50 protein-coding genes, 1 pseudogene and 1 riboswitch (2 of these 52 running past the window's edge) are annotated in these 57,671 nt (G+C 47.0%); of the genes and pseudogenes, 34 read left to right on the plus strand and 17 right to left on the minus strand.

Translation table 11 applies throughout. The features are described from left to right. A protein-coding gene (locus MKY35_RS02030) for a diguanylate cyclase (protein WP_342445438.1) crosses the window boundary here: on the minus strand, positions 1–732 show its 5' portion. It extends 1,119 nt beyond the left edge of the window; 732 of the gene's 1,851 nt are visible here — the first part of the coding sequence; the start codon lies at positions 730–732; its stop codon lies beyond the left edge, outside the window. A 282-nt stretch (positions 733–1,014) separates the two neighbouring features. After that, complete coding sequence (locus MKY35_RS02035; RefSeq protein ID WP_165147924.1) at positions 1,015–1,608, minus strand: DUF5317 domain-containing protein; 594 nt, start codon at positions 1,606–1,608, stop codon at positions 1,015–1,017. Positions 1,609–1,810: 202 nt separating this feature from the next. On the opposite strand from MKY35_RS02035, the gene MKY35_RS02040 reads away from it, so the two are divergent. Next, complete coding sequence (locus MKY35_RS02040; RefSeq protein ID WP_318627668.1) at positions 1,811–3,040, plus strand: multidrug effflux MFS transporter; 1,230 nt, start codon at positions 1,811–1,813, stop codon at positions 3,038–3,040. A 70-nt stretch (positions 3,041–3,110) separates the two neighbouring features. Here the strand turns inward: MKY35_RS02040 and MKY35_RS02045 are convergent, their stop codons facing one another. Then, positions 3,111–3,569, minus strand: a complete 459-nt coding sequence (locus tag MKY35_RS02045) for a hypothetical protein (protein ID WP_039270281.1) — start codon at positions 3,567–3,569, stop codon at positions 3,111–3,113. A gap of 279 nt (positions 3,570–3,848) precedes the next feature. Here MKY35_RS02045 and MKY35_RS02050 point away from each other — a divergent pair, with 279 nt between their 5' ends. The 6 genes from MKY35_RS02050 to nfsA all read left to right on the plus strand — a co-directional run bounded on the left by MKY35_RS02050 (position 3,849) and on the right by nfsA (position 9,545). After that, a complete protein-coding gene (locus MKY35_RS02050; RefSeq protein ID WP_342446583.1) occupies positions 3,849–4,415 on the plus strand; it encodes a sigma-70 family RNA polymerase sigma factor in 567 nt (188 codons plus the stop codon). After that, entirely contained in the window at positions 4,405–5,205 is an 801-nt protein-coding gene (locus MKY35_RS02055; protein ID WP_342445439.1) for a DUF3600 domain-containing protein, read from the plus strand. The genes MKY35_RS02050 and MKY35_RS02055 overlap by 11 nt, the downstream gene beginning before the upstream one ends. Before the next feature lie 130 nt (positions 5,206–5,335). After that, positions 5,336–5,686 (plus strand): metal-sensitive transcriptional regulator, encoded by a 351-nt coding sequence (locus tag MKY35_RS02060; RefSeq protein WP_342445440.1) that lies wholly within the window; start codon positions 5,336–5,338, stop codon positions 5,684–5,686. 55 nt (positions 5,687–5,741) lie between these two features. Further along, positions 5,742–5,942: a copper ion binding protein gene (locus tag MKY35_RS02065; RefSeq protein WP_013308457.1), complete on the plus strand. Its 201-nt coding sequence runs from the start codon at positions 5,742–5,744 to the stop codon at positions 5,940–5,942. Between the two features lie 110 nt (positions 5,943–6,052). Then, a complete protein-coding gene (locus MKY35_RS02070; protein ID WP_342445441.1) occupies positions 6,053–8,509 on the plus strand; it encodes a heavy metal translocating P-type ATPase in 2,457 nt (818 codons plus the stop codon). Positions 8,510–8,801: 292 nt separating this feature from the next. Continuing rightward, complete coding sequence (nfsA, locus tag MKY35_RS02075; protein ID WP_029514690.1) at positions 8,802–9,545, plus strand: oxygen-insensitive NADPH nitroreductase; 744 nt, start codon at positions 8,802–8,804, stop codon at positions 9,543–9,545. A gap of 143 nt (positions 9,546–9,688) precedes the next feature. On the opposite strand, the gene MKY35_RS02080 is transcribed toward nfsA, so the two are convergent. From MKY35_RS02080 to MKY35_RS02095, 4 genes are read right to left on the minus strand one after another with little or no spacing between them, the layout of a single operon-like run. Next, entirely contained in the window at positions 9,689–10,498 is an 810-nt protein-coding gene (locus MKY35_RS02080; RefSeq protein ID WP_342446584.1) for a TatD family hydrolase, read from the minus strand. 55 nt (positions 10,499–10,553) lie between these two features. Continuing rightward, positions 10,554–11,504 (minus strand): ABC transporter ATP-binding protein, encoded by a 951-nt coding sequence (locus MKY35_RS02085; RefSeq protein ID WP_342445442.1) that lies wholly within the window; start codon positions 11,502–11,504, stop codon positions 10,554–10,556. A gap of 44 nt (positions 11,505–11,548) precedes the next feature. Continuing rightward, positions 11,549–12,325 (minus strand): ABC transporter permease, encoded by a 777-nt coding sequence (locus tag MKY35_RS02090; RefSeq protein WP_342445443.1) that lies wholly within the window; start codon positions 12,323–12,325, stop codon positions 11,549–11,551. After that, on the minus strand, positions 12,322–12,615 hold the full coding sequence (locus MKY35_RS02095) for an MTH1187 family thiamine-binding protein (protein ID WP_342445444.1): 294 nt from the start codon (positions 12,613–12,615) through the stop codon (positions 12,322–12,324). Before MKY35_RS02095 ends, MKY35_RS02090 begins: the two co-directional genes overlap by 4 nt. A gap of 308 nt (positions 12,616–12,923) precedes the next feature. On the opposite strand from MKY35_RS02095, the gene MKY35_RS02100 reads away from it, so the two are divergent. Next, positions 12,924–13,106, plus strand: coding sequence for a hypothetical protein (locus MKY35_RS02100; RefSeq protein ID WP_342445445.1), 183 nt, complete (start codon positions 12,924–12,926; stop codon positions 13,104–13,106). A gap of 8 nt (positions 13,107–13,114) precedes the next feature. Here the strand turns inward: MKY35_RS02100 and MKY35_RS02105 are convergent, their stop codons facing one another. Next, a complete protein-coding gene (locus MKY35_RS02105; RefSeq protein WP_318627663.1) occupies positions 13,115–14,158 on the minus strand; it encodes an ABC transporter substrate-binding protein in 1,044 nt (347 codons plus the stop codon). A gap of 194 nt (positions 14,159–14,352) precedes the next feature. Continuing rightward, positions 14,353–14,462: riboswitch (TPP riboswitch) on the minus strand. A 270-nt stretch (positions 14,463–14,732) separates the two neighbouring features. Between MKY35_RS02105 and MKY35_RS02110 the strand changes: the two genes are divergently transcribed. The 6 genes from MKY35_RS02110 to MKY35_RS02135 all read left to right on the plus strand — a co-directional run bounded on the left by MKY35_RS02110 (position 14,733) and on the right by MKY35_RS02135 (position 22,319). After that, positions 14,733–15,167, plus strand: coding sequence for a pyridoxamine 5'-phosphate oxidase family protein (locus MKY35_RS02110; RefSeq protein ID WP_029514695.1), 435 nt, complete (start codon positions 14,733–14,735; stop codon positions 15,165–15,167). A 224-nt stretch (positions 15,168–15,391) separates the two neighbouring features. Continuing rightward, entirely contained in the window at positions 15,392–17,494 is a 2,103-nt protein-coding gene (locus MKY35_RS02115) for a bifunctional 2',3'-cyclic-nucleotide 2'-phosphodiesterase/3'-nucleotidase (protein ID WP_342445446.1), read from the plus strand. Between the two features lie 271 nt (positions 17,495–17,765). Continuing rightward, entirely contained in the window at positions 17,766–18,827 is a 1,062-nt protein-coding gene (locus MKY35_RS02120) for an EAL domain-containing protein (protein WP_342445447.1), read from the plus strand. 359 nt (positions 18,828–19,186) lie between these two features. Then, positions 19,187–20,200, plus strand: coding sequence for an NAD(P)-dependent alcohol dehydrogenase (locus tag MKY35_RS02125; protein WP_069010760.1), 1,014 nt, complete (start codon positions 19,187–19,189; stop codon positions 20,198–20,200). Positions 20,201–20,354: 154 nt separating this feature from the next. Next, positions 20,355–21,512: an SMP-30/gluconolactonase/LRE family protein gene (locus MKY35_RS02130; RefSeq protein ID WP_342445448.1), complete on the plus strand. Its 1,158-nt coding sequence runs from the start codon at positions 20,355–20,357 to the stop codon at positions 21,510–21,512. 18 nt (positions 21,513–21,530) lie between these two features. Further along, positions 21,531–22,319 (plus strand): SDR family oxidoreductase, encoded by a 789-nt coding sequence (locus MKY35_RS02135; RefSeq protein ID WP_342445449.1) that lies wholly within the window; start codon positions 21,531–21,533, stop codon positions 22,317–22,319. Between the two features lie 305 nt (positions 22,320–22,624). Here the strand turns inward: MKY35_RS02135 and MKY35_RS02140 are convergent, their stop codons facing one another. Then, positions 22,625–23,716: a hypothetical protein gene (locus MKY35_RS02140; protein ID WP_342445450.1), complete on the minus strand. Its 1,092-nt coding sequence runs from the start codon at positions 23,714–23,716 to the stop codon at positions 22,625–22,627. A gap of 272 nt (positions 23,717–23,988) precedes the next feature. Between MKY35_RS02140 and MKY35_RS02145 the strand changes: the two genes are divergently transcribed. Beyond that, the gene (locus tag MKY35_RS02145; RefSeq protein WP_342445451.1) at positions 23,989–25,689 is read left to right on the plus strand and encodes an alpha-glucosidase; all 1,701 of its coding nucleotides are present in this window, start codon (positions 23,989–23,991) and stop codon (positions 25,687–25,689) included. A 152-nt stretch (positions 25,690–25,841) separates the two neighbouring features. On the opposite strand, the gene pdaA is transcribed toward MKY35_RS02145, so the two are convergent. Further along, entirely contained in the window at positions 25,842–26,639 is a 798-nt protein-coding gene (pdaA, locus tag MKY35_RS02150; protein ID WP_342445452.1) for a delta-lactam-biosynthetic de-N-acetylase, read from the minus strand. Between the two features lie 261 nt (positions 26,640–26,900). Between pdaA and MKY35_RS02155 the strand changes: the two genes are divergently transcribed. Then, entirely contained in the window at positions 26,901–27,923 is a 1,023-nt protein-coding gene (locus MKY35_RS02155; protein ID WP_342445453.1) for an ATP-binding cassette domain-containing protein, read from the plus strand. After that, positions 27,920–28,585, plus strand: a complete 666-nt coding sequence (locus MKY35_RS02160) for a methionine ABC transporter permease (protein WP_029514704.1) — start codon at positions 27,920–27,922, stop codon at positions 28,583–28,585. Before MKY35_RS02155 ends, MKY35_RS02160 begins: the two co-directional genes overlap by 4 nt. Here MKY35_RS02160 and MKY35_RS02165 read toward each other — a convergent pair. Both MKY35_RS02165 and MKY35_RS02170 read right to left on the minus strand, forming a co-directional pair. Next, positions 28,582–28,877 (minus strand): annotated as a pseudogene (locus MKY35_RS02165) (MerR family transcriptional regulator). The gene MKY35_RS02160 and the pseudogene MKY35_RS02165 overlap by 4 nt on opposite strands. A 99-nt stretch (positions 28,878–28,976) precedes the next feature. Further along, a complete protein-coding gene (locus MKY35_RS02170; protein ID WP_165147951.1) occupies positions 28,977–29,957 on the minus strand; it encodes an aldo/keto reductase in 981 nt (326 codons plus the stop codon). 273 nt (positions 29,958–30,230) lie between these two features. Here MKY35_RS02170 and MKY35_RS02175 point away from each other — a divergent pair, with 273 nt between their 5' ends. From MKY35_RS02175 to MKY35_RS02185, 3 genes are all read left to right on the plus strand, one after another. Further along, positions 30,231–33,647, plus strand: a complete 3,417-nt coding sequence (locus MKY35_RS02175; protein ID WP_342445454.1) for an S-layer homology domain-containing protein — start codon at positions 30,231–30,233, stop codon at positions 33,645–33,647. Between the two features lie 162 nt (positions 33,648–33,809). Then, positions 33,810–36,953 (plus strand): ATP-binding protein, encoded by a 3,144-nt coding sequence (locus tag MKY35_RS02180; RefSeq protein WP_342445455.1) that lies wholly within the window; start codon positions 33,810–33,812, stop codon positions 36,951–36,953. 156 nt (positions 36,954–37,109) lie between these two features. Beyond that, positions 37,110–38,261, plus strand: coding sequence for a response regulator (locus MKY35_RS02185; protein WP_342445456.1), 1,152 nt, complete (start codon positions 37,110–37,112; stop codon positions 38,259–38,261). 141 nt (positions 38,262–38,402) lie between these two features. Here the strand turns inward: MKY35_RS02185 and rpoN are convergent, their stop codons facing one another. Next, positions 38,403–39,719 carry an RNA polymerase factor sigma-54 gene (gene rpoN, locus MKY35_RS02190; protein WP_342445457.1) on the minus strand — a complete coding sequence of 439 codons (1,317 nt, stop codon included), beginning with the start codon at positions 39,717–39,719 and terminating at the stop codon, positions 38,403–38,405. A gap of 254 nt (positions 39,720–39,973) precedes the next feature. Between rpoN and MKY35_RS02195 the strand changes: the two genes are divergently transcribed. The 6 genes from MKY35_RS02195 to MKY35_RS02220 all read left to right on the plus strand — a co-directional run bounded on the left by MKY35_RS02195 (position 39,974) and on the right by MKY35_RS02220 (position 46,130). Beyond that, positions 39,974–42,766, plus strand: a complete 2,793-nt coding sequence (locus MKY35_RS02195; RefSeq protein ID WP_342445458.1) for a sigma 54-interacting transcriptional regulator — start codon at positions 39,974–39,976, stop codon at positions 42,764–42,766. Between the two features lie 198 nt (positions 42,767–42,964). Beyond that, positions 42,965–43,384 carry a PTS sugar transporter subunit IIA gene (locus tag MKY35_RS02200; protein WP_013369099.1) on the plus strand — a complete coding sequence of 140 codons (420 nt, stop codon included), beginning with the start codon at positions 42,965–42,967 and terminating at the stop codon, positions 43,382–43,384. 2 nt (positions 43,385–43,386) lie between these two features. Beyond that, positions 43,387–43,875 carry a mannose/fructose/sorbose PTS transporter subunit IIB gene (locus MKY35_RS02205; protein ID WP_013369100.1) on the plus strand — a complete coding sequence of 163 codons (489 nt, stop codon included), beginning with the start codon at positions 43,387–43,389 and terminating at the stop codon, positions 43,873–43,875. A gap of 31 nt (positions 43,876–43,906) precedes the next feature. Continuing rightward, positions 43,907–44,677 carry a PTS mannose/fructose/sorbose transporter subunit IIC gene (locus MKY35_RS02210; RefSeq protein ID WP_322251923.1) on the plus strand — a complete coding sequence of 257 codons (771 nt, stop codon included), beginning with the start codon at positions 43,907–43,909 and terminating at the stop codon, positions 44,675–44,677. Between the two features lie 11 nt (positions 44,678–44,688). Then, positions 44,689–45,531 (plus strand): PTS mannose transporter subunit IID, encoded by an 843-nt coding sequence (gene manZ, locus MKY35_RS02215; protein WP_275041127.1) that lies wholly within the window; start codon positions 44,689–44,691, stop codon positions 45,529–45,531. Positions 45,532–45,977: 446 nt separating this feature from the next. Then, on the plus strand, positions 45,978–46,130 hold the full coding sequence (locus MKY35_RS02220) for a hypothetical protein (protein WP_176715694.1): 153 nt from the start codon (positions 45,978–45,980) through the stop codon (positions 46,128–46,130). A gap of 131 nt (positions 46,131–46,261) precedes the next feature. Here MKY35_RS02220 and MKY35_RS02225 read toward each other — a convergent pair whose 3' ends face one another. Continuing rightward, complete coding sequence (locus MKY35_RS02225; RefSeq protein WP_342445459.1) at positions 46,262–48,064, minus strand: alpha-glycosidase; 1,803 nt, start codon at positions 48,062–48,064, stop codon at positions 46,262–46,264. A gap of 151 nt (positions 48,065–48,215) precedes the next feature. Between MKY35_RS02225 and MKY35_RS02230 the strand changes: the two genes are divergently transcribed. The 5 genes from MKY35_RS02230 to MKY35_RS02250 are packed head-to-tail and all read left to right on the plus strand — an operon-like array spanning position 48,216 to position 52,738. After that, a complete protein-coding gene (locus MKY35_RS02230; protein WP_029514713.1) occupies positions 48,216–48,890 on the plus strand; it encodes a response regulator transcription factor in 675 nt (224 codons plus the stop codon). Continuing rightward, positions 48,890–50,320, plus strand: a complete 1,431-nt coding sequence (locus MKY35_RS02235) for a HAMP domain-containing sensor histidine kinase (RefSeq protein WP_342445460.1) — start codon at positions 48,890–48,892, stop codon at positions 50,318–50,320. The genes MKY35_RS02230 and MKY35_RS02235 overlap by 1 nt, the downstream gene beginning before the upstream one ends. Positions 50,321–50,379: 59 nt before the next feature. Beyond that, positions 50,380–51,297, plus strand: a complete 918-nt coding sequence (locus MKY35_RS02240; protein ID WP_342445461.1) for an ATP-binding cassette domain-containing protein — start codon at positions 50,380–50,382, stop codon at positions 51,295–51,297. Beyond that, positions 51,294–52,010 carry an ABC transporter permease gene (locus MKY35_RS02245; protein WP_342445462.1) on the plus strand — a complete coding sequence of 239 codons (717 nt, stop codon included), beginning with the start codon at positions 51,294–51,296 and terminating at the stop codon, positions 52,008–52,010. Before MKY35_RS02240 ends, MKY35_RS02245 begins: the two co-directional genes overlap by 4 nt. Further along, positions 52,010–52,738, plus strand: coding sequence for an ABC transporter permease (locus MKY35_RS02250; protein ID WP_342445463.1), 729 nt, complete (start codon positions 52,010–52,012; stop codon positions 52,736–52,738). Before MKY35_RS02245 ends, MKY35_RS02250 begins: the two co-directional genes overlap by 1 nt. A gap of 71 nt (positions 52,739–52,809) precedes the next feature. Here the strand turns inward: MKY35_RS02250 and MKY35_RS02255 are convergent, their stop codons facing one another. After that, entirely contained in the window at positions 52,810–53,766 is a 957-nt protein-coding gene (locus tag MKY35_RS02255) for an L-lactate dehydrogenase (RefSeq protein WP_029514718.1), read from the minus strand. A 533-nt stretch (positions 53,767–54,299) separates the two neighbouring features. On the opposite strand from MKY35_RS02255, the gene MKY35_RS02260 reads away from it, so the two are divergent. From MKY35_RS02260 to MKY35_RS02270, 3 genes are all read left to right on the plus strand, one after another. Then, positions 54,300–55,121, plus strand: a complete 822-nt coding sequence (locus MKY35_RS02260) for a MerR family transcriptional regulator (RefSeq protein WP_342445464.1) — start codon at positions 54,300–54,302, stop codon at positions 55,119–55,121. Positions 55,122–55,272: 151 nt separating this feature from the next. Continuing rightward, positions 55,273–56,094: a protein kinase gene (locus tag MKY35_RS02265; RefSeq protein WP_342445465.1), complete on the plus strand. Its 822-nt coding sequence runs from the start codon at positions 55,273–55,275 to the stop codon at positions 56,092–56,094. Between the two features lie 116 nt (positions 56,095–56,210). Then, complete coding sequence (locus MKY35_RS02270) at positions 56,211–56,330, plus strand: hypothetical protein (RefSeq protein WP_013369112.1); 120 nt, start codon at positions 56,211–56,213, stop codon at positions 56,328–56,330. Between the two features lie 145 nt (positions 56,331–56,475). Here MKY35_RS02270 and MKY35_RS02275 read toward each other — a convergent pair whose 3' ends face one another. Both MKY35_RS02275 and gntK read right to left on the minus strand, forming a co-directional pair. Further along, positions 56,476–56,661, minus strand: a complete 186-nt coding sequence (locus MKY35_RS02275; protein ID WP_061831157.1) for a hypothetical protein — start codon at positions 56,659–56,661, stop codon at positions 56,476–56,478. A gap of 87 nt (positions 56,662–56,748) precedes the next feature. Further along, positions 56,749–57,671 carry the 3' portion of a gluconokinase gene (gene gntK, locus MKY35_RS02280; protein ID WP_342445466.1) on the minus strand. 631 nt of this gene lie beyond the right edge of the window, so only the last 923 of its 1,554 coding nucleotides appear in the window; the start codon falls outside the window, past its right edge — the gene reads right to left on this strand; its stop codon occupies positions 56,749–56,751.

The raw sequence follows: 57,671 nt of genomic DNA on the forward strand, positions 1-57,671 counted from the left end.
GTTTGCTTTTTCTTCGATTTCCCGATACAGCGTGAACATTTGCTTGAATGCGTGAGATAGGAGCATGCTTAGGCCAAGGAACAGCAAAAGTCCTAGAATGCCATTGTTATAAATCAGTGTAGTCAATACCAAAGACAGAATGAGTGTACATAAGTATACGAGCAGGGATTCAGCCAAAAAAGCCTGTTTAAGCTCATTGAAGGACCCTTTGTATGCGATATAAAAGTAGATGCCCAGTGTGATTGTGTTCACCGCAAAGTAGCAAATTAACGCCAGCAGGTAGGAAGCGAAATGCTCTTGGTTTAAAGCTCCCTGCGTTCCGCCGCTTAGTTCAAATACTGTTGAAGACAGGAAAATGGAAAGGGCGTAAATAGAAAAATTGACGGTATGCTTCCACCAGGACAGTTCTGTGTGCCGGAACATAGCAATGATTACGTTTAACAGCAAAATTAGAATAGCAATTTCGGTGCCATGCACAAAAATACAAGCCAGATACACGGAGGAATCCATGGACTGCTCGTTACTGGCCGGTGGTAGCTGAAATGTAAAATGTTCCAGAATTAGAACTGCTCCCAATAGGGAATAGATCGTGACCCACTCTGTTGTCGTATAGTGCAAAAAGGACCACTGATTCGTATACAGGAGGACGATCAAGCCTGCCAAACATATGAAAAACACATATATTCCCGTCGCGGTAACCCGTTCTTGCAGCTTTTTTATTATACTCATCATTTCTTCTCCTGCCTTGTCGTATCTTGATGTCAAAGCTACCAGGGGTGAATGGGATAATTTACAATTTTATAATCGAAAATTTCACATGAAAAAACAGGCCGGAATCCAGCCTGTTTTGTTGAGCCTGTGCTTCCTTTTTTTCTTATCGGTGACTAGCCCCCGATTTTGTAACCGGAAGTCAAAGCAATTATGACAGAAGCTACAATAATAGCATTGATAATCACACGGGAGTATTTCAAGTTTTTCATAGGGTTCCCTCCCTTCCTTGGAATAAGGTACGCACTAGGCGTGGCGGGGATTGGTTTCTTGCTGCTTATCCGTGGTCCTTTTAACGACCATAATGCTTTGGATAAACAGGAACATCCCGAAGTTCATGACAACGTCTCCAATACTAATTACCTGCGTGCGGGGATAGGGCTTGGAGAGAGGAATAATGTCACCAAGCAATGATAGACGCGTGCTCGCATCCATCATGTAATGTTTCGAGATGACACTTCCGGATTTAAGCATATCTGTATAATAGGGACCCAGCACCTCCGAAGCGCTCAACGAGACCGGCATCCTGCCGCCATTCACCGCCATAACGATAAAATTCATCAATACGCCGATGATAATAAGCTTGAATCCCTTATGATGTCTGTTCAACCAGAGAAATATCAATCCAACCACGTAGACTCCCATAAATAGATACCCGTTAATGGCTGCCAGCCCAGTCCATTTTTCTTGGAAATAAAAAATAATGAATTGTACCAGTAGCAGCACGGGGAACATCCAGCCGGCTATAAGGCGAATTTGACTGAAACGGATCAGACCTTGCCGCCAGCCTCCTCTGAACAGACCTACAATGAGACCCAGTAGCACTCCATCATAGACCATTATCATTCTCCAGATTCCACAAATTTTTTGTTTTGGTTACCTTATAATTCGACCTGAAATTGGTAAATTCCTGCCTGATATATAGCAGTTTTGAAAAAAAATTGCGGATTAGCGTGTAATTATTCGAAGCCAGACGAAATGAGTGATATCATGATATATTGAAGTAATTATTTATATTTTTGTGAAAAGGATGATTATTATTATGAACCGGTTATCCAATACTGTTATGGTTGCCGCAGATATGACCAAATCGCGAATATTATGGATCGCCTTTGTCCTGGGTGCATTGAGTGCTTTCGGGCCGTTGTCCATAGATATGTATTTGCCGTCGCTGCCTACATTAGCCGACAATTTGCATACGACTACTTCATTGGCGCAGCTTAGTTTAACCGCCTGTCTGTTGGGCCTGGCCGTTGGACAGATCGTTGCTGGTCCGCTTAGCGATGTAAGGGGGCGCAGAGGACCGCTGGTGATCTCGCTCATTCTGTACGCTGCTGCTTCGCTGTTATGCGTGTTTGCGCCGAATATCGGTATGCTCATTGCACTTCGCTTTATTCAAGGGCTTACAGGATCGGCAGGGATCGTGATTTCCAGAGCTGTAGCCCGTGATCTATACTCGGGCAAAGAATTGACACGCTTTTTCTCACTACTCATGCTGGTGAACGGCGTGGCCCCCATTGCTGCACCAGTACTGGGCGGTGCCATTTTGAACTTTGTTTCCTGGCGTGGTGTATTCATGGTACTTTGTGTGGTCGGCGTGGCTATGCTGATTGCCGTCGTATTGGGTTTGCCAGAAACGTTGCCAACGAACCGCCGCTCATCCGGTGGTTTGAAGCAGACGCTAGGGACACTCGGTCACTTGTTTGCCGATCGACGCTTTATGGGCTATGCCTTCTCACAGGCGCTGATTACAGGAGCGATGTTCGCGTATATCGCTGGTTCACCATTCGTGCTTCAGGATATCTTCGGGGTTTCTCCTCAGACTTATAGTATCATTTTTGCAGTGAATGGTTTGGGGATTGTATTGTTTTCTCAGTTAACGGGTAGACTCGTGGGTCGCTTCAGCGAACGACAGTTACTCTTGTCGGGTCTGGTCATTGCGGCTGTAGCCGGAATCAGCTTGCTTACTGTAGCCTTTACCGGAGGCCAATTGTTTGCTGTTTTAGTTCCTCTATTTTTTGTCGTTTCCTGCGTAGGGATTGTGAGTACAACGACGACTTCATTGGCAATGCAGAGTCAGCAGCGCTCCGCAGGTAGTGCGTCCGCCATGCTTGGTTTGCTGCCTCTATTGCTTGGTTCCATCGCTTCACCGCTAGTAGGTTTGGGGAGTGGAACCACCCCCGTACCGATGGCGATCGTTATAGCTATAGCCGAGGTTGGTGCGCTAATAAGCTTTGCCGTACTTGCTAAGGAAACACGCGCGAAGGCTTGAAATTAGGCGAATTGAACTAAAAAAACTCCCATGGACTGATACGTGAACCATTTCAGTCCATGGGAGTTTTTTACCGTTTTGCAATCGAGATATCTTCGGCTTCCTTTGCGGGCAGAGGTGTCTGTTTTAAGTACATACGAGATGGTTTGTGAACCAGAATTGAAATAAGCATGCAGATATGAACGGGAAAGAAAGGGTCTATTCCGTTGATGTTCAAACCAAAAATGGATACGAAAAGCAGTAAAGTAAGGGTAAGTTTATACTTTTTTGTCGCAATAAACAGCAAGATCATTATTGTAGGAAGTAATCGAAAGAGCAATTTTCCGAATACAAATCCGACCATATGAGCGGTAGAACCTTCAAGTGGAGGTGTGATGGATAGCGTGCGGGAGGCCATATGGATTAACCGAGACTCCCCACCTGTCGGTTGGGCTGAAATAAATACACATCCTGCGATAATGATTACAAGGATTTTAAACCACAACAGGCCTTGGATAAGCCGTAACAAGGGTGTAATCTTTATTTTCATTGACTTCTAATAAGCTCCTTCGACGTATGATTTGTTATTATTGCTCGTTTGTATATATACAAGACAAGTGGGAATTGCAACTTTAATATTATATCAATATATTACCAAAAGAGTAGTCCTGCTAAAGAATGATTATGCGGAGACTATTTTCCTGATGTTGAGACAGAATCGAACGATATTTCGGTTTCCTGCCAAATATATAGATGTGAGATGAAAGAAAGGGGGAGATCAGGATTGGACAACGCAAGGAGGCGGGCAAATTTGACAAAGAATGATTTGATGGTTGCTCTTGTTACGGAGACGCTGGCTGGCAGTCGTGAGGCTTACAGAGAACTGTATGATCAAACAATTCATACAGTCTATAGAACGGTGCATTTTTTGTTGGAAGAGAAAGTGGATGCTGATGATGTGGTGCAGGAAATTTATATTCATGTATATAAATCACTTGAGCAATTTGACGAAAGACGTCCTTTTCAGCCTTGGCTAATGGGGGTCGTTATGCGTCAGATCCGGGCTTACCGTAGAAAACAATGGATGAGGCTACGAATCACAAGCAAAGCAAAAAGGCTCGAACTTCATACATCTCATGATTTTTCTGAGGAAATTGTGGACAAGGTTGCAAATCATGTATTGCTCCAAGCAGTTCAGCAGCTTTCGTTCAAGCTTAAACAGGTAATTGTGTTGCACTATTTGCAGGAATATTCCCAAGAGGAAATCTCCAATATTTTAGAGATACCGTTAGGCACGGTGAAATCACGAATTCACGCGGCTTTGCAAAAGCTTCGATCGAAAGAGCAGCAGGAACATTTTCTAATCGGAAAGGTGGAGAAGATCCATGAAGCTTGAGCAAGAACTACGTAGGGTGATGCAGCAGGATGATGACCACATATTGGCTCCGGCTGAATTAAAAGAAAACATTATGGGTCAAATTGAACGGCTTGAAAAAGGAGGACCTAAACCTATGAAAAGGTATATTGTGATAACTCTTCTCGTAGTGTTATTACTAATTCCAACAGGTGCTTTTGCTACTTACACTTATTTGGCGGATACAATGTATGGTTCACAGGAAAAGCTAATTGAAATGGGAGGATCGCCAGAGGAATATAATAGAGTAGAATCCAAGTTGCAGCAGGCGCAGGGGTATTTAACGAAAGAGGAGTTCACTGTTTTTATAGGGTTATTGAGAGAACTCGGGGCCTATAATCTGAAAATGACGGATGAAAACGGCGCACTCCACAAGGAGCGCTTAAGCGCAGAGGAACAGCGTGAATACGATCATATATCTGCCAAGCTGGAGCCGTATTATGACAAGTTGAATCAGGGGAAAGTGCTAACCCAAACGGACGATGGTAAAAAAGATGGCGGTGATTCTGCCATTACGGGCACATTAGATGCAAAGGCCCACGCAGGCATCGATTTACAGGTCGAGCTGGACTATGCGAAAAAGGTTCTGACTGAGGATGAATTTGTAAAGTTTCGTGTACTGTTCACGAAGTTCTACGAGTATGTACCCCGCATTACAGGGGCCAAAGGTGTACTATATCCAGATCGTTTATCTGAGAGGGATAGAAAAGATTATGAGGAACAGTTAGAGTTGCTACAGCCTTATTTTGATCAATTTAATTCGCTTGAGTAGAAACAGTGGCGAAAATCAAGGCGAAAAAGTGACATTTTCCTAGAATGTTGACATACCCCGAGGGGGTATATTATGATGGGGATATAACAAATGTTTAAATGCATATATACACCACACAGGAGGCTGATGTATGGCTGAGGAGCAATCTGCTTCCCACACTGAAGTCCATGAGAATCACTGTGGAACAGACGGGGAAAAGACAGTTAGAAAAAGTCATCATTCGGCAGAGTTCAAGAACAGCCTCGTATCCCGGTTGAACCGTATTGAAGGTCAGGTTCGCGGAATTAAAGGCTTGATTGAGAAGGATACCTACTGTGACGATGTACTGAACCAGATTGCGGCTGTCCAGTCCGCGCTGAATGGTGTCGGTAAGCTGCTGCTGGAAGGGCATATGAAAAGCTGTGTCATTGAGCGCATGCAGGCAGGAGAGCAGGAAGTGATTGACGAGCTGCTGGTTACGGTCAAAAAGCTAATCCGTTAAGAGTAGTATTCATACACATTATGGGTACGGAAGTACCCCAGAGGAGGAAAAGAAAATGGCACAAGTTACATTGAATGTAGAAGGCATGAGCTGCAATCATTGCGTGAAGGCAGTAGAAGGAGCTTTGGAGAAAGTTGGCGCTACCGGCAAGGTCAGCCTCGAAACGAAACAAGTGAATGTAGAATATGACGAGTCCAAGCTGAACGTCGAGGCGCTGAAAACAGCCATTGAAGACCAAGGCTATGATGTTGTTTAAGCTGAAGCTTTATGTGTGAAAAAACTTGTTTCGAAGAAGAAGCTTCCATATTAGAAGCTTTTTCTTTTTGAATATAATATACCCCACTGGGGTATGGGAGGAGGATGGCCATGGAAAACCGTGCGACCGACGGTGATAAGCAGACAACGCTTCACATTACAGGGATGTCCTGTGCTGCCTGCGCAAGCCGTATTGAGAAAGGTTTAAATCGAATAGACGGTGTGGCACAGGCTAATGTGAATTTGGCTTTGGAGCAGGCGTCGATATCCTATGATCCCAAGCAGGTGGAGATCCCTGAATTCCGCGATAAAATTGCTTCTCTTGGGTTTGGAACTGTAAGTGAAGAAGCCAATCTGAATGTAACGGGCATGACTTGCGCGGCCTGTGCAACCCGGATTGAAAAGGGATTGAATCGGATGCCTGGTGTAACAGGTGCCACGGTAAATTTGGCGATGGAAACCGCTCATGTGGAATATGCCGCGGGGAGTATTGCGGTTGGTGATCTGGTGAGTAAGATTGAACAGCTAGGCTACGGAGCGATCCCGCAGAGCGCTGAGGACAATATCGCGGATGTCCGCAGTAAGGATATCCATCGTAAAAAATGGAAGTGGATTGTGTCCGCAGTGCTGTCGTTGCCGTTGTTGTGGGCGATGGTGGCTCATTTTTCCTTTACATCATGGATTTATGTGCCAGAACTGTTCTTGAATCCATGGTTCCAACTAGTGCTGACAACGCCGATTCAGTTCGTCATTGGTTGGCAGTTTTATGTGGGCGCGTACAAAGCGCTTCGTAACGGCAGTTCGAATATGGATGTGTTAGTTGCACTGGGTACGTCTGCGGCTTATTTTTACAGCTTGTACCTTACTCTGCGTCCGGCTGATGTTATGGAGGGGATGGCGGGAATGCCTGTCATGACCATGCCGGAGCTGTATTACGAGACAAGCGCGGTGCTAATTACACTTATTTTGGTTGGTAAATGGTTCGAAGCGGTAGCCAAAGGGCGTTCGTCCGAGGCGATCAAGAGCCTGATGAGTCTACAGGCGACAACGGCACGTGTAGTACGTGATGGGCAAGAGCTTGATATTCCGATTGAACAGGTACGTGTGAAGGATATCTTTATTGTACGACCCGGCGAGAAAATTCCTGTCGATGGTGTGGTCGTAGACGGACGTTCGGCAGTGGACGAATCCATGTTAAGTGGTGAGAGTCTTCCGGTTGAAAAAGAAGCTGGTTCCGCAGTTACAGGGGCGACGCTCAATAAAAACGGGGTTCTACGTATTCAGGCTGAGCGTGTGGGTGGTGATACGGCGTTGTCCCGTATTATTAAGGTCGTGGAAGATGCCCAAAACTCCAAAGCCCCCATTCAGCGGATTGCGGATCAGATTTCCGGTATTTTTGTCCCCATTGTTGTTGCTATCGCTGTGTTGGCCTTTATCGTCTGGTTTTTCCTTGTGACGCCGACTGATTTTGCAGGCTCACTGGAGAAAATGATTGCAGTTCTCGTCATTGCTTGCCCTTGTGCGCTCGGATTGGCTACTCCAACGTCCATTATGGCAGGATCGGGACGTGCCGCCGAATACGGTATTTTGTTCAAGGGCGGCGAGCATTTGGAAATGACCCGTTCAGTCAACGCAGTGGTGTTGGATAAGACAGGTACAGTTACGAATGGCAAGCCCGAGCTGACGGATGTTATGGTTGGAGCAAGCGGCATGGCTGAAAAGGATTTGCTGCGGTTGCTCGGTGCGGCAGAAAAAAGCTCAGAGCATCCGCTGGCGGAAGCCATTGTAAAGGGGATTGCAGATCGAGGCATTGAGCTAGTAGGACCGACAGATTTTGAAAATATTCCGGGGTATGGTGTGAAGGCACATGTGGAAGGTAAGCAAATATTGGCCGGTACACGCCGATTGATGAGCAGGGAAGGCATCGCGATAGATGACTTAGCTGAGCAGTATATGAATGATCTGGAAAACGCAGGGAAAACTGCGATGCTTGTTACTGTTGATGGTTCCTATGCTGGACTGGTGGCCGTGGCGGATACGATTAAAGAAACGTCACGGGAGGCCGTTGCCCGTCTGCGCGCGATGAACATTGAAGTCATTATGATTACGGGTGACAATGAACGGACTGCGCGGGCTGTTGCCGCCGAGGCTGGAATTGAACGAGTGCTGGCGGAGGTATTGCCTGAAGGAAAGGCTGAAGAAGTGAAACGACTTCAGGAACAGGGCATGATCGTAGCTATGGTTGGGGATGGTATTAACGATGCGCCTGCGCTGGCTACTTCTAATATTGGGATGGCGATGGGCACGGGAACGGATGTGGCAATGGAGGCGGCGGATATTACCCTCATGCGCGGCAACCTGAACAGTATTCCTGACGCGATTGAAATGAGCCGCCGGACCATGACAAACATACGGCAAAATCTGTTTTGGGCGCTCGGGTATAACGTGATCGGCATTCCGATTGCCGCTTTGGGCTTCCTTGCCCCATGGTTGGCGGGAGCGGCCATGGCATTTAGCTCTGTTTCAGTTGTGCTGAATGCGCTGCGTCTCCAACGAGTAAAGCTGTAAGTGTATGGATGTATCGGCAGGATAGCGTGCTGTCGGACTTCTGTATCGAGATAAAGTTATTATCAGAGTATAGAGCAAGTACGCGCAATTGGTTTGGTTTCTCTGCGTGCTTGCTTTTTGTTGTGTTTGGTTTTTTAAAACCATTCAACTTTCATTACGTCAGGTTGCTTATCATTCGCGAAAGTTCCATAATATTTGTAGGAGTGCCATGCAAGCATGCAAGAACTTCTTCGTATACTCACAGCTTGAAGTAGATAAAGAGCTTATATTATGGATTAGGAGTGAAGCAGTCATGAATGATACGATTTCCTTGTTGATGAATCACCGGTCTGTGCGAAAATTCAAGTCAGACCCCATTACCGACGAGCAGCTCGCAGCTATTGTGGCAGCTGGCCAAATGGCTTCCTCGTCCAGCAATGTGCAGGCATATACCGTTATCGCCGTTACCGAGCCTTCTTTGAAAACAAAACTGGCGGAGTTGGCAGGAGGGCAGGCTTACGTTGAGCAATGCCCTGCGTTTTTGGTATGGTGCGCAGACCTGTATCGCTTGAAACAGGTCACGCTCCACCATCAGCCAGGTCAGCCTTCCTATGAGGGGTCCGTTGAAAATTATACGGTTGCGACCATTGATGCCGCGTTAGCTGCACAAAATGCAGCGGTAGCCGCTGAATCACTGGGCTTGGGCATCGTCTACATTGGCGGCATTCGTACTAACATAGCAGAGGTGTCTGAGTTGTTAGGGTTGCCAGAGCTGGTGTATCCAGTATTCGGTATGTGTATTGGTGTACCGGATCAGGAAACGGGCTTGCGTCCACGTCTTCCGCTGTCCGGTGTTTTGCATATGAACGGCTACGACAAAAATCAGACGATGAAAGCTGTAGAGGTATACGATCACACATCAGCGGAATATTTGAAGGAACGTACGGGCGGTCAACGCTCTACGCCATGGTCTGAACAAATGGCCGGAAGATTGACCGAGCCAGCACGCTTGCAGTTGAAGCCATTTTTGGAACAGAAGGGTTTCTTGAAGCAATAAAAGCTGAGTAGCGACAAAAAAACCTGCAAAATACAAGAACCTCCTTTTTACGTAGGATGGAGTCCCGCGTAAATAAGGAGGTTCTTTGCTTTGGTTACAAGTTGTGGTTGTAAACCTTTCAGTAAATAGCTGATATGCTTTTATCAATCAGATAGTGAGTAAAAACGTCTCGTATTTTCATAAAATAGTTGACGGACGGCAGATTCAGGTTGATGCGTCAGCTTGCTATACGTGCGAATGACGTCGGCAGTCATCCGTGGATGTGTCTGTTGTCCGGTAAAAGGACCCTCGAACGGCCAGGGGCCGTCTGTCTCTGCCATGATCTGATCAGACGGATACTGTCTTGCCAAACCGCGGATCTCTTCTTCGTACAGGAGATCCGGTGTGAAGGAGACATAATAGCCGTTCCGGGCGATACGTTCGGTTGTGGCGGCAGAGCCTTTAAACCAGTGAAAATGCGCCTGCGTGACGCCGTGACGTTCCAGAAGGTCACAGGCGATGTCTGCGTCTTCATAAACGGCGTGCAGGACAATGGGCTTGCTATGCTTGCTTGCAAACTGGATGAAACGCTCCAGTAGCACTATGTAGGGAGCGAGGTCAAAAGGTGAACCGCTCTGTGAGGCTTCCAGCCGATTGTAATAGGGTAAGCCGACTTCACCCACGGCGACCATCTGCTGTACATGTTCGTCCATCCAGTCGAACAAGAGGTCAAGCTCAGCTTGCGGTGGAAGGGCCTGTTCGGGATGAAAGCCAAAGGCTGGCCGTACTAGCCCAGGGTAACGCTCGGCTAACCGTAGATTGGCTCGGCTGGAGTCCAGATGCATCGACACGGCTATCACGGCTTGGACGCTGCTATCAGCAAGTGAAGCGAGCAATAGCTTCTGTTGTTCGGGCGGGTAGCTGTCTACATGAATGTGCGCGTCGATTAATGGAGCGGGTCTTGTTGTGGTCAAATCCAAGCCTAGCTTTGTTTGGCTGTTCCATTTCGATGTACATCGAACTTTTACGTCACTCATGCCGATTCAATCCATCTTCCGGGATATTCTTGTGGACGCTCTTAGCATTGTCCATGTCGCCGTCCAGTTTGTACTTTTCCTCGCGCATCCAGCCGGTCATGGTCCGCTTCCATTCAATAAAGAGTGGATCGAGGGTGATTTCTTCCCTACGCGGGCGGGGAAAAGGGACATCTACGACATGCACCACCGAAGCAGGTCGCGCTGACAGCACATAAATGCGGTCGGAGAGCAGCAGCGCTTCTTCAATGCTGTGGGTAATGAACAGCACAGAGCGGCGGTTCTTCTCCCACATCCGCAATAACCATTGCTGCATGTCTGCACGTGTCAGCGCATCGAGTGCGCTGAACGGCTCATCCAGCAGCATTAATTCCTGCGGGCTGAGCAGTGCGCGAAGAAAGGCTGCGCGCTGTTGCATTCCACCAGACAGCGTATGTGGATACGCCTTGGCGAATTTGCCTAGTCCAACCTGCTCGAGCCATTGCAAGGCTTCTTTGCGACGCTCGCGTTCACTGGCGTACTGAGGGGGTACTGCTGTATTTTTACTTGGGGCATTTTCCTGCCCCAGCATTACGTTGTCCAGCGTGGTACGCCATGGGAAAAGGGCGGGCTGCTGTGGCATATAGCTGATATGCCCACGTTCACCAGTCATGTCCCGTCCGTGCATACGGATACGTCCCTGCTGTGGTTTGAGTAGCCCACCGATGATGTGAAACAGCGTACTTTTGCCGCTGCCTGACGGACCGATGAGGGAGACGAATTCTCCCGGCTTGACGGTTAGGGATACATCCTGCAGTACGGGCAGTAAGCTTCGCTTTTCGCGGAAGGCGAGGCTGATCCCGTCCAATTCCAGAGCAGGAGGGGCAGTCGAAGGACTCTGCTGTTCCCGGGCTCGTTGTTCATTAGCCACGTTATGTGATGATAAGTCAGTCGGATGCAGACTCATACGTGCCACGTCCTTTCTTTGCTGTATTTAATTCAAGGAGGAAGCTATTCCTGATCTGGTTTCCAGCGAACCAGCCATTTTTCCAGTAGTACTATGATGACAAACATCAGTAAACTGAGCGCGACAATGATGCCGATGGCGGCAAAAATGAGGTCCGTGCGATAGGCCGATTTTTGCAGCAACATATAATATCCGATTCCTTCGCTCGCACCAATCCATTCGGCAATAATTGCGCCCATCACACTGTAGGTGGCAGCAATCTTGATGCCGGAGAATACTTGCGGCAACGAGTGTGGCAACTCCAGCTTCATAAAAATAGCCATGCGGCCTGCACCCGACATCTGCATATAGTTCATCATCATACGGTCCGTCCGTGTCAGCCCGTCCATGGTCGCTACAGCCACGGGAAAAAAGCATACTAAGGTAATGACCATCAGCTTGGGCAACATGCCAAAACCAAACCACACCATGAGCAGCGGCCCCAGGGCGATGATCGGAATGTTTTGGCTCAGGATAAGCAGCGGATACAGGGCGGATTTGAGAAAAGGAATGGTATGAAGAAAGATGGCGATCAACAGTCCCGTTGCTGTCCCTATAGCGAATCCCGCAAGTGTCAGGCGAATTGTAGCCCATGTATGGGCACCAAGCAGCGCCGTCTGGGCTATGCCCTCGTGTACGATGAGGGATGGAGCTGGCAGTAGCCAGGATTCAACATGCAAATAGGAAACCGCCCCCTGCCAGGCCGCTAAAAAGAAGAGGACCGCCACAAGGGGCGGCCATACGCTTTTCCACCAGGATGCGTTCTTGCCTTTCGGATTCATGGGCGATATTTCTCGGTCAGCTTGTTCATGCTGATGCCTTGTGGGTTATGTGCGATTTTGATCTGTGAAATGACGCTGGGACTGCCCGCTTCCGTCAAAGCCTCATGCATTTCTTTAACCACTTTCAGCAACTCGTCGAGCTCGCCCTCCATGGTCGTATCCAATGGGTTCACCTGATGTTTGATACCGGAGCGCTGAATGACCTCAATCGCCTTATCTACATACGGGTAAGAGTCCTCGTTATTAGGAGTTTTAGGGATTACTTGAATACTGAGCAGTGTATTAGCCATGCAAATTCACCTGTCCTTCATTTGGAGTGTTTTAGAAAAATAGGGTGGTTTAAGGCGTTTGAGACCGCTCCGCGTTTCATTTGGTCTTACGATCGCTGTTGCAGGGGGATTCTTGGATTATTTAAGTTTTCAAAGGTAAGAATTCCCCTGCAAAGGCGAACGCTCCGCTTCTCCAGATTTCAAATGAACCGCTACGCTGCTGCCCGCCTTAAAAGCACCCTATTTTTAAAGCTGGTTTGTGCGGCATTTTTAACACACAAACGTACCTACTTAGCGCTTAGATAATATGAAACTAAAGAATAAACCAAGTGGAACGAGAACGAAGTGGGCGGAATGGTGCTGTACAAGCGTTAGCATTCGCCTTTGTAACCAGATTTCAACCTCTGGATATTCATAAAAGAAATCTGGATATAACAGCGATGGGAAGCATCATCCGACTGCGTAGTGGCGCTTCGTTCACTTCTCTAGTTCAGTCTTATTTAGCGTTTTAACAACATAATCAACGCTTGGGCAAGAAGTCGTTTGTGAAGGCCTTATCGACTTCCAAAGGCTTGCTGAGCAGCTTGCGTTCGTACATCCAGTCCGAATAGTTTTGCCATACCTCCGCTTTTTGCACGCCCCATTGCGCGGCATCATCCTGATAACGTGGGCTTAGCCATTTTTGGCTGGCAAGTACCAGTTTTTTATCCAGCTCCGGTACAGCTTTGCTTAAGATGTCCGCGGCTTCTTCCGGATGGGCGATAGTGTATTCATAGCCTTGGGCGGTAGCGTCCATGAACGCTTTAACCAGCTCGGGATCATTTTTTATCGTCTGTTCGTTGCTCACAATTACAGGCGTATAGTAATCGAGGCTTTTGGAATAATCTTTTACATACAGCATATCCAATGGCTCACCTCGAAGTTGGGCCTCGATTCCGGTCCATGCGTAGAAAATCCAGGCAAAGTCGATATCCCGCTTCACGGCTGTAAAATAGTCTGCATTACCCATGTTGACGATCTTCACTTTGCTCACATCGCCTTTGTCTGAATCCATGATGGATTTCATGACCGCTTCTTCTACGGGAGAGCCCCAACCGCCGTATTTTTTACCTTCAAAATCTTTCGGGCTTTTAATTCCGCGATCTACCGGGGCTGCGAAGCCTGAGGTATTATGCTGAATCACCGCAGCGATGGATACAAGCGGCACGCCTTGCGTGCGGGCCTGTGTGACGCCTTCTTGGTAGCTGATACCAAAAGGTGCAGCATTAGAAGCAACCATTTGATCGGCTCCGCCTGAACCAGGTTGAACAATTTGGACATTCAAACCTGCTTTTTCGTAAAATCCTTTGTCCTTGGCGACATAGAGTCCCGTATGATTCGTATTGGGTGTCCAGTCGAGCACGATTTTAACATCTTTGAGCCCCTTTGCCGGAGTAGACGTTTGAGTGTCGGTAGCGGAAGCCGCTTCTTGGGATGTAGGGGGACTTCCACCGCAAGCGGTCAGGGTCAGGGCCATGAGCCACAGACTGATCAGTCCCAGGCTTAATATTTTCATGCGCTTCATCGTTAGTGTTCTCTCCTTTTGATTACCCGGTATCCATCCAATCAGACAGCTTAAGTTTCCCACTTTCATAAAAATAACATCTGCCGGACGCGATCTTTCCAACAACTTAATCCTCAACAAAAAAAGCGTCCCGAGTTTCCGGGACGCTTGCGCTTGTATATACCAAAGTAAGGGATGGTCCTATGTAAAAAAGGCACATCTTGCTTAAGCATTCCTACGCTGGCATTACCCAGATCAGGTTGTAAGGGTCAGTGTCTTGGGACACACTCTCAGCCGGCCGATTCCAGCACCCCTGGCATTGTATGGTTTAATGGGTTCATTTATTCGGGTTTACTACGACGATTATATGCTTTGAATGCAGGTCTGTCCAGCATGAAGGGAGAGATGACGGTTCATTTGCCGAACGACAGGGTACACTTTTACTGTGAGCTTTGATCTGAAAATGAGTATGAATCAATCCGATTCGATCCGGTCATGTTATTTTCAGAACAGCAGCGCAGGTAGGTTCAGATGGGCTGGTGCCCAATGGCATGGCCGTAGAGAATTCTAATTCGTGAAAAGGAGTTGTTGTACTGTGGGTAAAACGGAAACATTGGATCGCAACCAACTGGAACAAGCCATTGTGAAGGCTTTGGATAACAACAAATTTTGTTCGTTAGGTACGGTAGAGGGTGGCAAACCGAAAGTACGCTATATGGCCCTTTTTAACGATGGAATGAACATTCATCTGGCGACAGATCGCAAAACGCATAAAGTGGATGAGCTAAAGGACAATCCGAATGCTTACCTGCTGCTGGGTTATGAGGTTGGCGGTACGAAGGAAGTTGTAGAAGTGGAGGCTACCGTCCAGATTACAGCTGATGAGGGGCTGCGCAAACAAGTGTGGAACGATTCCTTGAAGGAATGGTTCTCCGGACCGGATGATCCCGATTATGTCATTCTGGACGTGAATCCGACTCGCATTGAGTATGTGGGTCAGCAAACGGAGCGCCAGGTGTGGAAGAAATAATACGAATATAAATGGATAGACCAGTGAATCTCCGAGTTTTTATTAGGAGGTTTGCTGGTTTTTTTATGTTTGAGAAAATTAATTATTTTTTCATAAATAATTTTAAGTAAATGACTACTCTTTTGTCTGGCGTTGGATTAAAATAGAAATGGTGGGTTCAAGGCTTACATATATGTGCAAAAGTATGTATATGAGGCATACACCTTAATGAGGAGGGGTATATTTTGTTATTACGTAAAAATTGGTTTAAAGGGTTTACAGCAGCAGTTGTAGCTTGTAGCATGCTGGTGTTTTCAGCCGTTCCATCCTGGGCAGCTAGTGATTCTCGTGATAGCGCTACGGTGAATTTGCGGATCATGGAAACAACGGATATCCATGCGTCCCTGATGAACTACGATTACTATTCGGACAAAGAAACCAACGAGTATGGCTTGGTTAGTACAGCTAGCTTGATCCAGAAGGCACGTAGTGAAACAAGAAACAGTATGCTGTTCGATAATGGTGATTTGCTGCAGGGCAACCCATTAGGCGATTATATGGCCCGCAACAAAACCTTTGAGAAAGAAGGCGGTGTCCATCCGGTCTACAAGATGATGAACCTGATGGGCTATGATGCAGCTACAGTGGGCAACCATGAATTCAACTACGGTCTCGACTTTCTGGACAAATCGCTCAAGGGAGCTGATTTTCCTTATGTAAATGCGAACGTTTATGTTGATAAAGGGGGCCAAGCTACTAAAAATTATTTTACCCCTTATCAGATTCTTGATAAAACAGTAACGGACGAGAAGGGCGAAGAGCATACACTCAGAGTGGGTGTGATCGGTCTGGTCACACCTCAAATTATGCAGTGGGATGAAGCCAATTTGAAGGATAAAGTCGTTACGAAGGATATTGTGGAAACGGCGAAAAAGTTTATTCCTCAAATGAAGACGGAAGGTGCTGACATTATTGTCGTGCTTGCGCATACCGGTTATGAGGATGTGCCACAAACGCCACTGATGGAGAATGCCGTTAAGTATTTGAGCCAGGTGGACGGAATTAACGCTATTCTGTTTGGGCATGCTCATAAATCTTTCCCTGGCCCTGATTTTAAAGATATGAAGGGTGTAGATCTGGATAAGGGAACCATTAATGGCGTACCGGCCGTGGAAGCTTCCTCATGGGGCAAGGATCTGGGTATCATTGACCTGAGCCTAGAAAAGAAAAATCGCGAGTGGAACGTGACTAACTCTCAATCTCAAGTGCGTCCGGTTGTGAGCACCACTAATCAGACTGTGCAGTTTATCCCTGAATTTAAACTGATTGATGCGGTCAAAGAAGAGCATCAAGGAACGCTGGATTATATTCGCCAGCCTGTAGGAACAACGACGGCGCCAATTACCAGCTATTTTGCATTAGTGCAGGACGACCCTTCCATTCAAATTGTGACGAATGCACAGAAATGGTATGTTCAAAACCATCTCAAAGGAACTGAATACGAAAAACTTCCAGTATTGTCGGCAGGCGCTCCATTCAAGGCCGGCGGTCGAAACGGAGCCGAGTATTACACTAATATTCCTGAAGGTACGGTAGCGATTAAAAACGTGTCCGACCTGTATGTGTACCCGAACACGGTTCATGCTGTAGAAGTGACCGGTGCTGAAATTCAGGAATGGCTGGAGTGGTCTGCGGGTCAGTTCAACCGTATTGATCCAAAGCAAACTGAGGAGCAATCGCTGATCAACAAGGATTTCCCAACCTACAATTTCGATGTCATTGACGGTGTGAATTACCAGATTGATGTAACGCAGCCTGCACGATATGATGCCAAGGGAACTATTATTGATTCTTCAGCGCATCGTATCAAGGATCTGCAATACAATGGGAAGGCTATTGATCCTGCGCAGAAATTTATCGTAGCCACCAATAACTATCGTGCTTCCTCATCCAAACTGGCCAACCCAGATGGCAAACGAATTGTGATGGCAGCACCGGATGAAAGTCGTCAAGTCGTTGTTGACTATATTCGTACGAACGGAACGATTAATCCATCGGCGGATGGCAACTGGTCTATTGCTCCTTTTGGTCAGGCAAAGGTTACTTTCGAGTCCTCTCCTGATGCCAAAGACGTGCTGGCAGGCAATCAACAAATTTCATACTTGAGCGGCGCGGCAGACGGCTTTGCCAAATACAGCTTAAAAGCTGGCGCTAAGCCTAGTGCAGCAACGACTCCTGTAAAGGAAGCTGTGGCTCCCGCGAAAGCAACAGCAAAGCCAGCTGTTAAAACGACCAAACCGGCGGCTGTTAAACCAGCTAAAACAACAAAGCCAAAGGCGTCCAAATAACTTCGAATTTTAGTTTTCGTTTAATATCAGAATGAAGCAGCAAGTCTCTTTAACCAAGAGATTTGTTGCTTTTTTTAATGTCAAAAAAACAGCCCCGAATTATTATGAGTGTAAAAAGGTTTTGTTTTTGTCGAATATGTACTTAAGTCCTAAGTTATCGTTAAGAATAAGCTGCTTTTTTGTAAAAAAACGTAATTATATAGTACTTTTGTTCTAGTTATTTGTGATATAATGGTGAAAAAACCGGAAAATTGTTCCGAGGAGGACCATTATGACATGCAGCAATTGCAGCATCATATTACCTATAAAGGATCAAGGATTGCTTAGAATTAGGTATTCCAGGGTGTCGCTTACTCCAGCATTGGATGGTTTGGGTATGCTATCGGAACAAATGAAGCAGCAACATGAGCGTGAGGGCGGCATAGAGTTTCGCTATGACAGCCGTTCAGAGTTGGAACAGCTGGTTAACGAACTGGCTCGTCTGCCGCAGGAATACTTGAACCATATACAAGTTGTGGTGACTGGCTTGCATCATGTCGAAGGATATGAGGACTGGCTTTTATTTAGTCAATTGCAAGCCAGACTGCAACATCCGGATATCGTGAGTATTATTAAGGATCAAAGTTTTTCCAGCCATATGCAGCCTATTGTTGACCACAAGCTGGATATTATCGGGTTTGAGTTTTTGCTGCGTCCGTCACATGCGGAGAGACCTTTTCAGCCTTTCCGACTGTTTGAAATCGCCCGTGAAGCTGGCTTGCATGCTCATCTGGATCGCTCGGCTCGTTATTCCGCTATTGAAAAAAGTGCAACATGCCTTCCGGCGGGGATTAAACGTTTTATTAACTTTCTCCCTTCCACCATTTATAATCCGGCTTATTGCTTGAATCACACCTTTGAGACGATTGATCGGTTATCCATGAGTACTAAGGATTTTGTATTTGAGGTCGTAGAAACGGAAGAGATAGACGACCTTAATTTTTTGCATCATATCTTTGAACAGTATCGTAATCGAGGAGTTTCAGTTGCCCTGGACGATGTGGGGGCAGGCTATTCTACGACAGAGCTTATGAATTGCCTTCAGCCGGATTATGTCAAAATTGACCGTAGTATAATTGACGGCTGTCATAGTAACAGTAATCAGAAACGGCAAATCACAGGAATTGTAGAATCGGCTTTTCGTTTTGGAGGCCAAGTGTTGGCTGAAGGAGTAGAGCAGATAGAGGATTTTGAATTTTGTCGTGAAGCAGGTGTGTCACTGGCTCAGGGTTATTTGTTTGGCAAGCCGGAGCCCGGTCCGCCCTCCAATTTTATGCTTAGCAGCGTAATATAGTCAGGAACAAATTTAAGTAGATGTAGTTTATAAAAATTGGAGCTTAAATAAGGCTGTCGTATAAGCATTGATGTAAAAAACGCGAGTGCAGAGGTTATTTCACCCCTGCAACTCGCGTTTTTTGGTCATGCTTGCCCACCTGAACAAGCTCTGGCAAGCAAAGCCACCCAGTCTCCAATTTTACTTGGTAAGGGCCGTTAAAAGCCCGGAAGCAGTTTACGACCGTTTTTTTTAAAAGTAAAGATTGACGTTTTGAAGAAAATTGGATACAGTGTACTATATAAGAAACAGTGTTTCCTTGGTGATACACTGTATCTATATTAGGTAAAAGGTTTAACAATACAGGGAGGACAACCAAAATGAAAGCAGTGCAACTGAAAAACGGTTTTGGCTTTGAAGAGTTAACCTTGATGGAACTTGACACACCGGTGCCGGGACGGCTGGAAGTTCTGATCCGCATAAAGGCAGCGTCCCTCAATTACCGTGATTTGGTAGTTATCAACGGAGTCATGCCGATCGGCATTCAATTTCCCTTCATTCCGTTATCCGATGGAGCGGGTGAAATTGTAGCTGTGGGCGAAGGGGTGACAAAATTTCAGGTTGGACAAAGGGTAGCGGCAAATTTACAACAGAAATTCATTGGCGGGAGCACGAGAGCAGAGGTCTTAAAGGACAGTCTGGGAGGCCCGCTCAGTGGAGTGGCGGCTGAATATATCGTTCTGCATGAAGAAGGGGTCGTCGCCATTCCGGATCACCTTTCTTGGGAGGAGGCTTCCACCTTGCCGATTGCGGCATTAACCGCATGGAGCATGCTGATGGAATCCGGTGGGCTACGAGCGGGAGATACGGTGCTCTTGCAAGGAACAGGCGGTGTTTCCATCTTTGGGCTTCAATTCTCTCTGATGGCGGGAGCACGGGTAATTATCACATCGAGCAGCAATGACAAGCTGGAACGGGCAAAGGCTCTCGGCGCATGGCAGACAATCAACTATTCGGAGGTTCCAGAGTGGGATAAGGTGGCTCTGGAGCTGACAGGCGGCGGAGTCGACCATGTCCTGGATGTAGGGGGAGCGGCAACAATGGCGCAATCCATCAATGCACTTCGTACCGGAGGGACTGTGAGCATGGTCGGATTCTTATCGGGCTTGACCATTCCTGAGTTCGATGTCACCAGCATTTTGCAGAAGGCTGCGACGATTCGCGGCAGCCAAGTCGGTAACCGGGAACATTTCGAAAACATGAATCGTGCCATTTCGCGCCATCGTTTACATCCTGTCATCGACCGGGTATTCCCGCTCAGCCGAATCGGCGAAGCCTTCGCACTTTTGGCTGAAGGAAAACAGTATTTCGGTAAAATCGTCGTTCAAATATAAATGAGCATTTTGCATAAATCCCAAGAGCGATTTCAAATCAGCAATATATAGATCGAAACGGTTTAGTTCGTCTATATAGTGTACTTTCGAGCGTTGGGAATCGAATTATGCAAAATGCTGAAATATTATTCAACATCACATAGGAGGCACTCTAATGCCCAGTAAGCCTGATTTATCTGTAAAAGATTCTCAAGAAGGAAAGAATAAGAAACCGCGTAAATGGGTACGAAAAACCGGATTATCGTTGCTGTCGGTAATCCTCCTGGGAGTGGTTATTTTTATGCTCATCCCTTCCCCTGTCCAGCCTGCAAAATGGCTTGCACCTTCGGCCCCCTCTTTTGAACAAGCGGGTCCATGGCAACAAAACAACAAACTCAGCTCCGCAGAGCTTGTTACAGATGCCCCTAAGTTTCCGGAATTTATCACCTTTGACAAGGAAGGGAATTTATATACGGGAGACTCCGATGGGGAAATTTATAAGGTTGCCTTTGATACAAAGGGCAATCCGCAAAAGGCCCAGCTATATGCAGATACCAAAGGAACGCCCAATGGACTTATGTTTGACACAAGTGGAAATCTGATCGTTACGGATGTTAAGAAGGGGCTGCTGTCGGTAGATCCATCCGGAAACGTGACGGTGTTGGCCAATCAAGTCGACGACACACCGATCTATTTGGCCAACGAGCTGGATATTGCCAAAGATGGTACCGTTTATTTTTCTGACACCTCCAATTATGGCAGTGTAGTCTTCAAAGAAATCGCCGAGAACAAGCCGCATGGACGTTTGCTTAAATATGATCCGGCGACCAAGCAGACGACAGTTCTGTTGGAAGGCCTTTATTTTGCGAACGGGGTTGCCTTGTCTGCGGACGAAGATTTTGTACTTGTGGCAGAGTCGTATCACTACCAATTGACCCGATACTGGCTCAAAGGGCCGAAGAAGGGGACTTCGGATATTTTTGCGGATAATCTCGCCGGTTTTCCGGATAACATTACGCGTGATGATCAAGGCCATTTCTGGGTCGGTCTCTTCACGACACGTATTCCCTTTGTAGATCAGATGCATGGAAGCCCGTGGCTGGCTGGAATGATGGCCAAATTGCCTCAATCGCTGCTCAGCGGTGCAAGCGCACCTGTGAAGCATGGACTTGCTGTGGAGCTTAATCCGCAGGGTAAACTCATCGGAAGCTGGCATGATCCTGAAGGCTCGCTTTATGGGGTAACCACGGCTGTAAACCATGACGGATATTTATATATAGGTACAGCTCCTGGAGGCAGCCAGGGTGTTCATCGCGTGCTTTTAACCAAATAAGCTTGGGGAGGGTTTAACATGATATTGGATGAGTTGAAATTATCCTGGAAAGCGAAGGAAAGCCTGGCCGGGAAAGTAGCTTTGGTAACAGGCGCAAGCAGCGGCATTGGGGCATCGATTGCAAAAAAACTGGCAAAGCGAGGCGCGTATGTAGCTGTATTGGCACGCCGTCAGGAGCGATTGGATGAATTGGTTCGCGACTTGCATCAAGAGGAATTGTACGAGGTCATGGCAATACCTGCCGATATCCAAAAAGCTGAAGACGTACAGCAGGCGGTCCACGCCATTCTTGAACGCTGGGGACGGCTTGACATTATCGTTGCCAATGCCGGCTTCGGGTATCGAAGCCCACTGGCAGAAGTGGAACTGGAAAGGTGGGAGGAGCTTTACAAGACGAATGTGCACGGTCTTGTCCTGACACTGAAGTACGGACTTCAGCCAATGAGGGAACAGGCCAAGGGGGATGTTGTCATTGTTTCCTCTATTGCAGCGAAGGAAGTGGTTGCCGGAGGAGGACTATACAGCGCTACCAAGTACGGCGTTAGCGCCATAGCCTCTGCATTGCGTTTGGAGACCAGTACGCAAGGAATTCGTGTAACTGCGATTCACCCCGGGGCGGTGGCGACGGAGTTTTCGCAGGTGGCCGGATATCCCGAGCAGGAAATTCGGACGTTTGCTTCGAGCGTTTTGCCGCTGCATCCCGATGATGTTGCAGAAGCTGCCCTTTATGCACTAGAGCAGCCGGAGCATGTCAATATTCCAGAGTTGACCATTATGCCTTCGAGGCAGGTCCAGCGGTTCAAATAGAGCGATATTTATTCTGACACAAACCGGGTGACCGGGTATGGTCATCGCCGATGCCGGGTATGGCGGCGAGAGGGTTCGTGCCTTCGCTTGACCATAACCTGCTCAAATGGGTGAGCATGAACTAAAAAGCGCGAGCTACAGGGGGAATAACCCTTGCACTCGCGCTTTTTTTATACTAATGACGAACCGTGACTGTCCAATAAATTTTAAAACCAGCTTTGGGACAGCTCCATTTACTATAGAGCAGACCATATTCTGTGAACATTTTGGCCCCACGTTCGCTCATCCAGTCAGCGTGAGCACAGCTATAGTGTAATGACGTACAGACCTAGCGGCGTAGATGCACTGCCGGCGACCATGAAGCTGAGATCATAGCTGGATCTGCCGGGAGGGACGCTGATATCAGCCAATCGGCATACCTTGGTATTATCTCGTAGCAGAGGGATACCATATACACGATCATCCACGCGTACAGATCCGGCGAACGCGCCCCCACGTGGATTGGCGTAGATTCGTACGATACGTACCACGTCACTGTCATTAACGATGGGAATGGTCGCGTTGTATATAGTTCCGAATTGTCCACGATTATCTAGCGCAGGCCCCAGCTCGCTGCGTGCCCCGGTAAATAGCAGATCGGCAGGAGTCTCGCCGTTCAGCTTTTTGGTGGCACACGCCCGATAGTTGGCGCTCTGCCCCACCACGTACTCTGGCATCCGTGCATTCGTTTCGGAAAAGGACCACACCCCTCTTGGATGCGCCTGGGGTGGAGGTACGGGAGGAAGCGCATCCATATGAATTTGGCGCAGATCGGTCTGCGTATCCTTGCTGATCACGGTGCGAATCACATAATCCAGCGTACCGTGGCCTTCAGCAAATTCTACTGTGAGGTCATAGATGAATCCGGCCAGCGATCCTTCGGGCAGCTCAAATTCCTCCAGCAGAGCGGTGCCTTTGCCGAATTTATGACGGTCTGCTGGCTTCAGACGTTCCATCGTACCCGCCAAACAGCTTTTGGCAATAGACTGCCCGACATCAATAATCCAGTTGCCGTCCTCAGGCACAATCTTAAGAGCGCGTTCAATATGGCGTACTTCCAGTTTAGCAGCGCTCTTGTTCTCTACAGTGATGCCCAGTTTGACAGGGCTGCCGATTTTGTTATAATGCCAGCCGAAAATGCGATGTTTGACTGTTCGGGTTGTCGAGCGAACCACGTCATGCCACAGGGTGGCTTGCTCGGTAGGTACCGTCACATGGGTAAGCGTCTCCGGGTTATCGCTAAGCATCAGGCGGCGTGTTCCGCCCTCAGTGGCTGACTCCACATCCACATGGATGTTGGGCGGGATCACGGCAGTTTCCACAATCAGATCCTTTGGCTCCTTGGGTCGATGATTCATGTAAATTCCTCCTTTTATTCAAAAGTGGCACCGCTTTGGGTACATGTATATGGGCAGTTCATAAATATAGGTAACGCCAGATCCATTTATACAACCTGTTTTACAAAATATTTTTTTAAAATAAACCTCCGCAGATTATAGCGGCTCTGCTAATGCGTCGAAGCAAGCTTACAAGACTCTTGTTCCCAATCACCAACGATTCGCAGCCAGGTATTGCGTGTATGTTAAGAGCATAAGCTATTGGATGTACAGAGAAGCTACAGGAGGGAAACATGCCTAAAAAAATATGGTGGAAGGAAGCCGTTGTATATCAGATTTACCCGATCAGTTTTCAGGATTCTGACGGAGACGGTAAAGGGGACTTGCGAGGCATTTTGTCCAGGCTGGATTATTTGTGTGAACTGGGTATTGATGTTATCTGGATTTGTCCGGTATATAAATCGCCCAATCACGATAATGGATATGATATTAGCGATTATTATGCCATTATGGATGAGTTTGGAACAATGGAGGATTTTGACGAACTGCTTCACCAGGCGCATGAACGAGGTATCAAAATCATGATGGATTTGGTATTAAACCATACATCGGATGAGCATCCGTGGTTTACGGAGTCACGCTCGTCCAAGGATAATCCGAAGCGGGACTACTACATATGGCGAACAGGCAAAAATGGCGGATATCCGAACAACTGGGAATCGTATTTTTCTGGCTCAGTGTGGAAATATGACAAGCTTACAGACGAATATTACATGCATCTATATTCCGAGCATCAGCCGGATCTGAACTGGGAAAATGAAGAGATGGTGGGCGAGCTCTACCGCATGGTGGAATGGTGGCTGAAAAAGGGAGTCGATGGCTTCCGTTTTGACGCTATTGCCCATATTGTCAAAGCCGAAGGGCTGCCGGATGCCGATAATCCCGACAAACGAACCTTGGTACGGGCCTATCAGCTCTTTTCCAATCTGGAACAGGTACATGTGCTTCTACGGATGCTGAATGAAAAGGTGCTGGAATGTTATCCCTTAATGACAGTTGGCGAAACGTCTGGCTTAGGACCGGAACAGGCGCTTGATTATGTGGGAGACCAGCGGCATGAATTGAATATGGTCTTCCAGTTTGAACACATGTTTATTGATGCCCAAGGGCTAGGGACGGAAAAATGGAAATCCAAGCCATGGACGCTGGTGGAGCTGAAAAAAATAATGAGCAGTTGGCAGACAGTGCTTCATCAGGAAGGATGGAATGCCAATTATCTCAACAATCATGATCAACCTCGGGCTCTCTCCAGATTTGCGAATGATGGACAATATCGTGTGGAATCCGCCAAAATGCTGGCAACTCTCACACATATGCTTGAGGGTACGCCTTATATTTATCAGGGTGAGGAAATTGGGATGACGAATATTGCATTCCCGTCGATTGATGATTATCGGGATGTGGAAACGTTAAACTATTATGAGCAGCAACGAAAGATTGGTGAGCCGGAGGAGCAGATTATGGCGGAAATTTGGCGAAAAAGCCGGGATAATGCACGCACTCCTATGCAGTGGGATGCTGGTCCTGCGGCCGGATTTACCGATGGAGAGCCGTGGATGAAGATTAACGATAACTACACACACATTAATGCAGAGGCTGAAAGAAATAATCCAGGCTCGATTTTCCACTATTATCGTAAGTTGATTGCTCTACGCAAACAACATGAGGTCATAGTCTATGGCGAATACAAGCTTCTGTTGCCACTGGATACAGAGCTGTATGTATTCACTCGTATGTTGGGAAAAGAGCGTTTGCTGGTCATTTTGAATTTCTTTGACCGTGATCCGGTGTTCCACTGGCCCGAAGGTGAGGAGCTTCCTGCCGCCAAGGCGGAACTACTTCTCTCCAACTACGAACCGGTACAAGGGGAACAACTGCATGCCTTGAAGCTGCGGCCTTATGAAGCCAGAGTGTATAAGCTAACCATGCATTAGGCTTTGCTATCTTTAGAATGGTAAAAGGAAGGGAAGGCTCATAGAGCCTTCCCTTCCTTGGAGTAAACTAAAAAGCCCAATCCACACTGAAAACCATGGGCAGGTGTGGATCGGGCTCATTATGATATGGTCTCATTAAATGTAGTTACTTTTTAGTGATAATGTTTCACCTTAAGGTCGTCTAGACTTTTAAACTCATACCCTTGCTTGCGAGCCTCGTCGATGATAGAAGCAAGCGCCTCGGCATTATCCTTGGATACGGAATGGAGCAAAATGACCGCTCCAGGGTGGAGCTGCTGCATGACTTGACGATAGGCATAGTCCGTTCCTTGCTGAATTTTTGTGTCCCAGTCCTTGTAAGCCACAGACCAGAATACGCTCGTATATCCGGCTTCTCGACAGGAAGCCAATGCTTTTTCACTAAAAATGCCGCGAGGCGGCCGGACATATTTCATTTCTTTTTGCCCGGTTAGCTCTGCCGATGCATTTCGTACCCGATCCAGTTCAGACCGAATCTCTGCCGAAGAAATGGTGCTCATATCAGGATGGCTCCATGAATGGTTGCCGATAATATGGCCCTCACTCGCCATGCGTCGCATCAAAGCTGGCTGGTCTTTTACAAAATGCCCCGTCACAAAGAAGGCGGCCGGAACCTTTTTGGCCTTCAATACATCCAGCACTTTCGGAGTATACCCATTCTCATAGCCGTTGTCGAAAGTGAGAAATAATTCTTTTTTAGTCGTATCCCCCAGAAAGATGCCACCTTGTCTTTCGATCAGGTGCATAAAGCCTTCTTGTGCGATGGAAGGCAGCTCCCCTCCTTTACTTTTTTTAAACCCAAAATGATAAGGCTGTCCGTCAACAGTCTGAGTAGCCCATGCGGATTCCGCCGTAACTGCCAACATACCCGTTACTGCAATGCATAGCCACAAGGTAAATATTCGCTTCATCTATTTTCCTCCGCTTTCGTCCCGTTCGGGTAAGGTGTGTATGCTTCGACATATTTCATACCATCTGCAATATCGTACTGATTTATGCAAGGACATGCTTTGACCGAATGTAAAACTCATATTGACATGAATAATAAATCGAAGTAGTATACTTTATAAAACTTACTAGAATACTCGGATTTAATTCGGTCGTTTATGCCGAAGAAAAGCATCAGCTCAGAATATCTTACATACTTGTGAGAACGGAAGGAGTTAGGACTCATGATTGAACTTAGGAATGTATCTAAAACCTACGTGAGAAAAGGTCTAAGTATTGAAGCGTTAAAAAATATAAATATCAAAGTGGATAAAGGAGACATCTTCGGATTTATCGGATTCAGTGGCGCAGGGAAAAGTACGCTAATCCGTTTGGTCAATCGTCTTGAGAAAGTAACTAGCGGAGAGGTTCTTGTTGAAGGAGAGCAGTTAAATACCTATTCTACCTCTGGACTGCGGAAGGTAAGGAAGAAGATTGGAATGATTTTTCAGCATTTTAATCTGCTGGAATCAAAAACGGTGTTCGACAACATTGCAATTCCGTTGGTGCTGCTTAAGCGCAACAAACGCGAAATAGAGGAGCGTGTGAAAGAGCTTCTGGCGTTCATAGGATTGTCGGACAAGGCGAACAGCTATCCCAACGAGCTTTCCGGCGGACAAAAGCAACGTGTCGGGATAGCGCGGGCGCTTGCGAGCAACCCGTCCATTTTGCTCTGTGATGAGGCGACCTCGGCACTTGATCCGCAGACCACGCAGTCTATTCTCGACTTGCTTCGCAAAATCAACAAGGAATACAAGATCACCATATTGATCATTACCCATGAGATGTCGGTGATTCAGCGAATTTGCAACAAAGTTGCCGTAATGGAAAAAGGGGAAATCATCGAGCAGGGCAATGTCCTGGAGGTATTCGGACAGCCGCAGCACCCGACGACGCAGAGCTTTGTACGCACGGTCATTCACGATGCAGTACCCGAGAGTGTGCTACAAACGTTCGAACAGCAAGAATCACAGCGGATTTACAAGCTGGAATTTATAGGACAGGTTGCTTCTGATCCGGTAGTTCATGAATTAATTCGGCAGCATGATATCCATGTGAACATTTTGTTTGCCAACATGACGGAGATTCAAGAAACGACGATTGGCTATATGACAATCCAACTGCGTGGTGGGCAGCATTCCATTCAGCAGGCTGTTGATTTTATCAAGAGCAAAGGAGTCCATATTCAGGAGGTAGAGAGTCTATGATGATTACAGGAACCACGATAACCTGGGATCAACTGTGGGAAGCTTTGTATGAATCCGTGCTCATGGTCAGCATATCATTATTCATTGGCGCCCTGATCGGTATCCCTATCGGTATTTTACTCGTCATCACACGCCCGGGCGGAATTCTGGAGAACAAATGGCTGCACAATATTTTGAATCCGATCATTAACATTGTTCGCTCCTTACCGTTTATTATCTTGCTGATTGCGATCATTCCGTTAACCCGTCTGATTGTGCATACATCCATTGGGACCAGCGCGGCAATTGTCCCCTTGATTATATATATTGCGCCATATATCGGAAGGCTGGTCGAAAACTCGCTGTTGGAGGTGAATCCGGGGATATTGGAGGCAGCAGATGCGATGGGGGCGACCCCGTTCCAGGTCATTCGATACTTTTTGCTTCCTGAGGCATTCAGTTCTCTGATTTTGTCGTTAACGACAGCAGCCATTGGTCTGATTGGTGCTACTGCTATGGCTGGTGCGGTCGGCGGAGGCGGAATTGGCGATCTGGCGATCGCATATGGCTATCAACGTTTTGATACGCTGGTTATGCTGATTACCGTCATCATTCTAGTCTTGTTTGTACAAGGTGTTCAGTCCTTGGGGAACCTATTGTCCCGTAAAGCACGCAGGGGTTAAATTAGATGTTTTTTTTCACCTATTGTCTGTTCACAGCTTGTAATTTTATAATCCATGCGTTCCAATACGTTGTTCATATCTTTCAATTTTGCAATGAGCTGCTTGCGCTGCTCTATTAGGAGTTCTTTTCTCGCATACATTTAATATATTCAACCTATCTGCAATCTTCTTCCGTGTAATCCCTGATGCCACTTTTATTACGGTTCACACGCGGAATAAGTCCGATGCGTTCATAATAGCGGAGTGTATCCTGAGATAGTTCGAATTTTTTGCTTACTTCTGCGATCAACATGCAGACTTCACCTCCTGATTTCTGATCAAGAAACGCCCTATGTAAATGGATAGGGCGTTCTTGTCGTTTCTTATTTCGAAACTGTCATTTCATCCATATTTACTGAGCGCCAACTACCGGATGAGGAACATACGGCTCTTCCAGCAATGCGATTTCTTCAGGTGTTAACGTAATCGAAAGAGCAGCTACTGCATCTTCAAGATGAGACGTTTTCGTAGCACCGATAATCGGAGCTGTTACCGGTTCTTTCTGTAGCAACCAGGCAAGTGCGATTTGAACGCGGGGAACTCCACGTTTTTCTGCGATGGCCGCAACCTGCTCCACGATCAATCGATCGGTATCTGCAGTGGCATCATATTTAGATTTTGCCACTTGATCGGTTTCGGAACGATGTGTTGTTTCCTGCGCATCACGCGTCAATCTTCCACCTGCAAGCGGGCTGTATGGAATCACACCGATTTTTTCTTCCTTACAAAGCGGCAGCATCTCTCTCTCCTCTTCACGATATAAGAGGTTTAAATGATTTTGCATCGATACAAACCGGGTCCATCCATTCTTCTCAGCTATATGCAGAGCCTTTAGAAACTGCCATGCGTACATGGCAGAAGCTCCGATATATCTTGCCTTCCCAGCCTTCACAACATCATGTAATGCTTCCATCGTCTCTTCAATAGGGGTAGTGTAATCCCAGCGATGAATTTGGTACAGATCCACATAATCTGTCCCCAGTCGCTTAAGGCTCTTATCGATTTCACTCATAATAGCCTTTCGAGAAAGTCCCGCACCATTGGGGCCTTGATGCATACGGAAATGAACCTTCGTTGCAAGGACAATTTCATCTCGATTCGCAAAATCTTTTAAAGCCCGTCCGACGATTTCTTCGCTAGTTCCGTCTGAATATACATTCGCGGTATCAAAAAAATTGATGCCTAGCTCCAGGGCCTTTTTTATAATGGGACGACTGCGCTCTTCATCTAATATCCATGGATGAATCCATCGTTCTGCAACCCCAAAGCCCATACACCCAAGACAAAGCCGGGATACATCCAAGCCGGTATTTCCAAGTTTCATATAGTCCATTTGATTATACCTCTCTTTCCTAGATATTGTTTTCTTCAAATGTTCTACTCCAGCTACTTACACCGGATATTATTACATTTGGAGTTCACTCCAAGTCAAGCGATTTTGTTGCGTGATGCCTTCATATAGGACTAATTGTTCAGAATCGGTTCAGTGGGGTTTCATATAATTCTCTTAGCATAGTTCCTTGGTTGCATAATCCGTAGAACTAAACATGACTAAAGACTTTGATAAAACAGGATATATGCCAATAAATAGCGTCTAGGAGTGGAAATGTTGAAACTTATAAATCGAAATAAATGGATTGCATCTGCGATGGTATTGGGGATTGCTTCAGGCTCCATCGTATCTTTGCCTTGGCTGGGGGGCGCTCAGACTGCTTATGCAGCGACAGCAGATACACAAAGTGAAACTGGATTTGTAGCACAAGCTCGTACTTTGGGTTTGATGACAGGTGGGAATCAGGGCGATTTTATGGCACAAAAGAATTTGACCCGCGCTGAAGCGGCCAAAATTTTGTGCGGTCTGTTCCAGTTGGAAGTTAACAATCAGCCGCAGACTTCTTTTATGGATGTATCGTCCGATGCATGGGGCGCTCCCTATATTGAGGCCGTACGTGCAGCCGGGTATATGACAGGTAACGGAGAACTCTTCCGTCCGGGGGATGCCATTACCAAGGAAGAACTGATCGTATCATTGGTACGCGCAATGGACTTGCATGATGCAGGTACTGCGGATGCACAGCAAAATGCAGTTCAGGTTGCCCGCTCTTACGGTCTGTTATCAGAGAATGCTTCTGCAACGGATTTGAAAAATCCGTTGAACCGGGAGAGTGGTGCAGAAGTATTCGTCAGCCTGCTGGATCATCCGGTAGGAGAAGTGAAATCAGAGGGCAATACCGTTCGAATCGGAAATATCCCGTACCAGTTGGAAGGATCTTTGCAAGGCTTGTTTGGTGAAAATAACAAAGCTGTATTAAAAGGGGCAAAAATCGATCTTAACCGTAATTTGCGTACACTCACAGGTGTAAATCAGCTGGAAATTAACGCAGACGGTGGTGTATTTGACGGTAAGGGTGTGTCTTTTGATGGACGCCTGATCGTCAATGGTTCGGTAACCTTGAAAAACATGTCCTCCACAGGCGTATTAGAAATCAAAGGCTCAGGGACCCAGCCTGTATCGGCCATTTTGGAAAATACGACATGGTCCGGTGTAGAACTGGGCTCCAAGGATGCCAAACTGACTGCAACTGGGACGACAAAGATTGACAACCTTACGCTGAAAAATGATGCATCGATCGGGACCGAGGGGGATGCAGCGATTAGTCGTGTTTCATTGCAACAGGGACTAGGCAAGCTGTTGGTGAGCGGAAGTATTGGTTTGCTGGATGCATCACAATATGTGGGTGTTCCTTTTATCACACTGGCCAAGGGGGCTGCAATCAACCAGCTCAATCTGCCGGAACAAAAACAGCCGCAGGATGTTATTGTTAACTATAATGCGATGAAGGAAGCTGTTAGTCTCGTAAATGGTACGAAGAACTCATCCTCTGCTGGATCGGTTGTCACGGATACAGACAGCAAAGATAAGAAGAAACACAACAGTGAGATTGTTAGCGTAGACCGCAGTCAGTTGGAGACAGAAGTCCATGCAGCCAAAGAACTGCTGGAGCGTGCAGGCGAGGGTGGACTGGATCAGGCGCTTTACACGGTCGCAGCGAAGGAAAACCTGTCCATAGCAATCAATCAGGCTATGCTGGTACTGAACAATACGGCAGCTACACAGGCAGAAGTAGATCAAGCGCTCAGCACATTGAAACAGGATGTTTCTGTGTACACAGCCTCAGCTACAGAGCCGGTGATTGGGACACAGGAATTAACTAGACTGATTCAGGTAGCTTCGACTACCCTTGAACAAAACCGAATAGTTGGCGACGAATTCCCGCCTCTTTGGGATGAATCACTAAGTCAAGCGATTCAATTTGGCAACAATGTGTTGGAAGGAAATGCGCCTCAAAATATTGTGGATCGGGAAGTAAAGAGCTTGCGTCGAGTAATTGAAGTCTACAAAGCATCGGTAAAACTCAGAGATGCCTATCTGCATTTTGTCGATGTAACGGATCGTGTGGATAATTTGAAAACAGATAAAGCGCGTTACAAGTCCTTAGTAAGAGAAGGATCAAACGTATATGTGAATCCATTGGCTACAACTGAGCAGTTGGAAGAATGGACACAAAAAATAGATCTTACTACAGAATCATTCTTGGCACTGCAAGCAGCGGACTTCTCGGTGCTTAAGAATACTTTACAAGAAGCGCAGGTTATCTACGATCAGAATGGTTCTCAAAATGCTGAACTAGATAACTTGATTCAGGAATATACAGAGAAGATGCACACTGCTATGACCCAGCAGGACGTATTGAACTTGAACATGGAGCTGAGTCAAAGGCTTACGGAGTTCACTGTGCCAGTGCCTGCTACAACTCGGGAAAAACTGCAGCAGCTGGTTCAAGATGTTCAACTGAAACTGCTGTTTAACCCTGTGGCTCGTAATTACTTGAATGCGGAAATGCTGTCTTTAGAGCAACAAACAGGACAAGCCAACTTTGCGCTCATTATGCCGTTTACTCCTGAGGAGCAATTGATGATCTCTTATAATCAATTAAGTCAGGCTAAAGGGACCTATATTGAAAAATATAACGAAAAAAGACTACAATTGAGAGAAGAAATCATTGGAATGCAGACATCGATCAATGGAATTTTGGTGCAAAATTCAGGCGCATTAAGCGCTGAAGCTCAGCAAGCCTTATCTTCGGCTTCAGAGCATGCCTCTATCTTCTTAGGTTTGTCCAGCTTTGAATTACAAGACGTTGTTCCCGTATACGAGGAGTTGCAACAGGTACAGAGCCAGTATGCTGTAACCATAGCGGTGGATACCACATTGTTGAATTTCAACATAAATTTAGCTAATAATGAAGTTCAGACGTTCGGCCGTCATTATACCGAACAAGATAACGTAGAACTCCAAGGGCAAATTAATCAGGCAAACCTTGTGCTTAATACTCCGAATAGCACACAGCTGCAGGTAGACCAGGCTAACACAGATTTGATTACAGCGCTTTCGAACTACCAATCCAAGTGGATCGTAACTGATTTTGATATCCAAGAGCTCAAGAACATTGCGAACAATCTGCTTACAGCAAATGGTACAGACCCTACGACGGTCTACTTTCACAGAGTAGTGGATGCATTCAATCGTTTGGACCCGTATTATCCTATGCCGGAAGTTAAGAAAAACTACATGAATCTGGAAGATGCGATTCAGGAGTATAAAGATTTTGTAGCCAGCCAGCAACAAAACAGCGGAACAGGAAGCAGTGACAGTAACGGTCGACCAATGCCGCCGAGCGATAGCAACGGAACAGGAAGCGGCGACAGTAGCAGTGGACCAACACCGCCAAGCGATAACAGCGGAACAGGAAGCGGCGATAGCAACGGTGGAGCAACACCGCCGAGCGATAGCAACGGGACAGGAAGCGGTGACAGCAGCAGTGGAGCAACACCGCCAAGCGATAGCAGTGGAACAGGAAGCGGTGACAGCAGTGGTGGAACAACGCCACCGAGCGATAACAGTGGAGACGATTCAAGCTCGATTCCTGGCGGTAGTATTGATGACGTTATGATTCCTTAATAAGGGAAATGCAGGAAGTACAAGGGTGTATAGAAGGGGACGATTCCGCACAGATTTTTGTCTGCGGCGGGCGTCCCTTTTTGCATGGGCAGCGCTTCTAATACAGCTGGGTAGAATAACCGATACTAAAAGATAGATGATATTGAAAAGAGCGGAGGATTTATGAAAAAACAGGGTGTTTTATTTTTTATTATACTTCTGCTTGCGGTTGCGTTGCCGGTGTATCCGTTAGTGTCGGGTGTTTTATCCGGGAACAGTCATTGGAAAGCTCACAACGGCGTTATTGATTTGCGTAATTGGGACCCCAAAAAGGAAGGCCCTGTACAGCTGGGAGGGGAATGGGAATTTTATCCCAATCAGCTTGTGCAACCTTCATCCTTTCATGGAATACAAGATAAGGATTGGGAAAATCATCAGAGTTCTTCAGAGTTGGGGATGGAAACGAGATCTCCTGCCAAGATTGTGGATGTGCCTGGTAGATGGAATCAGTGGATGCCTGAGGGACAGGCGACGGGATATGGCACCTACCATGTCCGTCTACTGTTACCTGAAAAAGTGGAAAATCTGTATGGCATCCATATGCAAAATATTCGCAGCTCCAGCCGAGTATGGATTGACGGAGCAGAGGTGGGGGCGAGTGGTATTCCCTCTGTTTCAGCCGACAAGGGCGAGCAGGGCAATGCTCCCTATGTTGGATTTGCAGCGGTAGATGGACATTCGGCTGATATTACCGTGCATGTAGCTAATTATAGCTATTCCTCCGGTGGGATCATTTATCCGCTGTTGTTTGGGGATTATGCCAGTATTACGCATAGCCGGGAAGTAGCGATGGCGGAGGACACCGTACTGGTAGCAGGATTTTTTATCCCTACCGTATTTTTTATCATGCTGTACCTTTTACGTAAAAAAGAAAAGGCACTGCTTTACTTAGCATGCTCTTGCATCGCGGCATTATTTTACATTCTGACACATGGAGAGAAGCTGCTAGTCTGGGGAATACCAGATTTACCTTATGAATGGATACTGAAAATACAGTCGTTCTCTTCAACGCTGTTCTACTATTTTCTGATCCGATATGTTCATCTTTCGACGCAGATTGTTATGAATCGGATCGTGCTGCGCCTCTATAATATTGCAACCGCACTAATGCTGGGTATGGGGCTATTGTTGCCTACGCTGATACTCTCATCTTTTGAAGCGTTTATTCTTCTTTTTGGTGTAGTCAGTGTGGGATATGTATTACTGATCTTGTTTCGTGGCCTTCTTCAACGGACGGATGATGCTGCACTGCTAGTTATTAGTATTATGAGCATTCTTATGATTGTAGTGACTAGTTTTGTGTATATTCTGGGCTGGGGAGATGTGCGTGGGGTGACAGCCTATGAAATGCTCATATTCGTATTGGCTCAAACGCTGCTGCTGGCCAAACGTTTTGTACATTCGTTTATGGAGGTTGAGAACCTGTCACGACGATTGCTCACACTGGATGGGTTGAAAAACGAATTTCTGGCGAACACGTCACATGAACTGCGCACTCCTCTGCATGGAATTATTAATATCGCTCAATCCATGCTAGACCGCTACGGGACACAATTCAATGAGCCGCAAAAGCACAATTTGGCCTTGATTGCGAATGTAGGACGCAGACTTTCTTATTTAATTAACGATATTCTGGATTTTTCTAATTTGAAAAATGGCAGATTAGCCTTAAATCGTCGGCCTGTCAATGTACAGGCAGCTGTGAATTCCGTGCTGGAGGTATTGGGGCATACGGTGGGTAAGAAAAAGCTTCAATTCGTCAAAGAATGGCCCAGTTCGTTGCCCAAAGTAGATGCGGATGAGGATCGGCTGATTCAGATTTTATACAATTTGTTGGGTAATGCGGTGAAATTTACGGAGGAAGGCAAAATCGTAATCTCTGCCAAAGCGGGGACCCGTGAAATGGAAATCAGTATAAAGGATACCGGCTCCGGTATTGCCCAGGAGCATCTTTCGCATATATTTGAACCTTTTAACCGAGGGGCGAATGCTGAGGATGAAGGATACAGTGGGACAGGGCTTGGATTAGGCATAGTCCGTCGTCTGGTGGAACTGCATGGGGGTCATATCCGGGTAGAATCTAGATTAGGCAAGGGTTCGACCTTTTATTTTACACTGCCCTTGGCGCAGACCGGAACGTTGGGACATGAAGCTCAAAAAGATGTTTCGCCTGCGGTTATATTGCAGCCTGGCGTGACGTCGGGTCAGAATGTGATTCCGCATGAAGAGGATGCACTGGAGCGAGTCCAGACTGTTCCTTACAAAGTGCTGGCTGTAGATGACGACGAGGTTAACCTTCGGGTGCTGGAGGAACTATTATATGCCACAGGTTGTAGCGTGGTGGCTGTGGATCATGCCGAGGAGGCACTTCACATGCTGAATGGCCGTACCCGATTTGACCTGGTCATTACGGACTGGATGATGCCGGAAATGTCCGGTATTGAGCTGTGCCGACGGATAAGGGAACGGTATTCCCTGTCCGAGCTACCGGTGTTGCTCCTGACGGCACGCGATCTGCCCGGCGATATCCGCGCAGGTTTTATGGCCGGAGCGAATGATTTTCTACGTAAGCCTGTTGATGCTGAGGAATTAAAAGCGCGTGTGCGCACGCTGCTGAACATGCGCCATTCAGCGGAGGAAGCGGTGCGTTCTGAAATGGCCTTTTTACAGGCACAAATCAAGCCGCATTTTCTGTACAATGCCTTGAATGTCATTGTTTCGACCGTAGCCGTAGACCCGGACAAAGCAGCGGAGCTGCTCATGGAGCTAAGCCAGTATTTGCGGGGGAGCTTTGATTTTCAGAACAGGGAGAATACGGTACCGTTATCCAAGGAGCTGGAGTTGGTAGAATCGTATGTGGCACTGGAAAAAGCACGATTTGAAGAACGTTTGCAGGTAACCGTAGAGGTAGGGAGGAACATCCGGTCGCTCATCCCGCCGTTAAGTATTCAACCCATCGTGGAAAATGCGATACGGCATGGTGTGATGCAACGGGCAACAGGTGGAACCGTGCGAGTGGTTGTGCAGGAGGATGGAACCGATTTTGTGGTCAGCGTGACCGATGACGGCGTAGGGATTCCACCGGAGCGACTGGAACAACTGCTGTCGGAGGATCATATATCTTCCAGCGTGGGACTGCGTAATATCCATCGCCGTCTTATCCATATGTATGGAGAAGGATTGAGGATTGAAAGTAATCCTATGCAAGGGACGACGGTAAGCTTCCGTGTGCCGGAAACGATTTCGCTCCGGAATACCGATGAATAAAAAAAGTACAGTACATTCGTCGGAAAAGCTAATGTCACGCCCGCGACGATACGATATATAAAATATAAGAAATTAAAATTCGTAAGGATAAAGCAGATAGCATGTAGATAGAGCATCATGATGGATGGTTGCAGCAGGAAGGGAGCACGGACACAAATGAAGGCGATTTTGATTGATGATGAGAGGTCGGCATTAACCTACTTGGAACGGTTGCTGGAGGCGGACGGACGGTTAACGGTAACGGGGAAATATACGTCTGCACAAGCGGGGCTGGATCATCTGGCGTCAGAACGTGCGGATATTGTTTTTATAGATATCGGAATGCCAGAGATGAACGGTCTGGAGGCCGCCGAGTGGATTCAACAGCTGGATTCCCATATTCATATCGTCTTTGTGACCGCGTACTCGGAATATGCTATTGAAGCGTTCGAGCTGCAAGCACTGGATTACTTGTTAAAGCCCGTTCATGCCCGGCGGCTATCCAAAACGATAGATCGGATTGCAGCCACGCTGGCTGATTCCCGTTCCTCCAGCTTGGGAGTTGCAGCAGAGCAATCCCCCAAGGTACGTTGTTTTCAAAAGCTTGAAATTTTGGAGGTTGGACAGGAAGCCGTAGGAGCGAAACCACTCAAATGGCGCACGTTAAAGTCACAGGAGCTATTTTCCTTTTTACTACACCATGAAGGGGAATGGGTGAGCAAAGAACAATTGCTGGATGCGCTGTGGCCTGAATATCATTTGGACAAGGCTGTTGTTCACCTGCACACGTCCATTTATCAAATTCGCAAGGCGTTGAAAGAACGGATGCAAGATACGAAGCTGGAATACAATCTGGATCGCTACCGCTTGAACCGCAATGGCTGGATTACAGATGTGGAGCTCTTCGAGCGGGGAATATCCGAATGGGCTGCATCCGGTAGCGGCGGTACGCCGCGTATTGATAGCCTGTTGGCTCTATACCGTGGCAACTACCTGGAGGAGCACGATTATCCGTGGGCGTATGCAAAAAGGGAGAAGCTGCGCAGTATGTATCTGGCATGTGCTTCTGAGCTAGCGAGAGAAGAGCTTCGCTCGGGTCGTACCTGGCAATCTGTTCAGCGCTTACTCAGCCTACAGCAACGGGAGCCGTACTCAGACGATATCTGTAGTCTGCTGCTGACCGCCTATGCCCAACTGGGCGATTATACCGCTGCGCAAAAGCATTATGAAAGCTTCGTCAGAATATTGGAAGATGAGTTGGGTATTGAACCGCAGCAGGTGACGCACCAGTTGTACGTGCAATTGAAAACACAGACGCTACCTGCGTAAACGGCTGTACTGACTCAGGTCGTATGAATAGGCCAACCAGAGATTACTGGTTGGCCTATTCTATTGGAGATTCTACGAGGGAGGCAGCCGGGAGAATATGATAGCGCTGCTTTTTAGTTTTCACAACCGCTTGCTGAAGCTTTAATACACTTTTCTCCTGGCGGAGGATAAATACCCCAATTCTTCACGGTATTTGGCTACCGTTCTGCGTGACAGCTCTAGTCCTTCCTTTGCCATCCGCTCTGTGATTGCCTGATCTGAAAATGGTTTTTGCTTCTCTTCACTGTCGATGATCTGCTTTATCCGCATTTTTGCGCTCTCTGATGAAGTAGCATCTCCGTCTTTCGATCCTAGGGCGGAGGTGAAGAAATATTTGAGTTCAAACAATCCACGGGGCGTCTGCATGTATTTATTACTGACCGCCCGGCTGATCGTGGATTCATGCAGGCCGGTTATTCCAGCAATCTCCTTTTGGGTCATCGATTTCAGATGATAAACGCCATGCTCAAAAAACTCCCGCTGCCTATCAACAATAGCCTGGGCCACACGCATCAGGGTCAGGCGGCGCTGCTCAAGGCTATGAATAAGCCATAATGCTGTATTCATCTTCTCACGAAGAAATCGTTTCTCTTCCTCCATCGCCGGCTTTCGAAGCATACTTTGGTAAAAAGGATTAATCCCGACGCGTGGGACTGTGATATCATTAACTGTCACAACGTAGTCGTTTTTGGATTTCTCCACTGAGATATCTGCTATATGATACTGGCGTTCATATGGAGCAAATGCCGCTCCCGGACAAGGATTCAGCTTGCGTATCTGATCGGTCATTTGTTGTACCATGTGAATGTCGATCCCTAGAGCATCCGCGATTTTTTGTATGCGGTTACATGAAAGATTAACCATGTGATGTCGCACGATTTCTTCCAGGTAAACATCATCATTCCCGGCATATCGCAGCTGCAAAAGAAGACATTCCTCCAGACTGCGGGCAGCGATTCCTGCCGGTTCAAAGCCTTGGATCAGGGCAAGTATATTTTCAACCTCATCGGTGGGGACGTCAAGTATTCCGGCAGCTGTATTTACATCCAGCTCAAGGTAGCCTTTTTCATTTAAATTCCCAATTAGAAACATGCCAATCATCTGTTGTAGTTTGGATAGCCCGCGGACCATCCCAAGCTGCGCTTTGAGATGTCTATATAAATTATCTGCGGGATTAGAGACAAAGTCCAGAAGGTCTACCGGATTATCATTTTTTCGTAGCGAATATTCTTCTTCTGTGTTGATTCTTTCGATGGACGTATCGATCTCTGCCAAGTCAATGATCGGATTTTCATTTGCTTGCTCATGAAGATATGACATTAGATCGACCGAAGAATATTGAAGAATCGTGATGGCTTGTCGTAATTCTGGAGTCATAGCCAGCCTGAATGTTTGCTCTTGCTGTAATCCGTAGCGCATTATTTTATCTCAGCTCCTTACTGGGAAACAAAAATAACTTTTTATGCAGCTTATTCGTGAAGCTTATGCAATTATACTGCCAACCTTTGATCTTGGAAAAGAAGTGAATGGAATGGGCTGAATTTGAGTTTTGGATAGATTCAATAAAAAGGGTATCAGATTAATGATTAACTTGTCAGTTTATTTTCTTGTAGAGGATTATTTCTTTTTTTATATACTAATTAAATAAGAACTAGTCAGCATGGGGGAATACCGTGAAACGAATTGATGAGATCTTAGAGTATATTGCCAATGGGACAAAGAAACTGTCGGTAGAGGCCTTGCAGGACGGCGGTGGAATTACGGCTGCGGAAATAGCCGATCAACAGAATATGTTAAGAAATAATGTAAGCAAGGAGCTGAATAGCCTACTTCGCGCCGACTTGATTATTAAAATCAAGGGGAGACCCGTCAAGTTTTTGCACAAGCAGGTGATCGAGGAGACTTTTCGGGTTCAGCTTAAAGAGAAACAAATCCAAGTCAGCAGTATTCATGAAATATTGCTGCCTGGAGAGCAAGTGGATCCGTTTCACGCCTTAATTGGTTTCATGGGGAGTATGAGGAACCAGGTTGAGCAGGGAAAAGCGGCAATATTATACCCGCCGAAGGGCCTACATACGCTGATTGTGGGACAGACTGGCGTTGGGAAAACAATGTTCGCTAGGTTGATGTATAATTATGGGAAATATATGAAGCGCTTTTCAGAGCAAGCACCGTTTATCGTATTCAACTGCGCTGATTATTACAATAACCCTCAGCTGCTACTTTCCCACATTTTTGGTCATGTAAAAGGAGCATTTACCGGGGCTGATCGGGAGAAAGAGGGGCTGGTCGAGAAAGCGGATGGGGGCATTCTGTTTTTGGATGAGATTCATCGGCTGCCCCCAGAAGGCCAAGAAATGATATTTTATTTTATGGACACGAACAGTTACAACAAATTGGGCGAGTCGGAGCGCAAGCGGGAAGCGAATGTGCTGCTCATCGGCGCTACGACCGAAGATCCCGGTTCTTCCATGCTGAAAACCTTTATCAGACGGATACCGATTACGATCAACATTCCTTCCTTGCAAGAGCGATCTGTTGAAGAGAGGTTTTTGATCCTGAAGCATCTCTTTGCAAACGAAGCCCATCGTGTGAACAAGCCTATTAGGGTTGAATTGGAAACTGTAAAAGCACTGATTGGCAGCGTAACCTATGGAAATATCGGTCAGTTGAAATCGAACATTCAGCTTGTGTGTGCCAAAGGATTTTTGAACAGCATACATGAAAATAAGGAAGAGATTGAACTTGATTTTAAAATTTTGCCCGGAAATATCAAGGAAGGTCTATTTAATATGGGGAAGAACCGCAAGGAGATTGCCGAAATGGAGATGGTCAACTCCTCGCTGTATATTACTCCTGAAGGCAGCAAAGGAATGGATGAAGTAGACGCTTTTGAACTGCCGTTCAACTTGTACAAATTGATTGAAGACAAGATAGGGATGCTCAAAGAAGAAGGACTCGACGACAGTTTTATCAATAAGTTTATTACTACAGATGTCAATATTCACATCAAAAGCTTCTATAACCGATTTTATAACATCAAAGGGGGAAGGGAACGGATCCTTAAGATCGTAGGCAGAAATATCCTAGAGTTCGCTGAACAGGTGCAAGAGATGGCTCAAAAAGAATTGAACAGAAATTACAGCGACAGGTTTGTTTATGCCTTCAGTCTTCATTTAAGTGCTTTTTTAAAGCGAATCCGGGAGAAAAAATATGTCAGTAAACAAATCTATGAACCGATGAATGATCAGGATGAAGAATACAGACTGGCACTCATTATCAAGGATTTGATCGAGTCCAAGTTTGAAGTCAGCGTACCCGATGCCGAGACTACCTATGTGGCGATTCTTCTGAAATCGGTAGAAGAGGAGCACCAGGGAAATGTGGGAATCATCGTAGCTGCACATGGCAACAGTACGGCAAGCAGTGTCGTTAGCGTTGTCGACAGCCTGCTGGGGAGCTCAAATATTTGCGCAGTAGACATGCCTTTGGATGTTAGCCCCAGAGAAATCCTGGAAGTTATTGTGGAAAAAGTGAAGGACATTGACAATGGCAGAGGCGTATTGCTGCTGGTTGATATGGGCTCCTTGCTCAATCTTGAAGCAACCATTATGGAACGTGTCGGGATTAAGGTGAAGACTATCGATATGGTTTCAACCCCGCTTGTGTTGGAGGCTGTGCGAAAGGCCAGTATTTTTGATATGAATATAGAGGAAATTTATCAATCTTTGAAGGATTTTCGTGGATATAACACTGGAAATGCCGGAGTGAAAGCGGAAAAGACCAGTAATAAGGTAATCGTGACGGTCTGTTCCTCCGGCAAAGGTGCCGCCGCCAAGCTAAAGGAGTTTGTAGAGAAGGTTGTTTATGACTTAACCGAAGAGAAAATAGTTGTTGTACCGGCAAAGGTCAGGGAATTGGATAAAGTGGTGAAGGATTTACGGGCCAAGCATACGCTTCTTGCGGTGATTGGGGTTAAGCGGCCAAGCGAACTCAATGTACCGTTTATCCCTTTGGAAAAACTGATCGAGGCAAGCGGGGAACAGGCATTAAGAGAATTGTTGCTCAACAATCAGTTGCCTGTTATGCATGAACACGGAAGCGTGATCGTAAGAGATCTATGTGAGGATACGCTAAAGGAGTTTATGACTTATTTGAATCCTCACAAAATTTTGGGGATTTTGATGAAATTTATCGAGCAGCTGGAACAGGAACTGGAGGCTGATTTCCATTATGCAAAGAAGGTTCAGCTTGCTGTTCATACGGCTCATGCGCTGGAACGAATGGTCATTGGAGAAGGGCTAGTGTATCAGGAGGATGTATCCTTGCTTGACCAACGATTAATCGATGTGGTGAACCGTTCCTGCAATATATTTGCCTCCAGTATTAACATTAAGCTGACTAATGATGAAAAATATTATATTTGCGAAATCCTAAGCGAAGTATATAACTGTATCCCCAAGTAGTGGCGCAAGTGTATAAAACGATGCTGGATGTGTATTAATCATGCGGATAAGGATAATAAGCAGGTGATGAGAAAAGACCAAATTCCCGGAGCAGTCGAGGGTTTGGTCTTTTTTTGATGGTTAATCGCATTATACAGAATCTTGGCATGAAACTTGCATATAAGTATAGGCGAAGGATGCAAGGAGGGGGTGAAACAAATGATAGGTGTTATTGTTGGCACTCATGGAAAATTCTCCGAAGAGATCCTAAGATCCACGGAAATGATTTTCGGCCATCTGGAAAATGTGGTGGGTGTAACGTTTGAACCAGGTGAAAGTGTTAACGGACTTGTTGAGAAGTACAAAGCGGCCTTGGAAACAATTGATTGGACGGACGGATTGATTTTTCTCGTCGATTTGTTTGGTGGCAGTCCCTATAATGCGGCCAGTAGGATTGTGGCCCGGTATGAAAAAATGGACATTGTAACAGGTGTAAACCTGCCAATGATCGTAGACCTGCTGACCAATAGAGGGCTGGAGAACGTGGAGAATCTAAGTGATCTGGCCATCCGTGCGGGTCAGGATTCAATGAAGTCTTTTCGTGTCATCCGGGACATACAAACAGAGGAGGAATTATAGGTATGGAAATATCATTTGTTCGTATTGATGACCGTCTGATTCATGGTCAGGTGGCTACGGTGTGGGTGAAGGAAACGAAGTGTAACAAAATTATCGCCGTCAGCAATGAGGTCGCTGCGGATACGCTGCGCAAAACCTTATTGTTACAGGTGGCGCCGCCAGGGATTAAAGCTTATGTTGTCACGATTGCGAAAGCGATTGAAGCTTACAACAATCCTAAATATAACGATTTCAAGACCTTGTTCCTGTTTACCAATCCCACGGATGTACTGCGGGTTGTAGAAGGTGGGGTACCGTTTACATCGGTAAATGTAGGTGGAATGTGCTTCAAAGAAGGCAAAACACAAATTACCGGAGCAGTGTCCGTAGACAAGCAGGATGTAGAGGCATTTTATAAATTGCACGAAAAGGGGATAGAACTGGAGATTAGAAAAGTGGCCAGTGATCCTAAAATTAATTTGATTAACAAGCTCCAAAATGTCCAGTTTTAACAACACGTACGCATAAGAGAGGGGGTCAAACATGAGTGTTTTTGAAATCGTAATGGTCACGCTGGTTGCAGCCATTTGCGGAATGGGCAGTGTTTTGGATGAAGGACAGACTCATCGTCCTATAATTGCGTGTACACTGATCGGTCTGGTCCTGGGAGATCTCAAAACCGGTATTATTCTAGGCGGTACGCTGGAATTGTTGGCTTTGGGCTGGATGAATGTCGGAGCGTCCATGGCTCCGGATGCGGCTTTGGCCAGTGTAGTCTCAACCATATTGGTTATTGTCGGGCACCAATCGATCGGTGCGGGAATTGCCGTTGCGATTCCGATTGCGGCTGGCGGACAAGTGTTAACTATCTTTGTTAGAACGATTACCGTGTTCTTTCAGCATCTGGCAGATAAATATGCCGAATCTTCAAATTTCAAAGGAATTGAATTATGTCACTTCATAGCCCTCCTTCTTCAGGGATTACGCGTCGCTTTGCCTGCCGTATTGGTGGCTATTGCAGCAGAAACCGGTCTGGTTACGACTTTGCTGGACGCGATCCCGGAGGTCATTACAAAAGGGCTGCAAATTGCTGGGGGATTCATCGTCGTTGTAGGGTATGCCATGGTTATTAACATGATGGCAGCCAAATATCTGATGCCTTTCTTTTTCTTGGGCTTTGTCATCGCGGCATTTACAAGCATCAATCTGGTTGGCTTTGGAATCATGGGGGCGGTTCTGGCTCTGCTGTATATCCAGCTCAATCCCAAATATAGCCAGCGCAAAGATCAAGTGGGTGAAATTGAAGAGCTCTAAAGAAATTCTTAATGAAAGAGTGGGGTACTATGGAAGAAAAAAAGTTGACCAAAAGCGATTTAAACAAAATGTTTTTCCGTTCATGGTTCCTGCTGGGCTCGTTTAACTTTGAGCGTATGCAGTCGATTGGTTTTTGTGTCACCTTGATTCCGGCAATCAAGCGGTTATACAGCAAGAAGGAAGACCAAAAAGAAGCACTAAAGCGGCATTTGGAGTTTTTTAATACTCAACCGTTTATCTCTGCACCGATTATGGGGGTAACGGCCGCTATGGAGGAGCAGAAAGCCAATGGCCAGCCGATTGATAATGCTACCATAAGTGGTGTGAAAGTTGGCTTAATGGGACCTTTGGCTGGAGTAGGAGACCCTATTTTCTGGGGAACATTACGCCCCGTTCTGGCTGCATTAGGAGCTTCCATTGCGTTGTCCGGAAGCGTTATCGGGCCTGTCCTATTTTTCTTGCTTTTTAATGTTATTCGCCTGGCCACTAAGTGGTACGGACTGAAATACGGCTACAAAAAAGGGACGGAGATTGTGTCCGACATGTCCGGAAACCGACTGCAAAAGCTTACGGAATCGGCCTCCATCCTGGGACTATTTGTTATGGGCGCCCTCGTATCCAAATGGACTACTCTGAATATACCACTCGAAGTATCCCGATATACCCGTTCGGATGGAGTAGAGGTTGTTACGACGATACAGATGATTCTGGATCAATTGATACCTGGTCTGTTACCTCTCTTGCTGACTTTTTTATGCATGAGACTGCTCAAAAAGAAAGTGAATGCTATAGCTCTGATTTTTGCTTTATTCGCAATAGGAATTATTGGATACGCTCTTGGTGTATTGGCTTAAGCCAATTTGTAAAGTGATCCGGTCAAGCAGCCGTCTCTGACCGGCAACCTGCCGCTTAACTTGTAAACGCTTTAAATTTTACGGATTAAAATTTCAATCATCTACAAGCGAATCTGCTAGCGTTCAACGATAGTCATGAAAGGCTGCTGGCTTGTTGATAGCTGATATAAGCAATGATTCTATATCATTAATCACTACAGGCTCAATGATGGTTTTAAAGCCACATTGAGCCTGTAAAAGCAGGTTCCGCTCTTTTGCTGTTAGTATGTTCGTTGCAATTTCTTGGAGGAGCTTGCCAGCTCGGGTACTAATAGCCTCTTTTCTCTATGATCTGATATTCGCCGAGACCTGTTTTCTTCAGCGGCATATGCATATAGCATATCTCTCCACAGTTAGGTCATATTGAGAGGTTTATGAAGCCATGAAGACTTAAGGAGGCCACTGCATTGGGAAAAAGGAGACGAACTGGCTTTAAGGGCAAAAGAATTAGGGTGGACGTTAGACAATCTTCTTCAGCTCAAACAGGGCAAGGCGGCAACCCCATTTCTATCAATGCTTCAGACGTTGGGGTAGTAAGAACAGATGTTAAAAACAAATAATGGACTTGGATAGAAGCTCATATTTAACGTAAAAATACCACCAGGAACAAGTTAACTATCTTGTTCCTGGTGGTTTCGCTTTTTTTGCCGTATTCGGCAGGTACTTTCATCAGCATCCGCGTCTACATAGCCTATGCCTTGCTTTGCGTCTTGTTGTCGACTTCTTTTGCAGAGTTGATTGATCGCACAGGCGTTGCCTTCAGCACAGCATATCCGTAAGGAGGAAGCTCGGCATGCAGTCCCTTCGGTCCTACGGACCACTGGCTTTCGCCAAAGGCTAATTGCCATTCCTGCTCAGGAATGTCCAATTCAAAAACGTGATCCTCATCGGAACGATTGAGCAGCACGAGCAGCACTTCTTCCCCGCTGCGGCGCTCGTAGGCAAGTGAGGCACCCTCCGGCTGTGCCTCCAGGAAAGTGATGCTTCCTTGGTCACGGAGGACCGGGTGCCCCTTACGAAGCGCAATCAGCTCGCGGTAAAAGTCGAACAGCTCGTGGTCCTGCTTATCGGCATCCCACTCCATGCACTGGCGGCAGCCTGGATCGGCATCTCCATCCAGGCCGATCTCATCGCCGTAAAAAATGCAGGGTGCGCCCATATACGTGAACTGGAACAAAGCAGCCAGCCGCATCAGTCGCTTGTCGCCCCCGCACAGCGTCAGTAGGCGCGGTGTATCATGGCTATCCAGCAGATTGAAAGCAACCTCGGATGCTTGCTGTGGATAGCGGGCCAGCTGTCGTCCGATGGCGTAGGCAAAGCTTTGGGCATCGGTCGCTTTTTTGACGAAGAAATCATTCACGGCGTAGGTGAACGGATAATTCATCGTTGCATCGAATTGGTCCCCCTGAAGCCATTCAGACGATTCATTCCACATTTCACCCAAAATGTACGCATCCGGATTGGCCTGCTTGACCGTAATGCGGAATTCCCGCCAAAAGGCGTGGTCCACCTCGTCTGCCACATCCAACCGCCAACCATCGATGCCGATTTCTTCGATCCAATGCTTTGCTACATCCAGCAGGTACCTTTTCACCTCAGGATGTTCGGTGTTCAGCTTGGGCATCATCGGTTCCAGCCCGAATGTATCGTACGTCGGTATGCCATCCATTACTTTCAGGGGAAAGCTATGTACATGGAACCAGTCCTTGTAAGGCGAGGCTTCGCCTTTTTCCTGGACGTCGACGAACGGTTTAAAAGTACGCCCTGAATGGTTGAACACCGCATCAAGCAGCACCCGAATTCCTCGATCGTGGCAGGCATCGACCAGTTTTTTCAATGTCTTTTTGTCCCCGAAATGTGGGTCCACCTCCATATAATCCTCTGTATCATATTTATGATTGGTCGTCGCCTTGAACACAGGAGTCATATATATGGCGTTAATCCCCAGCTCGTTTAAGTGGTCCAGGTGATCCAGAATCCCCTGTAGATCGCCACCGAAAAAATTGTCTCTTTGTGGGGTTCCACCCCATGTCTCTGCACCTTCTGGGCTGATGGAGGGGTCACCGTTCGCAAAGCGTTCGGGGAAAATCTGATAAAATACCGCATCCTTCACCCATGCAGGTGGCTTCAGAATATCAATCGGGTTCAAAAACGGATATTGGAACAGTTTATCTGCATTTTCGGGTTCTTGGGTAGTAAAGTCGTCCTCGTTCATCCAAATACGTTCCTCACCGTCTTCTAGCAAAAATCCATATTTCAGCCGACGGTGAGTAGGTTTTATACTGCACTCATAGTAATCAAACCTGCCATCAGTAGCGAATTTGGACATCGGGACAAGCTGTCGGGTGCGGTCCCAATCGTATTTATCTCCGGTGAGAGCATGAACGGTGTTCAGGTCATTTTTCTTCGCACGTAGCCGTAGAAATATCGTTTCATCATTATAACCAAAAGCCCAATTGCGTTTCGGGTGATGGTATATAGCTTCCAGCAGCATCGGGTAGGCCTCCTTTTTTTATAAGCATTCAAATTTGAAAATGTGAAGCGTATGTCGTATAAGATAGTTATTAACCTTTTTAAGTGGGTTATGTACCATAAATGCTATAATGCCCATTACATAAAAGAAAAACGATAAGTAGGTGCCCATGATGAAAACAAATGTGTTATATATCGAAGATGACCAGGATATCGGTGCTTGGACGCATCAGTATTTGGAAGAGCGGAATTACGCTGTAGTATGGCTTCGCAGCGGGGATGGGGCTGTGGAGGCAGCCCGTACGTGCCAACTCGTGATTTTGGATGTGATGTTACCTGGTCTGGATGGATTCACCATAGGGAAACGGCTCAAGAAAGAGTACCCGGAGCTTCCCATTCTCATGTTGTCTGCTCGTACCTCCATTGACGATAAACTGCAAGGACTGGATTTCGCCGACGATTATGTAACCAAGCCCTTTCACCCGGACGAGCTCATAGCACGTATGGAGATTTTGCTGCGCCGATCAGGAACCGTGCCTGAAGAATCCTTACAACTGGGGCATCTCTCTGTGTTCTCTCCTGATAACCGTATTGTGAACCGTGATACCGGGGAGGAAATTACACTGACAGGCAAGCAATATCACATTTTTGCTTATTTACTGCGGCATTTGGGCCAGATTATGACGAAAGAGCAAATGTATGAAGCGGTATGGGGAGATCCATATATCGACGGAGACAAAACTTTAATGGTTCACATCCGACACCTGCGCGAAAAGCTGGAGATTGATCCTGCGACACCTCGCATCATTGAGACGATCCGTGGTGTAGGATATCGAGTGAAAGCATAATGAACAGGACGCGCAAGGGTTGGAGGAGGCTGCATCCCAGCTCTAGGCCGGATCAGGGAGGTCGGTTTCGCAGTTCACTGTTGTTCCGTTATCTGGTCATCATTGTGGTTGCTATGATGCTGTTGCCCATTGTGTTGCCTGCTACAGCCTTGATATATAGCGTGTTATTCAATTGGGGGGCGGGGTCCAAGCCTAAAAACGCTTACTATCCCTCTGCTACCCATACCGAAAATAGCTGGCATCGCGAAGCTGTAGCCTTGAAGGGAGCCACACCAGAGCAAATCTCAGTCCATCTGCGCAAAATACAACAAGATATGTTCCCTAAATCCCAAATATTTTGGGTGGATACCGCAGGGTTAACTAGGTTGGAGTTACCGACCCAACCTAACCTGCCAAAACAATGGAACGCTGCGCAGGCTATAGCTTTTATGAAGCAAGCAAGCTATGAGGGGCCGTTTACGGTAGTAGCCTTTATTGGCGGGGGCAAGAATGATGTAAATCAGGGCTATATGGTATTAAAAGTGCCTCGTTCGTTCTTTGAACAGCCACCTACTGATAGTAGTATGTTGATGTACTATTTCTTTTTTATTGTATTGATTTTGGGTGCTTTCATATCCGTATCTCTTCTGTTTTTTGGAGACATTCGGCGTAGACTGTTGCAGCTTCAGGCCGCCATGTCGCAGCGAGGAGAGGACGGCTTGCCTATTCTTGTTGCCACTGGACGCCCGGATGAAATCGGCAAGCTGGAAGAAGCATTTAATCAGATGGTCGAGCAGTTGGCAGAGAGTCGGGGACGTGAGCGTCAGGAGGAAGAGCTACGGAAGAGACTGGTCGCGGATCTGTCACACGATATTCGGACGCCGCTTACGGTCGTGCGTAGCCATCTGTATACACTAGATGGTGAAAATCTCAGCAGCAGAGGGAAACAGTCGATTACACTAATGGAAAACAAGCTAAAGGACCTTGGGAGTCTGATCGACAACTTGCTGACCTATAATCTCCTATCCAGTGGCAAATACACCATGAATAACACACCGCGTGATATCCTGCGGCTAGTGCGGGAGTGTGTAGCCAGCTGGTATCCGGTGTGGGAGAAGGAGGGCTTTGAAGTGGATATCGACCTGCCTGAGCATAGTATGGTGTGGAATGTCGATGAGCAAGGCTTCCGTCGTCTGCTGGACAATCTCTTTCAAAATGTAGTTCGCCATGCTGCCTCAGGCCGATATATTGGTGTTCAAGTCCAGAAGGATAATGGGTCAGAGGCATTGGTTATCACAGATAAAGGGCCTGGTATGGAGCAACACTCCAGTGAAAAAGGAGCCGGGATTGGGTTGGCGATTACAGAACTGCTGGCTCGCGAAATGAATTTGGAGAGGGAGATTTTCAGTTCATCAGCCGGGACCCGAATCCGTTTTTTAAACAAAACTTAAACTCAGAGTTCCCTTGGCTTTAAACTTGGCACGTTACGATAGGTGTCGAGGTGAGGAACTTGAACGAATACATTATTGAAACGAACAGTCTCAGCAAAATATACAAAGGCCGCGCGGCGGTTAATCAACTGGACCTGAAAATAGCTCGGGGAGATATTTACGGATTTCTGGGTCCAAATGGAGCAGGGAAAACGACAACGATCCGCATGCTGCTTGGACTTATTCGCCCAACTCGAGGAACGATCCGTATATTCGGCAAAGATATTCGCAGACATAAGCTTGATATTTTGCGTAAAGTCGGCTCGTTGGTGGAGTATCCTTCGTATTATGGTCATTTGAACGCCATTGAAAATCTGGAGGCCATTCGCCGTATTTTGAATGTACCCAAGCAAAACATTGCGGAAGTGTTAGAGGTCGTCCGACTGACCAAGCATGCCAAACGTCCAGTCAAAGGCTACTCGCTGGGTATGAAGCAGAGACTTGGTATTGCAGCAGCCCTGCTTGGGAATCCAGAAGTGCTCATTTTGGATGAGCCTACGAATGGTTTGGACCCGGAGGGTATTCAGGAAATGCGCACATTGATTCAGGCGATGCCCAAGCAACGGGGGATCACCGTACTGGTATCCAGCCATCTGTTGAGCGAGGTAGAGCATATGGCGAATACCGTAGGTATTATTCGTGAAGGAGAGCTGGTCTTCCAAAACACGATTCATAATCTCCGTCAGGAATCCGCGGGCGGAATTCGGATCGTCGTGTCGGAACCGGAAGCAGCCCAATTGATTGCGCGTGAGCAGGGCTACCATTCGGTGAAGGACGGATCGGCGCTGGAGTTCGAGAACATGAATGATGCGGCTGTTGCGCTGCTGGTCAGAAGATTGGTCGAAAATACGCATGCCGTATACCGTGTGGAGGAACGCCGCAAATCGCTGGAGGATATGTTCATGCAGGTGGTGGGCAAAGGAGGGGGCTCCCTATGATGCTGCGAGCGCTGACAGCGGATCTGCTCAAAGCACGCAGAAAGGGAATCTGGTTCTTGGTGTTCCTCGGTCCCCTTGGGCTGGTGGCCATGCAGGCGCTCAACTTCGGACTTCGATATGACTATCTGATTCCGCGTAACAAGGGTCATCTGTGGGAAGTTTTGATGGATAACATCGCTCTTTTTGTACCCCTTGCGCTGGTGCTAGGAGCTACTATGGTGGCTTCCATGTTGGCGAATGTGGAGCATACATCTAACTCATGGAAGCAGTTGCTGGCCTTGCCGATTTCCAAATTCAGCGTCTATATGGCCAAGCTGACGTTGGCGATTGGGATGCTGTGTGTGTCCTGTCTACTCCTGACGGTAGGGACTTGGGTGTTGGGAATGATCCTTGGCTTCGGGGGAGAACCTGCACCCGTAGGAGAACTGCTACGACTCGGGTTTTGGCCCTTGGGCGGCACGCTGCCTATGCTTGTACTATTGTTGTGGTTAACGGTCACGTTCCATAATCAGGCGCTGCCTGTAACACTGGGCATTACGTTAGGCATCGGCAGCTTGTTTGCTTCACAGCTGTCCGAATGGTTTCCATTGGCCTGGCCTCAATTCGCCTGGGTTGCACCTCAAGCGTGGATGTTTGCGTCCGTCGGGTGCGGAACGGGTATAATTCTCAGCCTGCTGACCGCAGCTCATTTTAGCCGAAAGGATGTGGCGTAATGTTCGGAGGATACGTACGGTTACTTTCTGTCGAACGCCTGAAAATGGCGAAATCGCCCGTCTGGCTGCTTGCGCTCGTCAGCCCGGCGATTGCCGTCCTAGTTGGTTTACTGGCGAATCCGGGAGGAAACTGGCTGTTGCTGTTGGCTGCCATGCTTACAATACATGCCATGCTGTTCCTGCCGATGCTGACGGCCGTGTTTGGGTCTCTAGTCTGCCGTTTCGAGCATGGGGGCGGCGGCTGGAAGCAGCTGATGTCATTGCCATTGTCCCGCACCAGTCTGTACGCAGCTAAGCTGACTATCATTATGGCCTTGGTCGGATTGACCCAACTACTGTTCGGAGGAGCGTTGCTGAGTGTTGGAGCTGTGCAGGGGATGAACGGACCGATTCCTTGGGCTGTGATCGCTCAAAGTCTGCTCGCAGGCTGGGTAGCCTGCCTGCCGCTGGCTGCGTTGCAGTTGATGGTATCCTTCTTGTGGTCCAGCTTTGCCGCACCGCTTGCGTTGAATTTTGTGTTCACCGTGCCGAATATTCTGGTCGCCAATTCTCAAACCTACGGTCCGTACTATCCATGGACACAGCCTTTATTGGCGATGATGCCGAGTGGAAGAGATAACTTTGGGGCGTTCATGGTGCCAACTGATACACTATTGACGGTTATAATGGGCAGCTTTGTCGTATTTACGTTGGCGGGACTGACGGTATTTCGTTATAAAGAGATATAGGGCGAAATACGGGGATTGCAAAAACTCCTTATCCTCAATGAGGGTAAGGAGTTTTTTTCTATGCTATTGGTTTACACTAAGTCTGAAATGGCACGGATATTATTGCTGATAAAGTGGCAAGAGGCGTCGAACTTCGCTTGTTCCTCTGGACTTAGTTCCAACTCGATGACCTCTTGAATTCCTCCGCTGCCGATAATCGCTGGAACGCCCGTGCAGACATCGGTGTGCCCGTACTCGCCGTCCAATACAGCAGAGACCGCTATAATTTTACCATCATCATTTAAAATGGAACGGGTAATGTATGCCAGAGCATTGGCAATACCAAAATAAGTGGCGCCTTTGCGGGTGAAGATTTCCCAGCCTGCATCCCTGGTTTTACGGGCAATGTCGTCCAGATCGACGTGGCTGAATCGTTCCTTGTGCTGCCGTAAAATGTGTAAAAGCGGCTTACCGCCAATCGTTACGTGTGACCAGGCAACGAATTGGGATTCGCCATGCTCGCCAAGAGCATATCCTTGTACGCTGCGTGGATCTATGGAAAATACCTCAGAAAGCAACGTCTTGAGCCGGGACGAGTCGATTGAGGTGCCCGTGCCGATCACCTTGTTGCGCGGCAGACCGGATATACTTTGTACCATATACGTTACAATGTCGACAGGATTAGCGGCAATGACGAATATACCGTCGAAGCCACCCTCCATAATCGCTGTTACAATCTCTCTGGTGATAAGTACTGCGTCGTCCAGTACAGACAGGCGGTCTTGACCTGGTCTAGGGTTGGCTCCAGCCGTTATAATCACCACGTCCATATCCGTGCAGTCTGCATACGTGCCTGCACGTACCTTAGTACGTGTGGACGTAAACTCCATACAATGGGACAGATCCAGTGCATGGGCCAAAGCCCGATCATACGTGCGGTCAATCATCATGATCTCATCACAAATGGACTGATTAACCATTGAGTAGGCACAGCTCGAACCGACCATTCCCGCGCCGACAATAGCTACTTTCCTTGCCTTCCCCTTCATCTATGTTGCCTCCTCGTTCCAGCGAACGTTAATATGCTACAAATTATGCCTGAAATCCATTTTACGTTACATAACATAACATATTGCTGATCTTTTGAAAATATCCATTTTTTTGTCTCCATTCCGGAAAATTAAAAATGAACTGTGAAAGAGGTGTCTTTCTGCGATTAATTGTAGAATGAGCGTAAATTATCAATACTTTTACTGGAAGGTAGGAGAGTGAATTTCAATTTATATTTAAGGTGACCGCTGTATAAATTTTAACATGAACTATGTTGATGGAAGGAATAGTGCCATAGGAATTATAAAAGTGTGACATTTATGTGACGCTCTTTAAAGAGTCTTTAGTGTACATAGAACGAAGTATTCTCTGCAATGTCGTTTCTTGTATTTCTACAAAGATTCCGTTATGACAAAGGTTCTTAGCAGTCTGCAATATTAGAACATTTTTGCCAAAGGGTTTCCAATGGATTTCGCGAATTCTACATATACAAGCTTATTTCTTTCCATACCATCCGGGGAGGTAATGATTAATGGAAGAAAGCAAATCGACGACGGAAGCAGCAAAACAGTTGGGAATCGGGGCGAGTACCCTTCGTAAATATGCAGCGGCGCTGGAGGAGCAAGGGTATGTGTTTCAGCGTTCCGCGAATCAATCAAGAATGTTCAGTGCTGAGGATGTTGAGTGCTTGAAGGTGATGCGGAGGGCCTTGCGTGAGCAGCATATGACGATGGAGCAGGCGGTTCAGGTGGTGCTTGAGAGAGTGACCGCTCCCTTTCCAATGGAGGATGAGGAATTCCGCTTGCCACCCATCTCGGATGCTGAGTCACTGACCGCAACCTGGGAAGAAATAATGGCGGCGGCTGAAGGCAGGGAAGAGACGGTCATGCAGGCTCAAGTCGCTGCTACGGTTGAACTGACAGAGTTACAGGATGAAATGAATGCTCAGACACTGTCAGAAGAACCCATGCAGCTACAGTTGCAGGAAGAGTCCCAGACTTTGGCATCAACTATTGAGTATAGATTGAAGCAAGCGCCTGTATCTGTACAAACACAGGAGTCCGTAGAGCCACAAGAACTGGCGCAGATGCAGGACATGGTGCAAAACGCTTTGTTGGAAATGCGGAGTCGTTTGGAGGAACTGGAAGCAGAGCACAGCCGTTTGGTGGAAAAGAATATCAACTTGTCTAACCAACTGGAGGATCAAAAACGCTGGATGAAAGAAAAGATCGACGAGGAACGGGATCGGCAGTTAATTACGAATTTGCGTACCTACCAGGGCAGACAACGAAAATCGCGCAGTTCGTTGTTGTCCTGGCTTGGTCTGACACCACGCAGACGCAGAGAGGCATAACTAGCATCTTTTCTGATAAAGACCATCAGACCTTCCCGGTTCTGATGGTCTTTTATCGTGGATGGTATAATAACGGAATACAAGAATACGAGAATACGAGAACAAGCCGCCTAAGAATGCTGCTGCGGCATGTAGAGGAAAGGATATAAGTATGTTTGCTTGGTTGCGGAACGCGTATGAATCATGGATCGATTACCCGAAACAGCCTGGCGATTTACTGAGTGGACGTTATGATGTTCAATCGCTTTTAGGCATGGGGAGCTATGGTCTGACCTATCTCTGTCTGGATCGGCACAGCGGACAAGAGGTGGCGGTGAAATTACCCAGACCGAGCAAACGGGCGAAGGCAGTTCAGCTATTGCAGCGCGAGGCTCATATTATGCGGCAGATGGAACACCCCTATATTCCGAAGCTGCTCGAAAGTGTAGAACATTCGAACGGAATAGTTGTGGTCATGGAATACATCTCCGGCATGACGCTGGAGGAGCTTATATTTGAACAGGAGCGTTCCTTTACAGAACAGGAATGTGTTGCCTACATTTTGGAGTTAATGGAGCGAGTTCTGTATGTGCATGAACGGGGCTATATCCATCGGGATATCCGCATTCCCAATGTGATTCACCGTGAGGGGAAGCCTTACCTGATCGACTTTGGTCTTGCTCTGGCGGTGGGAGAGCGACAGGAGGATGTATTTACCGAGTCCATGCTGGAAAAGCGAGCACCCGAGCGACAAGATGTCGCCGTCTACAGCGATTTGTACGATGTCGGACATTTCATGCTTTTTATGTTGTATAGCAGTTACGAGCCTCAGCCGGATCAACCATCGGCAAGCTGGCAGGAAGAATTGAAGCTGAGTTCACCTGTGCGTCATATGCTGGAGCGTCTTTTTCAGATCCGGCCACGTTATGAGAATAGCCGACAGTTTATGCAAGAGCTGGAGGAAGCATTGTTGCTGCTTGAAGTTAACCCATAACGTTAGTCCCTAAAACTAAACAGGCATTCGCCGCAAAAATGGGGGAATGCCCCCCTTACGCATTTGACCAGGTCTACATACAATGATCCTGTAAATGAGCGAAGGGAGTGTTGTAAATGAGTCATATGTGCGGAGTAGGCGGTATGGGTTGCGGCGTAGGAGCATGGACCTCTGTAGGAGCGATTCTGGTTCTGTTTATTTTGTTGGTGATCATCTCTAAAACCCTGTTTCTGTAATTTCGGTCTTGGCCAATTTCCTGTAAAATGCACCGATGTTGCCCTGCATAACGAAGGGCGCACAACAATAAAGCGAAGGCCCTTGAGATGAGAAGGGTCTTCGCTTTAGTTACGCTCTATTCCGTCGCTACTACTTGTTGTTTGGCTAAGAACTGGAGTAATGACGGCGTTTATCTTTGTAATATCGGTGTCCATTGTGGCTATTCTTGTAACCGTCTGAAGAAGAATGGCGTTTACGTTCACGTTCGTAATAACGGTCTGAGCTGCTGTATCGCCGCTTATGAGAATGAGAGGTGGAATGTAGCAGGCGGTGCAGTAATTGTTTGAGCATCGTCTAATCCTCCTTCTTACCCTGCCCAACTGACATAGACAGGTTTTTATAAAACGGTAATACGCAGCAGCGTTAGAACAGGTTCCACTAATTTAAAGATTGTAGGGACTTGGCTTGAAATTCCGCAATATCCTTGAATTCTTCTTCGAATTTACGTGAAATGCGAATATAAATCGGCAGTAAATCGCGGTAAATATCCACGTGTTCTGCTACCGGTTTGTGCTGGTGAGTGGTACCAATCATACCGGACACAGCATCCAGCGAATCAATCCGTCCCAGTGCGTACAAGCCTAGAATAGCTGCACCCAGACATGAGCTTTCCAGACTTTCGGGGATAATGACTTCCTGATCAAAAATATCTGCCATGAGCTGTCTCCATAGCTCCGAGCGTGCAAATCCACCCGTGGCGTGAATGACTGACGGTCTGTCGATGACTTCTTCCATGGCGAGCATGACGGTATACAAATTGAACAGCACACCCTCCAGAGCGGCGCGAATCATATGCTCTTTTTTGTGACGCAGGGACAGACCGAAGAAGGAGCCGCGAGCATTCGGGTCCCATAGGGGCGCACGTTCACCGGATAAGTACGGAAGAAAGAGCAGACCGTCGGAGCCAGGACGTACCTGTTCCGCAATTTGGGTCAGCACATGATATGGATCAAGTCCCAGTCGTTTGGCCGTTTCCACTTCGGAGGCTGCAAATTCATCCCGGATCCAGCGGAAGACTATACCTCCGTTGTTCACCGGGCCGCCGATGACCCACAGCTTTTCGGTCAAGGCGTAACAGAAAAAGCGCCCTTTGGCATCCGTGAGCGGCTTATCAACTACGGTGCGGATGGCTCCGCTGGTGCCGATGGTAACAGCGACAACTCCAGGCTTGATCGCATTCACACCGAGGTTGGACAAGACACCGTCGCTGGCCCCGATCACAAAAGGAGTCGTCTTCAGTAGGCCCATGTCATGTGCATAGGTCTCATCCAGCCCTATGAGCATATGAGTTGTCGGCACCA

Origin of the sequence: Paenibacillus sp. FSL L8-0638 (genome assembly GCF_038593075.1) — a bacterium.
Taxonomy (GTDB): Bacteria; Bacillota; Bacilli; order Paenibacillales; family Paenibacillaceae; genus Paenibacillus; species Paenibacillus polymyxa_D.

Coding starts and splice junctions, on each gene's coding strand:
- MKY35_RS02035 (WP_165147924.1), bottom strand. CDS start 1,608: ATGGTCTATGATGGAGTGCTACTGGGTCTCATTGTAGGTCTGTTCAGA.
- MKY35_RS02040 (WP_318627668.1), top strand. CDS start 1,811: ATGAACCGGTTATCCAATACTGTTATGGTTGCCGCAGATATGACCAAA.
- MKY35_RS02045 (WP_039270281.1), bottom strand. CDS start 3,569: ATGAAAATAAAGATTACACCCTTGTTACGGCTTATCCAAGGCCTGTTG.
- MKY35_RS02050 (WP_342446583.1), top strand. CDS start 3,849: ATGGTTGCTCTTGTTACGGAGACGCTGGCTGGCAGTCGTGAGGCTTAC.
- MKY35_RS02055 (WP_342445439.1), top strand. CDS start 4,405: ATGAAGCTTGAGCAAGAACTACGTAGGGTGATGCAGCAGGATGATGAC.
- MKY35_RS02060 (WP_342445440.1), top strand. CDS start 5,336: ATGGCTGAGGAGCAATCTGCTTCCCACACTGAAGTCCATGAGAATCAC.
- MKY35_RS02065 (WP_013308457.1), top strand. CDS start 5,742: ATGGCACAAGTTACATTGAATGTAGAAGGCATGAGCTGCAATCATTGC.
- MKY35_RS02070 (WP_342445441.1), top strand. CDS start 6,053: ATGGAAAACCGTGCGACCGACGGTGATAAGCAGACAACGCTTCACATT.
- nfsA (WP_029514690.1), top strand. CDS start 8,802: ATGAATGATACGATTTCCTTGTTGATGAATCACCGGTCTGTGCGAAAA.
- MKY35_RS02085 (WP_342445442.1), bottom strand. CDS start 11,504: ATGAGTCTGCATCCGACTGACTTATCATCACATAACGTGGCTAATGAA.
- MKY35_RS02090 (WP_342445443.1), bottom strand. CDS start 12,325: ATGAATCCGAAAGGCAAGAACGCATCCTGGTGGAAAAGCGTATGGCCG.
- MKY35_RS02095 (WP_342445444.1), bottom strand. CDS start 12,615: ATGGCTAATACACTGCTCAGTATTCAAGTAATCCCTAAAACTCCTAAT.
- MKY35_RS02105 (WP_318627663.1), bottom strand. CDS start 14,158: ATGAAGCGCATGAAAATATTAAGCCTGGGACTGATCAGTCTGTGGCTC.
- MKY35_RS02120 (WP_342445447.1), top strand. CDS start 17,766: ATGACATGCAGCAATTGCAGCATCATATTACCTATAAAGGATCAAGGA.
- MKY35_RS02125 (WP_069010760.1), top strand. CDS start 19,187: ATGAAAGCAGTGCAACTGAAAAACGGTTTTGGCTTTGAAGAGTTAACC.
- MKY35_RS02130 (WP_342445448.1), top strand. CDS start 20,355: ATGCCCAGTAAGCCTGATTTATCTGTAAAAGATTCTCAAGAAGGAAAG.
- MKY35_RS02135 (WP_342445449.1), top strand. CDS start 21,531: ATGATATTGGATGAGTTGAAATTATCCTGGAAAGCGAAGGAAAGCCTG.
- MKY35_RS02140 (WP_342445450.1), bottom strand. CDS start 23,716: ATGAATCATCGACCCAAGGAGCCAAAGGATCTGATTGTGGAAACTGCC.
- MKY35_RS02145 (WP_342445451.1), top strand. CDS start 23,989: ATGCCTAAAAAAATATGGTGGAAGGAAGCCGTTGTATATCAGATTTAC.
- pdaA (WP_342445452.1), bottom strand. CDS start 26,639: ATGAAGCGAATATTTACCTTGTGGCTATGCATTGCAGTAACGGGTATG.
- MKY35_RS02155 (WP_342445453.1), top strand. CDS start 26,901: ATGATTGAACTTAGGAATGTATCTAAAACCTACGTGAGAAAAGGTCTA.
- MKY35_RS02160 (WP_029514704.1), top strand. CDS start 27,920: ATGATGATTACAGGAACCACGATAACCTGGGATCAACTGTGGGAAGCT.
- MKY35_RS02170 (WP_165147951.1), bottom strand. CDS start 29,957: ATGGACTATATGAAACTTGGAAATACCGGCTTGGATGTATCCCGGCTT.
- MKY35_RS02175 (WP_342445454.1), top strand. CDS start 30,231: ATGTTGAAACTTATAAATCGAAATAAATGGATTGCATCTGCGATGGTA.
- MKY35_RS02180 (WP_342445455.1), top strand. CDS start 33,810: ATGAAAAAACAGGGTGTTTTATTTTTTATTATACTTCTGCTTGCGGTT.
- MKY35_RS02185 (WP_342445456.1), top strand. CDS start 37,110: ATGAAGGCGATTTTGATTGATGATGAGAGGTCGGCATTAACCTACTTG.
- rpoN (WP_342445457.1), bottom strand. CDS start 39,719: ATGCGCTACGGATTACAGCAAGAGCAAACATTCAGGCTGGCTATGACT.
- MKY35_RS02200 (WP_013369099.1), top strand. CDS start 42,965: ATGATAGGTGTTATTGTTGGCACTCATGGAAAATTCTCCGAAGAGATC.
- MKY35_RS02205 (WP_013369100.1), top strand. CDS start 43,387: ATGGAAATATCATTTGTTCGTATTGATGACCGTCTGATTCATGGTCAG.
- MKY35_RS02210 (WP_322251923.1), top strand. CDS start 43,907: ATGAGTGTTTTTGAAATCGTAATGGTCACGCTGGTTGCAGCCATTTGC.
- manZ (WP_275041127.1), top strand. CDS start 44,689: ATGAAAGAGTGGGGTACTATGGAAGAAAAAAAGTTGACCAAAAGCGAT.
- MKY35_RS02225 (WP_342445459.1), bottom strand. CDS start 48,064: ATGCTGCTGGAAGCTATATACCATCACCCGAAACGCAATTGGGCTTTT.
- MKY35_RS02230 (WP_029514713.1), top strand. CDS start 48,216: ATGAAAACAAATGTGTTATATATCGAAGATGACCAGGATATCGGTGCT.
- MKY35_RS02235 (WP_342445460.1), top strand. CDS start 48,890: ATGAACAGGACGCGCAAGGGTTGGAGGAGGCTGCATCCCAGCTCTAGG.
- MKY35_RS02245 (WP_342445462.1), top strand. CDS start 51,294: ATGATGCTGCGAGCGCTGACAGCGGATCTGCTCAAAGCACGCAGAAAG.
- MKY35_RS02250 (WP_342445463.1), top strand. CDS start 52,010: ATGTTCGGAGGATACGTACGGTTACTTTCTGTCGAACGCCTGAAAATG.
- MKY35_RS02255 (WP_029514718.1), bottom strand. CDS start 53,766: ATGAAGGGGAAGGCAAGGAAAGTAGCTATTGTCGGCGCGGGAATGGTC.
- MKY35_RS02260 (WP_342445464.1), top strand. CDS start 54,300: ATGGAAGAAAGCAAATCGACGACGGAAGCAGCAAAACAGTTGGGAATC.
- MKY35_RS02265 (WP_342445465.1), top strand. CDS start 55,273: ATGTTTGCTTGGTTGCGGAACGCGTATGAATCATGGATCGATTACCCG.
- MKY35_RS02270 (WP_013369112.1), top strand. CDS start 56,211: ATGAGTCATATGTGCGGAGTAGGCGGTATGGGTTGCGGCGTAGGAGCA.
- MKY35_RS02275 (WP_061831157.1), bottom strand. CDS start 56,661: ATGCTCAAACAATTACTGCACCGCCTGCTACATTCCACCTCTCATTCT.